At 62.8% G+C, this 56,513-nt stretch carries 52 protein-coding genes (1 of these 52 running past the window's edge); 35 read left to right on the top strand and 17 right to left on the bottom strand.

Annotated elements, in window-relative coordinates; genetic code table 11:
* The 6 genes from queA to AAHM40_RS19280 form a co-directional block, all read left to right on the top strand.
* Positions 1-974: the 3' portion of a tRNA preQ1(34) S-adenosylmethionine ribosyltransferase-isomerase QueA gene (queA, locus tag AAHM40_RS19305; protein ID WP_342246071.1), read on the top strand. 76 nt of this gene lie to the left of the window's left edge; only the last 974 of its 1,050 coding nucleotides appear in the window; the start codon falls outside the window, past its left edge; the stop codon is at positions 972-974.
* Between the two features lie 14 nt (positions 975-988).
* A complete protein-coding gene (gene tgt, locus AAHM40_RS19300) occupies positions 989-2,104 on the top strand; it encodes a tRNA guanosine(34) transglycosylase Tgt (RefSeq protein ID WP_342246089.1) in 1,116 nt (371 codons plus the stop codon).
* A gap of 57 nt (positions 2,105-2,161) precedes the next feature.
* The gene (gene yajC / locus AAHM40_RS19295) at positions 2,162-2,503 is read left to right on the top strand and encodes a preprotein translocase subunit YajC (RefSeq protein ID WP_028628667.1); all 342 of its coding nucleotides are present in this window, start codon (positions 2,162-2,164) and stop codon (positions 2,501-2,503) included.
* A 63-nt stretch (positions 2,504-2,566) separates the two neighbouring features.
* Entirely contained in the window at positions 2,567-4,429 is a 1,863-nt protein-coding gene (gene secD, locus AAHM40_RS19290) for a protein translocase subunit SecD (protein ID WP_342246070.1), read from the top strand.
* Between the two features lie 8 nt (positions 4,430-4,437).
* On the top strand, positions 4,438-5,352 hold the full coding sequence (secF, locus tag AAHM40_RS19285; RefSeq protein WP_028628665.1) for a protein translocase subunit SecF: 915 nt from the start codon (positions 4,438-4,440) through the stop codon (positions 5,350-5,352).
* Positions 5,353-5,531: 179 nt separating this feature from the next.
* On the top strand, positions 5,532-6,116 hold the full coding sequence (locus tag AAHM40_RS19280) for a glycine zipper 2TM domain-containing protein (protein ID WP_342246069.1): 585 nt from the start codon (positions 5,532-5,534) through the stop codon (positions 6,114-6,116).
* A gap of 62 nt (positions 6,117-6,178) precedes the next feature.
* Here AAHM40_RS19280 and suhB read toward each other — a convergent pair whose 3' ends face one another.
* Positions 6,179-6,994 (bottom strand): type III secretion system regulator SuhB, encoded by an 816-nt coding sequence (suhB, locus tag AAHM40_RS19275; protein WP_342246068.1) that lies wholly within the window; start codon positions 6,992-6,994, stop codon positions 6,179-6,181.
* A 151-nt stretch (positions 6,995-7,145) separates the two neighbouring features.
* Between suhB and trmJ the strand changes: the two genes are divergently transcribed.
* The 22 genes from trmJ to AAHM40_RS19165 all read left to right on the top strand — a co-directional run bounded on the left by trmJ (position 7,146) and on the right by AAHM40_RS19165 (position 26,268).
* Positions 7,146-7,919 (top strand): tRNA (cytosine(32)/uridine(32)-2'-O)-methyltransferase TrmJ, encoded by a 774-nt coding sequence (trmJ, locus tag AAHM40_RS19270; protein ID WP_342246067.1) that lies wholly within the window; start codon positions 7,146-7,148, stop codon positions 7,917-7,919.
* Positions 7,919-8,695, top strand: coding sequence for a serine O-acetyltransferase (gene cysE / locus AAHM40_RS19265; protein ID WP_342246066.1), 777 nt, complete (start codon positions 7,919-7,921; stop codon positions 8,693-8,695). Before trmJ ends, cysE begins: the two co-directional genes overlap by 1 nt.
* A 186-nt stretch (positions 8,696-8,881) precedes the next feature.
* Positions 8,882-9,379, top strand: a complete 498-nt coding sequence (gene iscR / locus AAHM40_RS19260) for a Fe-S cluster assembly transcriptional regulator IscR (RefSeq protein ID WP_342246065.1) — start codon at positions 8,882-8,884, stop codon at positions 9,377-9,379.
* A gap of 49 nt (positions 9,380-9,428) precedes the next feature.
* Positions 9,429-10,643, top strand: coding sequence for an IscS subfamily cysteine desulfurase (locus AAHM40_RS19255; RefSeq protein WP_028628660.1), 1,215 nt, complete (start codon positions 9,429-9,431; stop codon positions 10,641-10,643).
* A 30-nt stretch (positions 10,644-10,673) separates the two neighbouring features.
* A complete protein-coding gene (iscU, locus tag AAHM40_RS19250; RefSeq protein ID WP_342246064.1) occupies positions 10,674-11,060 on the top strand; it encodes a Fe-S cluster assembly scaffold IscU in 387 nt (128 codons plus the stop codon).
* A gap of 25 nt (positions 11,061-11,085) precedes the next feature.
* Positions 11,086-11,409 (top strand): iron-sulfur cluster assembly protein IscA, encoded by a 324-nt coding sequence (gene iscA / locus AAHM40_RS19245; protein WP_028628658.1) that lies wholly within the window; start codon positions 11,086-11,088, stop codon positions 11,407-11,409.
* A gap of 7 nt (positions 11,410-11,416) precedes the next feature.
* Complete coding sequence (gene hscB / locus AAHM40_RS19240; RefSeq protein WP_342246063.1) at positions 11,417-11,938, top strand: co-chaperone HscB; 522 nt, start codon at positions 11,417-11,419, stop codon at positions 11,936-11,938.
* Positions 11,939-11,985: 47 nt separating this feature from the next.
* Positions 11,986-13,845 carry a Fe-S protein assembly chaperone HscA gene (hscA, locus tag AAHM40_RS19235; RefSeq protein ID WP_342246062.1) on the top strand — a complete coding sequence of 620 codons (1,860 nt, stop codon included), beginning with the start codon at positions 11,986-11,988 and terminating at the stop codon, positions 13,843-13,845.
* Between the two features lie 7 nt (positions 13,846-13,852).
* Positions 13,853-14,191: an ISC system 2Fe-2S type ferredoxin gene (gene fdx / locus AAHM40_RS19230; RefSeq protein ID WP_028628655.1), complete on the top strand. Its 339-nt coding sequence runs from the start codon at positions 13,853-13,855 to the stop codon at positions 14,189-14,191.
* Positions 14,192-14,193: 2 nt separating this feature from the next.
* Positions 14,194-14,394: a Fe-S cluster assembly protein IscX gene (iscX, locus tag AAHM40_RS19225; protein WP_028628654.1), complete on the top strand. Its 201-nt coding sequence runs from the start codon at positions 14,194-14,196 to the stop codon at positions 14,392-14,394.
* Positions 14,395-14,497: 103 nt separating this feature from the next.
* A complete protein-coding gene (ndk, locus tag AAHM40_RS19220) occupies positions 14,498-14,929 on the top strand; it encodes a nucleoside-diphosphate kinase (RefSeq protein ID WP_151132049.1) in 432 nt (143 codons plus the stop codon).
* Between the two features lie 24 nt (positions 14,930-14,953).
* Positions 14,954-16,102 carry a 23S rRNA (adenine(2503)-C(2))-methyltransferase RlmN gene (rlmN, locus tag AAHM40_RS19215; RefSeq protein ID WP_342246061.1) on the top strand — a complete coding sequence of 383 codons (1,149 nt, stop codon included), beginning with the start codon at positions 14,954-14,956 and terminating at the stop codon, positions 16,100-16,102.
* A 13-nt stretch (positions 16,103-16,115) separates the two neighbouring features.
* Complete coding sequence (gene pilW, locus AAHM40_RS19210) at positions 16,116-16,871, top strand: type IV pilus biogenesis/stability protein PilW (protein WP_342246060.1); 756 nt, start codon at positions 16,116-16,118, stop codon at positions 16,869-16,871.
* Positions 16,868-17,953 carry a RodZ family helix-turn-helix domain-containing protein gene (locus AAHM40_RS19205; RefSeq protein ID WP_342246059.1) on the top strand — a complete coding sequence of 362 codons (1,086 nt, stop codon included), beginning with the start codon at positions 16,868-16,870 and terminating at the stop codon, positions 17,951-17,953. Before pilW ends, AAHM40_RS19205 begins: the two co-directional genes overlap by 4 nt.
* 3 nt (positions 17,954-17,956) lie before the next feature.
* Positions 17,957-19,069, top strand: a complete 1,113-nt coding sequence (gene ispG, locus AAHM40_RS19200) for a flavodoxin-dependent (E)-4-hydroxy-3-methylbut-2-enyl-diphosphate synthase (RefSeq protein ID WP_028628649.1) — start codon at positions 17,957-17,959, stop codon at positions 19,067-19,069.
* A 14-nt stretch (positions 19,070-19,083) separates the two neighbouring features.
* Entirely contained in the window at positions 19,084-20,373 is a 1,290-nt protein-coding gene (hisS, locus tag AAHM40_RS19195) for a histidine--tRNA ligase (protein WP_342246058.1), read from the top strand.
* Positions 20,374-20,404: 31 nt separating this feature from the next.
* Positions 20,405-21,043, top strand: a complete 639-nt coding sequence (locus AAHM40_RS19190) for a YfgM family protein (RefSeq protein WP_342246057.1) — start codon at positions 20,405-20,407, stop codon at positions 21,041-21,043.
* A gap of 1 nt (position 21,044) precedes the next feature.
* Entirely contained in the window at positions 21,045-22,187 is a 1,143-nt protein-coding gene (gene bamB, locus AAHM40_RS19185) for an outer membrane protein assembly factor BamB (protein ID WP_342246088.1), read from the top strand.
* A gap of 78 nt (positions 22,188-22,265) precedes the next feature.
* Positions 22,266-23,744, top strand: coding sequence for a ribosome biogenesis GTPase Der (gene der / locus AAHM40_RS19180; RefSeq protein WP_028628645.1), 1,479 nt, complete (start codon positions 22,266-22,268; stop codon positions 23,742-23,744).
* A gap of 213 nt (positions 23,745-23,957) precedes the next feature.
* The gene (locus AAHM40_RS19175) at positions 23,958-25,106 is read left to right on the top strand and encodes a pyridoxal phosphate-dependent aminotransferase (RefSeq protein WP_342246056.1); all 1,149 of its coding nucleotides are present in this window, start codon (positions 23,958-23,960) and stop codon (positions 25,104-25,106) included.
* Positions 25,094-25,888 carry an amidohydrolase gene (locus tag AAHM40_RS19170; protein WP_342246055.1) on the top strand — a complete coding sequence of 265 codons (795 nt, stop codon included), beginning with the start codon at positions 25,094-25,096 and terminating at the stop codon, positions 25,886-25,888. The genes AAHM40_RS19175 and AAHM40_RS19170 overlap by 13 nt, the downstream gene beginning before the upstream one ends.
* Before the next feature lie 14 nt (positions 25,889-25,902).
* Positions 25,903-26,268 carry a winged helix-turn-helix transcriptional regulator gene (locus tag AAHM40_RS19165; RefSeq protein ID WP_051246641.1) on the top strand — a complete coding sequence of 122 codons (366 nt, stop codon included), beginning with the start codon at positions 25,903-25,905 and terminating at the stop codon, positions 26,266-26,268.
* Between the two features lie 81 nt (positions 26,269-26,349).
* On the opposite strand, the gene leuA is transcribed toward AAHM40_RS19165, so the two are convergent.
* The 4 genes from leuA to xseA all read right to left on the bottom strand — a co-directional run bounded on the left by leuA (position 26,350) and on the right by xseA (position 31,909).
* On the bottom strand, positions 26,350-28,020 hold the full coding sequence (gene leuA, locus AAHM40_RS19160; protein ID WP_342246054.1) for a 2-isopropylmalate synthase: 1,671 nt from the start codon (positions 28,018-28,020) through the stop codon (positions 26,350-26,352).
* A 354-nt stretch (positions 28,021-28,374) separates the two neighbouring features.
* Positions 28,375-29,598 carry a mechanosensitive ion channel family protein gene (locus AAHM40_RS19155; protein WP_342246053.1) on the bottom strand — a complete coding sequence of 408 codons (1,224 nt, stop codon included), beginning with the start codon at positions 29,596-29,598 and terminating at the stop codon, positions 28,375-28,377.
* Positions 29,599-29,705: 107 nt separating this feature from the next.
* The gene (locus AAHM40_RS19150) at positions 29,706-30,527 is read right to left on the bottom strand and encodes a peptidoglycan DD-metalloendopeptidase family protein (protein ID WP_137821267.1); all 822 of its coding nucleotides are present in this window, start codon (positions 30,525-30,527) and stop codon (positions 29,706-29,708) included.
* Between the two features lie 2 nt (positions 30,528-30,529).
* Complete coding sequence (gene xseA, locus AAHM40_RS19145; protein WP_342246052.1) at positions 30,530-31,909, bottom strand: exodeoxyribonuclease VII large subunit; 1,380 nt, start codon at positions 31,907-31,909, stop codon at positions 30,530-30,532.
* Between the two features lie 99 nt (positions 31,910-32,008).
* Between xseA and AAHM40_RS19140 the strand changes: the two genes are divergently transcribed.
* The 3 genes from AAHM40_RS19140 (at position 32,009) to guaA (ending at position 35,815) form a co-directional block, all read left to right on the top strand.
* Positions 32,009-32,560 carry a sugar ABC transporter ATPase gene (locus AAHM40_RS19140; RefSeq protein ID WP_137821265.1) on the top strand — a complete coding sequence of 184 codons (552 nt, stop codon included), beginning with the start codon at positions 32,009-32,011 and terminating at the stop codon, positions 32,558-32,560.
* A 127-nt stretch (positions 32,561-32,687) separates the two neighbouring features.
* Positions 32,688-34,157, top strand: coding sequence for an IMP dehydrogenase (gene guaB, locus AAHM40_RS19135; protein WP_342246051.1), 1,470 nt, complete (start codon positions 32,688-32,690; stop codon positions 34,155-34,157).
* 80 nt (positions 34,158-34,237) lie between these two features.
* Positions 34,238-35,815: a glutamine-hydrolyzing GMP synthase gene (gene guaA / locus AAHM40_RS19130; RefSeq protein ID WP_280285850.1), complete on the top strand. Its 1,578-nt coding sequence runs from the start codon at positions 34,238-34,240 to the stop codon at positions 35,813-35,815.
* 362 nt (positions 35,816-36,177) lie between these two features.
* Here the strand turns inward: guaA and AAHM40_RS19125 are convergent, their stop codons facing one another.
* The 7 genes from AAHM40_RS19125 to AAHM40_RS19095 all read right to left on the bottom strand — a co-directional run bounded on the left by AAHM40_RS19125 (position 36,178) and on the right by AAHM40_RS19095 (position 46,406).
* A complete protein-coding gene (locus AAHM40_RS19125; RefSeq protein WP_342246050.1) occupies positions 36,178-37,098 on the bottom strand; it encodes a 5-oxoprolinase subunit C family protein in 921 nt (306 codons plus the stop codon).
* Positions 37,095-37,772, bottom strand: a complete 678-nt coding sequence (gene pxpB / locus AAHM40_RS19120) for a 5-oxoprolinase subunit PxpB (RefSeq protein WP_342246049.1) — start codon at positions 37,770-37,772, stop codon at positions 37,095-37,097. The genes AAHM40_RS19125 and pxpB overlap by 4 nt, the downstream gene beginning before the upstream one ends.
* Entirely contained in the window at positions 37,769-38,515 is a 747-nt protein-coding gene (locus tag AAHM40_RS19115) for a 5-oxoprolinase subunit PxpA (protein ID WP_342246048.1), read from the bottom strand. The genes pxpB and AAHM40_RS19115 overlap by 4 nt, the downstream gene beginning before the upstream one ends.
* Before the next feature lie 209 nt (positions 38,516-38,724).
* Entirely contained in the window at positions 38,725-41,283 is a 2,559-nt protein-coding gene (locus AAHM40_RS19110; RefSeq protein ID WP_342246087.1) for a sulfite reductase flavoprotein subunit alpha, read from the bottom strand.
* Positions 41,284-41,465: 182 nt separating this feature from the next.
* Complete coding sequence (locus AAHM40_RS19105; RefSeq protein ID WP_342246047.1) at positions 41,466-43,667, bottom strand: TonB-dependent receptor; 2,202 nt, start codon at positions 43,665-43,667, stop codon at positions 41,466-41,468.
* A 329-nt stretch (positions 43,668-43,996) separates the two neighbouring features.
* Positions 43,997-45,085: an alpha-hydroxy acid oxidase gene (locus AAHM40_RS19100; protein ID WP_342246046.1), complete on the bottom strand. Its 1,089-nt coding sequence runs from the start codon at positions 45,083-45,085 to the stop codon at positions 43,997-43,999.
* 157 nt (positions 45,086-45,242) lie between these two features.
* A complete protein-coding gene (locus AAHM40_RS19095) occupies positions 45,243-46,406 on the bottom strand; it encodes a type III PLP-dependent enzyme (protein ID WP_342246045.1) in 1,164 nt (387 codons plus the stop codon).
* Positions 46,407-46,956: 550 nt separating this feature from the next.
* Between AAHM40_RS19095 and AAHM40_RS19090 the strand changes: the two genes are divergently transcribed.
* On the top strand, positions 46,957-48,540 hold the full coding sequence (locus tag AAHM40_RS19090) for a peptide chain release factor 3 (protein ID WP_342246044.1): 1,584 nt from the start codon (positions 46,957-46,959) through the stop codon (positions 48,538-48,540).
* Between the two features lie 140 nt (positions 48,541-48,680).
* Positions 48,681-49,133, top strand: coding sequence for an REP-associated tyrosine transposase (locus tag AAHM40_RS19085; RefSeq protein WP_342246043.1), 453 nt, complete (start codon positions 48,681-48,683; stop codon positions 49,131-49,133).
* 145 nt (positions 49,134-49,278) lie between these two features.
* Here the strand turns inward: AAHM40_RS19085 and AAHM40_RS19080 are convergent, their stop codons facing one another.
* On the bottom strand, positions 49,279-50,292 hold the full coding sequence (locus AAHM40_RS19080) for a succinylglutamate desuccinylase/aspartoacylase domain-containing protein (RefSeq protein WP_342246042.1): 1,014 nt from the start codon (positions 50,290-50,292) through the stop codon (positions 49,279-49,281).
* A gap of 98 nt (positions 50,293-50,390) precedes the next feature.
* Here AAHM40_RS19080 and AAHM40_RS19075 point away from each other — a divergent pair, with 98 nt between their 5' ends.
* Positions 50,391-51,014: a TetR family transcriptional regulator C-terminal domain-containing protein gene (locus tag AAHM40_RS19075; protein WP_190827063.1), complete on the top strand. Its 624-nt coding sequence runs from the start codon at positions 50,391-50,393 to the stop codon at positions 51,012-51,014.
* Between the two features lie 63 nt (positions 51,015-51,077).
* Here AAHM40_RS19075 and AAHM40_RS19070 read toward each other — a convergent pair whose 3' ends face one another.
* The 4 genes from AAHM40_RS19070 to AAHM40_RS19055 form a co-directional block, all read right to left on the bottom strand.
* The gene (locus AAHM40_RS19070; protein ID WP_342246041.1) at positions 51,078-51,773 is read right to left on the bottom strand and encodes an ABC transporter permease; all 696 of its coding nucleotides are present in this window, start codon (positions 51,771-51,773) and stop codon (positions 51,078-51,080) included.
* 13 nt (positions 51,774-51,786) lie between these two features.
* The gene (locus tag AAHM40_RS19065; protein WP_280285668.1) at positions 51,787-52,497 is read right to left on the bottom strand and encodes an ABC transporter permease; all 711 of its coding nucleotides are present in this window, start codon (positions 52,495-52,497) and stop codon (positions 51,787-51,789) included.
* A 60-nt stretch (positions 52,498-52,557) separates the two neighbouring features.
* Complete coding sequence (locus tag AAHM40_RS19060) at positions 52,558-53,343, bottom strand: transporter substrate-binding domain-containing protein (RefSeq protein WP_342246040.1); 786 nt, start codon at positions 53,341-53,343, stop codon at positions 52,558-52,560.
* 67 nt (positions 53,344-53,410) lie between these two features.
* Positions 53,411-55,414 (bottom strand): aminotransferase class I/II-fold pyridoxal phosphate-dependent enzyme, encoded by a 2,004-nt coding sequence (locus AAHM40_RS19055; RefSeq protein WP_342246039.1) that lies wholly within the window; start codon positions 55,412-55,414, stop codon positions 53,411-53,413.
* 228 nt (positions 55,415-55,642) lie between these two features.
* On the opposite strand from AAHM40_RS19055, the gene AAHM40_RS19050 reads away from it, so the two are divergent.
* Positions 55,643-56,431: a TatD family hydrolase gene (locus AAHM40_RS19050; RefSeq protein ID WP_342246038.1), complete on the top strand. Its 789-nt coding sequence runs from the start codon at positions 55,643-55,645 to the stop codon at positions 56,429-56,431.
* Positions 56,432-56,513 lie beyond the last annotated feature (82 nt).

The raw sequence follows: 56,513 nt of genomic DNA, 5'->3' as shown, positions 1-56,513 counted from the left end.
GCCGCCTTCTCGTGCTGGACGGTGACACGGGCTCCCTTAGCCATCGCCGCTTTGCCGATCTGCTGGAATACCTGCGTCCCGGCGACCTGATGGTGTTCAACAACACCCGGGTGATTCCCGCACGACTGTTCGGCCAGAAGGCCTCCGGCGGCAAGCTGGAGATCCTCGTCGAGCGTGTGCTGGATAGCCACCGTGTGCTCGCCCATGTGCGTTCAAGCAAATCGCCCAAGCCCGGCTCGACCCTGCTGATCGACGGTGGCGGTGAAGCCGAGATGCTCGCCCGTCATGATGCGCTTTTCGAACTTCGGTTCGCCGAAGAAGTGCTGCCATTGTTGGAGCGGGTCGGCCACATGCCGCTGCCGCCTTATATAGACAGGCCTGACGACGACGCGGATCGCGAACGCTATCAGACTGTTTATGCCCGACATGCTGGTGCCGTTGCCGCACCTACTGCCGGGTTGCACTTCGATCAGGCGCTGCTGGAGGCCATTGCCGCCAAAGGCGTGGATAGCGCATTCGTCACCCTGCATGTCGGGGCGGGCACTTTCCAGCCAGTACGGGTGGAACGCATCGAAGACCATCACATGCATCACGAGTGGCTTGAGGTTGGTCAGGATGTGGTGGACGCAGTGGCGGCTTGCCGCGCCCGTGGTGGTCGGGTGATCGCCGTCGGCACTACCAGTGTGCGCTCCCTGGAGAGCGCCGCACAGGATGGTCAGCTCAAGGCCTTCAGCGGCGACACCGACATCTTTTTGTACCCAGGCCGTTCTTTTCATGTAGTCGATGCCCTGGTCACCAACTTCCATTTGCCCGAATCCACCCTGCTGATGTTGGTCTCGGCCTTCGCCGGCTACCCGGAAACCATGGCTGCCTATGGCGCCGCGGTGGAGGAGGGCTACCGATTCTTCAGTTACGGTGATGCGATGTTCATCACCCGCAATCCCGCCCCGCGCGGACCCGAGGACCAAGCATGACGCGCACCTGCCGGATGAACTTCGAGTTGCTGGCCACCGACGGCAAGGCCCGTCGCGGCCGCCTGACCTTCCCCCGGGGCGTCGTCGAGACACCTGCCTTCATGCCTGTAGGAACCTACGGCACCGTGAAGGGAATGTTGCCGCGCGATATCGAAGGAATCGGCGCGCAAATTATCCTGGGCAACACGTTCCATCTCTGGCTGCGGCCGGGCATGGAGGTCATCAAACGACACGGTGACCTGCACGATTTCATGCAATGGCAGGGGCCGATCCTCACTGACTCAGGCGGCTTCCAGGTGTTCAGTCTGGGGGCGATGCGCAAGATCAAGGAGGAGGGCGTGACCTTTGCCTCTCCGGTGGATGGTGCCAAAGTATTCATGGGGCCCGAAGAGTCCATGCAGGTGCAGCGTGACCTCGGCTCGGACATCGTGATGATCTTCGACGAGTGCACGCCGTATCCGGCAGACTTCGACACCGCAAAACGCTCCATGGAGTTGTCGTTGCGCTGGGCAAAACGCTCCAAAGCCGCCCACGGCGAGAGCACCGCAGCGCTGTTCGGCATCGTCCAGGGTGGCATGCACGAGGAGCTACGCATGCGCTCCCTTGAGGGGCTCAGCGAGATCGGTTTTGACGGCCTGGCAATCGGCGGACTGTCGGTGGGTGAGCCAAAGGAAGAAATGATTCGTGTGCTGGATTATCTGCCCGGCCAGATGCCGGCGGACAAACCGCGCTACCTGATGGGGGTCGGCAAGCCGGAAGACCTGGTGGAGGGCGTGCGTCGCGGGGTGGATATGTTCGATTGCGTGATGCCGACCCGTAACGCGCGCAATGGCCACCTGTTCATCGACACCGGCGTGCTGAAAATTCGCAATTCGGTGCACAAGCATGATGAGTCCCCGCTGGACCCGACCTGCGACTGTTACACCTGCAAACACTTCTCCCGCGCCTATCTGCACCATCTGGACAAATGCGGCGAAATGCTCGGCAGCATGTTGAATACAATCCACAACTTGCGGCATTACCAGCGCCTGATGGCTGGTTTGCGCGAGGCTATCCAACAGGGTAAATTGGCCGCCTTTGTCGATGCCTTCTATGCCAAGCGCGGACTACCGACTCCGCCCCTGGACTGATAAAGCCGCAGATTTCCAGAACGATTACTTTCCAAATTTCCGTAACAGGAGTGCTAAATGAGCTTTCTGATTCCCGCCGCCTATGCCGACGCCGCTGCACCGGCCGCCGCTGCAGGTCCCGCCGGTACTGGTTTCGAGTGGGTTTTCCTGATCGGCTTCCTGGTCATCTTCTACCTGATGATCTGGCGTCCCCAGGCCAAACGCGCCAAAGAGCACAAAAACCTCCTGGGCAGCTTGCAGAAGGGTGACGAAGTGGTCACCTCCGGCGGCATCGCCGGCAAGGTCACGAAGGTCACTGATGACTTCGTGGTCATCGAAGTCTCTGATAGCGTCGAGCTGAAGTTCCAGAAGGCGGCTATTGCGGCGACCCTGCCGAAGGGCACCCTGAAAGCCATCTAAAGGGTTAATGGATCAACACCGACGGGGCGCCAACTGGCGCCCCGCGTCATAACGGGCGGAGTCATGCTCAACAAGTACCCACTGTGGAAATATCTGCTGATCCTGGCGGTGCTGGCGATCGGCCTGGTTTATTCCGCGCCCAATCTCTATCCGGATGACCCGGCGATCCAGATCAGCGGTACCAGTACCGCGCTGAAGATCCAGCAATCGGATCTGGACAAGGCTGCTGAGGCCCTCAAACAATCCGGCATCGAACTCAAATCCGCCAGCGTCAGCGCGACTGGTGGCCTGTTGCGCCTGACCAAGCTGGGAGATCAACTGCCCGCTAAGGACGTGGTGCGCAAGGCTCTTGGTGATGATTACGTAGTCGCCCTGAACCTGGCTCCGACCACGCCGGACTGGCTGCGCAAGCTCGGCGCCGCGCCGATGAAGCTGGGGTTGGACCTCTCCGGTGGCGTGCACTTCCTGTTGGAAGTGGACATGGAGAAAGCGGTCACTGCGCGTCTGAAGATATACGAAGGCGAAGTCCGCACCCTGCTGCGCAAGGAACGTGTCCGCTACCGCAGTCTGCCGGCCCAGGAAAATGGCTTCCAGCTTGGCTTCTCCGATCAGGAGTCCTTGGACAAGGCCCGGTCGCTGATTCGCAAGAGCTTTACCGATTTCGATATGGCTACCACAGAGCGTGGTGGTCAGCAGGTCCTGCAGCTGACCCTGACCCAGGCCAAGCTGGCAGAGATTCGTGAATACTCCATCAAGCAGAACCTGACCACCGTCCGCAACCGCGTTAACGAGCTGGGTGTGGCTGAGCCGATCGTGCAGCGCCAGGGCGCCAACCGCATCGTCGTTGAGCTCCCGGGCGTACAAGACACCGCCGAAGCCAAGCGTATCCTCGGCAAGACCGCAAACCTCGAGTTCCGTTTGGCTGCTGAGCCGACCGCCAGCAAGGCCTCCACCGAATCCTTTGAGTTCCGTGAGCCGGGTCGTCCGCCCGTACCGCTGGAGCGGGGCTTGATTATCACCGGCGACCAGGTTACCGACGCCCAGGCCAGTTATGACGAGAACGGTCGCCCTCAGGTGAACATCCGTCTTGACGGTCACGGCGGCGATTTGATGAGTCGTGCTACCCGCAACAACGTGGGGCGCAGCATGGCGGTGATCTTCATCGAACAGCGTCCGGTTACCCGTTACGTGACCCAGGACGTCGATGGCGTCCAGAAGGAAGTAGCGGTACAGAGTTTCAAGGAAGAGAAGAAGATCATCAGTCTGGCGACCATTCAGTCGCCGCTGGGTAGCCAGTTCCGTATCACTGGTCTGGACGGCCAGGGCGAGTCGTCCGAGCTGGCCCTGCTGCTGCGCGCAGGTGGTCTGGCTGCGCCGATGTACTTCGCAGAAGAACGCACCATTGGCCCGAGCCTGGGTGCCGAGAACATTGTCAAAGGCATCGAGTCCACTGAGTGGGCGATGGTCTTCGTATCGTTGTTCATCATGGCTATCTACCGCTTCTTCGGGTTGTTGGCCACCATCGCCCTGGCATTCAACCTGGTGCTGCTGGTTGGGCTAATGTCGGTGATCGGTGCAACCCTGACCTTGCCGGGTATTGCCGGTATCGTGCTGACCCTGGGTATGGCGGTAGACGCCAACGTGCTGATCTATTCGCGGATTCGTGAGGAGCTCGCGAACGGACTGTCGGTGCAGCGCGCGATCCATGAAGGCTTCGATCGCGCCTACTCGGCGATCATCGACAGTAACCTCACCACCCTGCTGGTGGGCGGCATCCTGTTCGCCCTCGGCACCGGTCCGATCAAGGGCTTCGCCGTGACCATGTCGCTGGGGATCATCACTTCGATGTTCACCGCCATCATGTTCACCCGTGGCCTGGTCAACCTGATCTTCGGTGGCCGCAACTTCAAGAAACTGTGGATTTGAGGCCTGTCATGATCAAGTCAACCATTCGTTTCATGGCGATACGCAACGTTGCGTTCGCCATTACTGTGATCATCAGCCTGATCGGTATTGGCAGCCTGTTCGCCAAGGGCCTGAACTTCGGCTTGGACTTTACTGGCGGTACGCTGATCGAGTTGTCCTATGAGCAGCCGGCGAATCTCGAACTGATCAAGCGAGAGCTTGGTGAGGCGGGCTTCGAGGATGCAGTGGTGCAGAGTTTCGGTGCGTCCACGGACGTGCTGGTGCGCCTGGCTGGTGATGATCCGCAACTGGGCAACAAGATTGCCGATGCCTTGCGCAAGGTGGATGCCGAGAGCAAGTTCGAGCTAAAACGTGTGGAGTTCGTCGGGCCCCAGGTGGGTGAAGAACTGCGTGACCAGGGTGGCCTGGCTATGCTTTTGGCACTGGGCGGCATCCTGCTGTACCTGGCCTTCCGCTTCCAATGGAAGTTTGGTGTGGGCGCGGTGGCCTCGTTGATCCACGACGTGATCGTCACGTTGGGGATCCTGGCATTCTTCCAGGTACCCTTTGACCTCACCGTGCTGGCTGCGGTCCTGGCGATGATCGGCTACTCGCTGAACGACACCATCATCATCTTCGACCGTATCCGCGAAAACTTCCGCGTGCTGCGCCGGGCTGACCTGATCGAGAACATCGACGTGTCCTGCACCCAGACGCTGCTGCGGACAATCGCCACTTCGATGTCCACCGCGCTGGCGCTGTTCGCCCTGCTGATCTTCGGCGGCGATAGCCTGCATGGTTTTGCGCTGTCGCTGCTGGTTGGTGTTGTGGTGGGTACCTACTCCTCCATCTACATCAGTGCTCCAGTGTTGATCTGGCTGGGGCTGTCCTCGGAAGACTTGATCCCGCCGGCGAACACCGCCGAGGTGGACGATCGTCCCTGAGGTGAGCAAGCTCCATGTATAGGGCCCGGCACTTGCCGGGCCTTGTCATTTCTGATGTATGAGACTGTCGTCCCATTTATCGGAATAATCCTGCGTGATCGGGAACTCGACTTGGTTTCCTTTATCCAAGGCAGGGAGCAGGGCATGCAGGCCCGTTATGGAAGAGTCAGGAGGTTCATGTGAACAAGTCGATGCTAATCGGTACTGTTTTGGGTGCGGTTGGCGTGACTGCCGGCGGCGCTGTGGCCACTTACAGTCTGGTGGGCAATAGCGGCCCGGAGTATGCCGAAGTGCTCGCTGTCCAGCCGATCAATGAAACCGTGAAGACGCCGCGTGAGGTCTGCAACGATGTGGCAGTGACTCGCCAGCGCCCGGTCAAGGATCAGCACCAGATCGCCGGTACCGTCCTTGGTGCGGTGGCAGGTGGCCTGCTGGGTAACCAGGTTGGTGGTGGCTCGGGCAAGAAGATCGCGACCGTCGCTGGTGCGGTGGGTGGTGGCTATGCCGGCAACAAGGTGCAGGAGCATATGCAGGAAGGTGACACCTATACCACCACAGAAACCCGCTGCAAGACTGTAACCGACACCAGCGAAAAGCTGGTGGGCTATGACGTGAAGTATCAATTCGACGGCAAGGTCGGCCAGGTGCGCATGGATCATGATCCGGGCCGGCAGATTCCGGTCACTAAGGAAGGTCAGTTGATCCTGGGGCGGGCGGGTGGTGACATCCAGCCTCAGGGCGGTGGTGCGGGCGTGCAGCAGTAAGGTGCTTCCAGATAACAAAAAACCCGGCCGAGGCCGGGTTTTTTGTGTTGCGTGAAACGCGATCAGCGCTTCAGCGAAGGCGGTAGGTGTGGCTGGATGGCGGTCAGCACTGCCTTGAAGCATTTGGTATTGCCTGCGACCACATGGCCTTTCTCGAGGAAGTCGTGGCCGCCGGTGAAGTCACTCACTAGCCCGCCGGCTTCCTGCACCAGCAGGGCGCCCGCTGCCATATCCCACTCGGACAGGCCGAACTCCCAGAAGGCGTCGAAGCGACCAGCTGCAACATAGGCCAGGTCCAGGCTGGCGGAGCCGGCGCGGCGGATGCCGGCGGTCTGGCCTACCAGGCTGCGGAACATGCCCAGGTAGTTGTCGAGATTGTCGATCTGGCTATCGCGGAAGGGGAAGCCGGTGCCGAGCAGGGCGCCTTCCAGGCTCTTGCGCGGGCTGACGCGCAGGCGGCGGCCGTTGAGGGCGGCGCCACGACCGCGGCTCGCGGTGAACTCTTCCTGACGGACCGGGTCCAGGATGACGGCGTGTTCCAAGCGGCCCTTGTATTTGCAGGCGATGCTAACGGCAAAGTGCGGAACACCGCGGATGAAGTTGGTGGTGCCATCCAGGGGGTCGATGATCCACAAGTAGTCCGCGCCTTCGCCCTTGCCTTCCAGCAGGCCGCCTTCCTCGCCGAGGATGCTGTGGTTCGGGTAGGCCTTGCGCAGGGCGTGCACGATAGCCAGTTCTGCAGCGCGATCGACCTCGGTGACGTAGTCCTTGGCGTCCTTCTCGTTGACGGAGATAACGTCCAGGCGCTCAATCGAGCGGAAAATCAGTTCACCGGCGCTGCGAGCGGCGCGCAGGGCGATATTCAGCATAGGCTGCATGGGGAGTTCACCTGGGTCGTTAAAGAAGAAAGCCGCACATGGTAGCAGAAAAAGCTGCGGGCAGGCAGGGGAGGCAGCGTGATTCGTGGCGTTGCGTCGGGGTGTCCGGTAAGATTCTGCTCCTTTGAAGTTCGGCTGAGAGGCTAGAGCGTTGCTGCAGAACATTCGCGTGGTGCTGGTCAATACCAGCCATCCCGGCAATATCGGTGGTGCCGCCCGCGCCATGAAGAACATGGGCCTGTCGAAGCTGGTGCTGGTCGATCCTGAGGATTTTCCGAGTCCGGAAGCTCGTGCTCGCGCATCCGGTGCTGATGACATTCTGGATGGTGCCCAGGTGGTTGGTACCCTCGAAGAGGCGCTGGTGGGTTGCAGTCTGGTGGTTGGCACCAGTGCCCGAGATCGTCGCATACCCTGGCCGCTGCTAGATCCGCGCGAGTGTGGCAAGACGTCCGTTGAGCAGATGCAGGTCGGTGGTGAGGTCGCCCTTGTATTCGGTCGTGAGTATGCGGGTCTTACCAATGAGGAGCTGCAGCGCTGCCAGTACCATGTGCACATTCCCTCGAATCCGGAGTTCTCTTCGCTGAATCTGGCGGCCGCCGTGCAGGTGCTGGTCTATGAAGTGCGCATGGCCTGGCTGGAGCAGGAAGGGCTGCCGAGCAAGGTCGAGAAGGTGGAAACCACAGCCATGCTCAATGCTCAGCCGGTCACCGTTGATGAGCTTGAGCGTTACTACGAACATCTGGAAAGCACCCTGGTGGAGATCGGCTTCCTCGATCCCGAGAAGCCCCGGCACCTAATGTCCAGGCTGCGTCGGCTATATGGGCGCAGTGGTATCAGCAAGCTGGAAATGAACATCCTGCGCGGCATCCTGACGGAGACCCAGAAAGCCGCGCGGGGCGATGAAAGCAAGCGGAGTGACAAGTGATGTTCGACAGCATTCGAGAAGACATTCAAAGCGTATTCCACCGCGATCCGGCTGCACGCAATGCCTTCGAAGTGCTCACTTGTTATCCAGGGTTGCACGCCATCTGGTTGCATCGCGCAGCCCATGCTTTGTGGATCGCCGGCTGGAAGTGGCTGGCGCGCCTGGTGTCGAACTTCAGTCGCTGGCTGACCGGCATCGAGATTCATCCAGGGGCGAAGATTGGTCGTCGCTTCTTCATTGACCATGGCATGGGAATCGTCATTGGTGAGACTGCCGAGATCGGCAGCGATGTCACCCTTTACCAGGGCGTGACGCTGGGTGGTACCAGTTGGAACCAGGGTAAGCGCCACCCGACGCTGGAAGACGGCGTAGTAGTGGGGGCGGGTGCCAAGGTGCTCGGTCCCTTCACGGTGGGTGCTGGCGCGAAAATCGGCTCCAATGCCGTTGTGACGAAGTCGGTGCCAGCCGGCGCCACTGCGGTGGGTATTCCCGGTCGGATCATCGTCAAGGCTGATCCGGAGCAGGAAGCCAAGCGCCAGGCCATTGCTGAGCGCTTCGGCTTCGATGCCTATGGCCTCGGCCAGGACATGCCCGACCCCGTAGCTCGCGCCATCGGCCAGTTGCTGGATCATGTGCAGGCGGTGGATGAGCGCCTGGATGGCATGTGCAAGGCGCTGACCGCGCTGGGTAGCGACTACTGCGCCAAGGCGCTGCCGGAACTGCGTGACGAGGACTTTGCTGGCGTCAAGGATGAAGAACGCAAGTCGGTCGGCTGAGCTGCATGCATTCGACCTTGCTCCGGCAGCCGAGGTCGGATTATTAGGGTGCTAACGGGGTGTGCCTCTGATATCATCCACGCCCCTGCAAGATGTAATTCCGACTGATTTGATCAGGCTTATAGTTGACTTAAATAGTCGGGAATTGCATACTCGCTGCATTCCAGCGATCCCGTGGTACTCACCATGCGACTGACCACCAAAGGCCGTTACGCCGTCACCGCCATGCTCGACCTGGCGCTGCATGCGCAGCACGGGCCGGTGTCTCTGGCGGATATTTCCGAGCGGCAGGGTATTTCTCTGTCCTATCTCGAGCAGCTTTTCGCCAAGCTCCGTCGCGGCAATCTGGTCAGCAGTGTGCGAGGTCCGGGGGGTGGTTACCAGCTTTCCCGTGATATGCACGGCATTCATGTCGCCCAAGTAATAGACGCGGTCAACGAGTCGGTAGATGCCACCCGTTGCCAGGGGCTGGGCGATTGCCACTCCGGCGATACCTGCCTCACCCACCACCTCTGGTGTGATCTGAGTCTGCAGATCCATGAGTTCCTCAGCGGCATCAGTCTGGCCGATCTGGTCAACCGTCGCGAGGTGCAAGAGGTCGCTCTGCGGCAGGATCAACGCCGCTGTGGAAGCAATGGCAGGATGCCGCACCTCGATAAGATTGAAGCGTCCGCCATCGATTGAGCAGGGCGCCGGCCCGTAATTGGCCCCGATACCTGATAGGAGAGCCCCGATGAAATTGCCGATTTACCTCGACTACTCCGCCACTACGCCGGTGGACCCGCGCGTCGCTCAGAAGATGAGCGATTGCCTGCTGGTGGACGGCAACTTCGGCAACCCGGCGTCGCGTTCCCACGTGTTCGGCTGGAAGGCAGAAGAGGCGGTGGAGAACGCCCGTCGTCAGGTGGCAGAGCTGGTCAACGCTGATCCGCGAGAAATCGTCTGGACGTCCGGTGCTACCGAGTCCGACAACCTTGCCATCAAGGGCGTGGCGCACTTCTATAGCGGCAAGGGCAAGCACATCATCACCTCAAAGATCGAGCACAAGGCGGTGCTGGACACCACCCGCCAGCTTGAGCGCGAAGGCTTTGAGGTGACTTATCTCGAGCCGGGCGAAGATGGTCTGATTACCCCAGCCATGGTCGAGGCCGCTCTGCGTGACGACACCATCCTCGTCTCCGTCATGCATGTGAACAATGAAATCGGCACCATCAACGACATCGCTGCCATCGGCGAGCTGACCCGTGCCCGCGGCATCCTCTTCCATGTCGATGCCGCCCAGTCCACTGGCAAGGTGGAGATCGATCTGGAGAAACTGAAGGTCGACCTGATGTCTTTCTCGGCGCACAAGACCTATGGCCCGAAAGGCATCGGCGCGCTCTACGTCCGCCGTAAGCCACGTGTACGCCTGGAAGCCATGATGCACGGTGGTGGCCATGAGCGCGGCATGCGTTCCGGCACCCTGGCAACCCATCAGATCGTCGGCATGGGTGAAGCTTTCCACATCGCCAAGCAAGAGATGGCCGCCGAGCGCGTGCGTATCAAGGCGTTGGCAGATCGTTTCTGGGCTCAGATCGACGGCATGGAAGAGCTCTACCTGAACGGTAGTGCCACTGCTCGCGTGCCGCACAACATGAACGTCAGCTTCAACTACGTCGAAGGCGAGTCGTTGATCATGGCGCTCAAGGACCTTGCGGTCTCCTCCGGTTCCGCTTGCACCTCGGCTTCCCTTGAGCCGTCCTACGTGCTGCGCGCCTTGGGCCGCAATGACGAGCTGGCGCACAGCTCCATTCGCTTCACTTTCGGTCGTTTCACCACCGCAGAGGAAGTGGACTATGCCGCTGCCAAGGTGCGCGAAGCGGTCAGCAAGCTCCGTGAACTGTCCCCACTGTGGGATATGTATAAAGAGGGCGTCGACCTGTCCCAGGTCGAATGGCAGGCGCACTGACGCCACCCTGATGAGTGAGGAATAGTTACCATGGCATACAGCGACAAGGTCATCGATCACTACGAAAACCCGCGTAACGTCGGCAAGCTCGACGCCGAGGACCCCGATGTGGGTACTGGCATGGTCGGCGCGCCGGCCTGCGGCGACGTGATGCGTCTGCAGATCAAGGTCAACGAGCAGGGCGTGATCGAAGACGCCAAATTCAAGACCTACGGCTGCGGTTCCGCCATCGCTTCCAGCTCCCTCGCCACCGAGTGGATGAAGGGCAAGACCCTGGACGAGGCGGCGGCCATCAAGAACACCACCATCGCCGAAGAACTGGCTCTTCCTCCAGTGAAGATTCACTGCTCGGTGTTGGCTGAGGACGCTATCAAGGCGGCCGTCCACGACTACAAGCAGAAGAAGGGTCTGCTCTAAGCGCTCGAACGAGTAAGGAGTTGCAATGGCCATCAGCATGACTGAGTCTGCCGCCCGTCACGTACAGCGTTCCATTGAGGGGCGCGGCAAGGGTGAAGGTATCCGTCTGGGGGTGCGTACGACTGGCTGCTCCGGTCTCGCCTATGTGCTGGAGTTCGTCGACGAGCTGACCGCGGATGACATGGTCTTCGAGAGTCACGGCGTCAAGGTGATCATCGATCCCAAGAGTCTGACCTACCTTGACGGGACCGAGCTGGACTTCGTTCGCGAAGGGCTCAACGAGGGCTTCAAGTTCAATAACCCGAACGTACGTGGCGAATGCGGCTGCGGCGAGAGCTTCAACGTCTGAGGCGTGTGTGGGAACTCCCTGTCATTTCGCTCTGTTCGACCTGAAGCCGGGTCATCGACTGGATCTCGACCAGCTTGCGGCGCGTTACCGCGAGTTGGCTCGTACCGTCCATCCTGATCGTTTCGCTGATGCTTCCGAGCGCGAACAGCGCTTGGCGCTGGAGCGTGCAGCCCAGCTCAACGATGCTTACCAGACGCTCAAGAGTGCGCCGCGGCGGGCGTTGTACCTGCTGGCGCTGAAGGGGCGAGAGCTTCCGCTTGAGGTGACGGTGCAGGATCCACAGTTCCTGCTACAGCAGATGCAGTGGCGCGAAGAGCTGGAGGACTTGCACGACAGTGCTGACCTGGAGGGCGTTGGCGCCTTCAAGCGCCGGCTAAAGATTGCCCAGGCCGAGTTGGATGGTGATTTCGCTGAGTGTTGGGATGACCCTGCTCGCCGCGAAGAGGCCGAGCGCCTGGTGCGTCGCATGCAGTTCCTCGACAAGCTGACCCACGAAGTGCGCCAACTGGAAGAGCGCCTCGACGATTAACCCGCGATGCCGTCTTGGTTGCCGGTACGCCTGATAAATAGACAAGCATGGCCCTACTGCAGATCGCCGAACCCGGACTGAGCCCCCAGCCGCACCAGCGCCGCCTGGCGGTGGGAATCGACCTGGGTACTACCAACTCGCTGGTCGCTGCTGTGCGCAGCGGTGTTGCCGAGCCCCTGCCGGATTCCGACGGGCAGGTCATCCTGCCATCCGCGGTCCGCTATCACGCAGACCGCGTCGAAGTCGGTCGCAGTGCCAAGCAAGCTGCGTCCAGCGACCCGCTGAATACCATCATTTCGGTCAAGCGCTTCATGGGGCGTGGCCTGGAAGACGTGAAGCAACTCGGTGAGCAATTGCCGTACCGCTTCGTTGGTGGCGAATCGCACATGCCTTTCATCGAGACTGTCCAGGGCGCCAAGAGCCCGGTGGAAGTTTCGGCTGACATTCTCAAAACCCTGCGGCAGCGCGCCGAGCAGACCCTTGGGGGCGAGTTGGTGGGTGCCGTGATCACCGTGCCCGCCTACTTTGACGAGGCCCAGCGCCAGGCCACCAAGGACGCCGCGCGCCTTGCAGGTCTCAATGTGCTGCGCCTGCTCAATGAGCCGACCGCCGCTGCAGTAGCCTATGGCTTGGATAAGCATGCCGAAGGCGTGATCGCCATCTATGACCTGGGTGGCGGCACTTTCGATATTTCCATCTTGCGCCTGACTCGCGGCGTGTTTGAGGTCATGGCCACTGGTGGCGACAGCGCCCTGGGCGGCGACGACTTCGATCACGCCATCGCCGGCTGGATGGTCCAGCAGGCCGGCCTCTCCTCCGATCTTGATCCGGGTGCCCAACGCAGCCTGCTGCGGGCCGCCTGCGATGCCAAAGAGGCGCTGACTGATTCGGACAGTGTCGAGCTCGCCTATGGCGACTGGTGCGGTATCTTGACTCGTGAGTGCTTCGACGCCCTGATCGAGCCCATGGTGGCTCGTAGCCTCAAAGCCTGCCGTCGCGCCGTGCGTGACGCCGGTATCGAGCAAGATGAAGTCGAGGCCGTGGTCATGGTGGGTGGATCCACCCGCGTGCCGCGTGTGCGGGAGGCTGTGGCCGAGATGTTTGGTCGCCAGCCGTTGACTGACATCGATCCTGACCAGGTCGTGGCTATCGGAGCTGCTGTGCAGGCCGATACCCTGGCGGGCAACAAGCGCGGCGAAGAGCTGCTGCTGCTGGATGTGATTCCCCTGTCGCTCGGCCTGGAAACCATGGGTGGGCTGATGGAGAAGGTAATCCCGCGCAACACCACCATTCCGGTGGCGCGTGCCCAGGACTTCACTACTTATAAAGATGGCCAGACGGCCATGATGATTCACGTGCTCCAGGGTGAGCGCGAGCTGATCAAGGACTGCCGTTCTCTGGCGCGCTTCGAGCTCCGTGGCATTCCGCCCATGGTGGCGGGGGCGGCGAAGATTCGCGTGACGTTCCAGGTGGATGCCGATGGCCTGTTGGGCGTTACCGCTCGCGAGCTTGCCTCGGGCGTCGAGGCGAGCATCCAGGTCAAGCCGTCGTACGGCCTGACCGATGGCGAGATCTCCCGCATGTTGCAGGACTCCTTCCAGTACGCTGGCGAGGACAAGAATGCGCGAGCCCTGCGCGAGCAGCAGGTCGAGGCCGAGCGCCTGCTGGAGGCCGTTCAGGCCGCCCTGGATGCCGATGGCGAGCGCCTGCTGGATGATGCCGAGCGCGTCGCGATCCTGGATAGCATGCAAACCCTGCGCGAGCTGGCGATCGGCGCTGATGTCGTCGCCATCGAAGCGCAAGTCAAGCGCCTGTCCCAGGTGACTGATGCCTTCGCTGCGCGTCGTATGGATGCCGCCGTCAAGACCGCGCTGGCTGGCCGCCGACTCAATGAAATCGAGGATTGACCCAGAAATGCCGCAGATCATCTTCCTGCCTCACGCCGAGCATTGCCCCGAGGGTGCCGTGATCGAGGCGCAGCCGGGTGAAAGTATCCTGGATGCCGCACTGCGTAGTGGCATCGATATCGAGCACGCCTGCGAGAAGTCCTGCGCCTGCACCACGTGCCACGTAGTGGTGCGCGAGGGCTTCAACTCCATGGAGGCTTCCGACGAACTGGAAGACGACATGCTGGACAAGGCCTGGGGCCTGGAGCCAAATTCCCGTCTGTCCTGCCAGGCGCTCGTCGCCGAAGCGGACTTGGTGGTGGAGATCCCGAAATACACCATCAACCAGGTTTCCGAGGGGCATTGAGCATGAGCTTGAAATGGACCGACGTGCTGGAAATCGCCATCCAGCTCGCTGAAGCCAAGCCGGACGTCGACCCGCGCTATGTCAATTTCGTCGACTTGCATAACTGGGTCCTGGCCCTGCCGGAGTTTTCCGACGACCCGCACCGTGGCGGGGAGAAGGTGCTCGAGGCCATCCAGGCTGCCTGGATCGAGGAAGCCGACTGATCGGCTCTCCACCTCCGGGTTCCGGCCCTACGCATTTCCCCCTAACCCGCGTATAATTCGCGGGTTTAATTTTTCGCTTTAATCCTTGTTTCTGGAGTTTTCCATGGCTGTCGAACGTACTCTCTCCATCATCAAGCCGGACGCCGTTGCCAAGAACGTGGTCGGTGAGATCATCACCCGCTTCGAAAAAGCCGGTCTGCGCGTTGTAGCCGCCAAGATGGTGCAACTGTCCGAGCGCGAAGCCGGTGGCTTCTACGCCGAGCACAAAGAGCGCGGCTTCTTCAAGGACCTGGTTGCTTTCATGACCTCCGGTCCGGTTGTCGTTCAGGTCCTGGAAGGCGAGAACGCCATTGCCAAGAACCGTGAACTGATGGGCGCTACCGATCCGAAGAAAGCTGACGCCGGTACCATCCGCGCTGACTACGCCGTTTCCATCGACGAAAACGCCGTACATGGTTCGGATTCCGAGGCTTCTGCTGCTCGCGAAATCTCTTACTTCTTCGCCGCCACCGAGGTGTGCGCTCGCATTCGCTAATCGCGAATGGGAGAGGGTGAAGCCATGACTGAATCGACCGGTAAAGTGAACCTGCTGGGTCTGACCCAGCCGCAACTGGAAAGCTTCTTCGAGTCCATCGGGGAGAAACGCTTCCGTGCCGGCCAGGTGATGAAGTGGATTCACCACTTTGGCGTCGATGATTTCGACGCCATGAGCAATATCGGCAAGGCCTTGCGCGACAAGCTCAAGGCCTCTGCCGAGATTCGCGGTCCGGAAGTGGTCAGCCAGGACATCTCCAGCGATGGCACCCGCAAGTGGGTGGTCCGCGTGGCCTCCGGTAGCTGCGTCGAAACCGTGTATATCCCGCAAGGCGGCCGTGGCACCTTGTGTGTCTCGTCTCAGGCCGGCTGCGCGCTGGATTGCAGCTTCTGCTCCACGGGCAAGCAAGGTTTCAACAGCGACCTCACCGCCGCCGAAGTGATCGGCCAGGTGTGGATCGCCAACAAGTCCTTCGGGACCATCCCCGCGAAGATCGACCGTGCCATCACCAATGTCGTGATGATGGGCATGGGCGAACCGCTGCTGAATTTCGACAACGTGGTCGCCGCCATGAGCATCATGATGGACGACCTCGGCTATGGCATTTCCAAGCGCAAGGTGACCTTGTCCACCTCGGGCGTGGCGCCGATGATCGACAAGCTGGGCGAGGTGATCGACGTTTCCCTCGCGCTGTCGCTGCACGCGCCGAACGACCCGCTGCGCAACCAGTTGGTGCCGATCAACAAGAAGTATCCCCTGGCTGTGGTGCTCGATTCCTGCCGCCGCTACATCTCCCGCCTCGGCGAGAAGCGCGTGCTGACCATCGAGTACACCCTGCTCAAGGACGTCAATGACCAGCCCGAACATGCCGTACAGATGATCGAGTTGCTCAAGGACTTCCCTTGCAAGATCAACCTGATTCCGTTCAACCCCTTCCCGCACTCAGGCTACGAGCGGCCCAGCAATAATGCGATTCGCCGCTTTCAGGACCTGTTGCACAAGGCTGGGCACAATGTCACCGTCCGCACCACCCGCGGCGACGATATCGATGCCGCCTGCGGCCAACTGGTCGGCCAGGTCATGGACCGCACCCGTCGCAGCGAACGCTACATTGCCGTGCGCCAGCTGAATGCCGAAGCGGAGGCGTCCAGCAACGCCGTGAACCGGAACTAGAGAAGGACACCCCATGACCCTGCGCGCTGCGCTGCTCCTCGTTTCCTCCGCATTGCTCGCGGCTTGCGTGTCGACCGGACAGGTCGATCCGATGAAGACCGACAAGGGCCGTGACGCAGCACGCGATGCCTATATCGACCTGGGCATCGGCTATCTCAAGCAAGGCGCCACCGAGCGCGCCAAGGTGCCGCTGAAGAAAGCCCTGGAGATGGATCCGTCCAACGCCGATGCCAATGCGGCCCTCGCCCTGGTGTTCCAAACGGAGATGGAGCCGGAGCTTGCTGATCAGCACTACCGCAAGGCCCTGTCATCGCGAAGCGATTCGCGCATCCTCAACAACTACGGGACGTTCCTGTTCGAGCAGGGGCGTTACAAAGACGCCTACGAGCGATTCCTGCAGGCCACTGAGGACAACCTCTACCCTGAGCGTTCTCGGGTGTTCGAGAACCTTGGCCTGACCGCCATGAAGATGAACAACACGGCCCTGGCCAAGCAGCATTTCGACAAGGCGCTGCGCCTGAATCGCCAGCAGCCGATGGCGCTGCTGGAGATGGCCCAACTGTCCTTCAGCGAGAAACAGTACGTGCCGGCCCGCGACTACTACCAGCGTTACTCCCAGATCGCCCCGCAGACCGCTAGCAGCCTGCTGCTCGGGTCGCGCCTGGCGACCATATTCGAAGATCGCGACCAGGCTGCAAGCCTCGGTCTGCAACTCAAGCGCCTTTATCCCGGTACGCCGGAATATCAGCAATACCTGTCGGAGCAATGATGAAAGCGTCGCATCCCGAAGCAGCAGCGGCGGCCCGCGCCAACCCCGGTGAGACCCTGCGTCAGGCCCGTGAAGGCAAGGATTGGAGCTTGGGCGAGGTCGCCCGTAACCTCAACCTGACCGAGCAGTCCCTGCGCCAGCTCGAGGCGGGCGACTTCGAACAACTGCCGGGGCATACGTTTGCCCGTGGCTACGTGCGCGCCTACGCCAAACTGCTGGATATCGACCAGGCTGCCCTGGTTGCCGAGTTCGACCATTACACCGGCACCGATGCTAAGGGCAGTAGCGTGCACAGCCTGGGCCGCATCGAGGAGCCGGTGCGCCTGTCCCAGAGTGTGTTGCGTATCGTCAGCTTCTTTATCCTGGTTGCCCTCGGCGCGGTCGGCTTCTTCTGGTGGCAGGAGCATTCCAGCCGCAACAACGAGGAAGCGTCCAGCATGAGCATGGAGCATGTGGAAGTGGAAAGTGCCGACGGCACTACCCAGATCCACCCTCTCGACGAGCCGGAAGATCAGGCTGTAGCTGAAGCTCAGGATGGTCAGGCACCGACCCCCGCCGAAGTCTCGCCGGAAATGGCCGCCCAGCCCGAGCAATTGCCTGCCGAAGGCACCGCCCCGACTACTCCGGTAGGCGAGACCGCGCCGGCTACCACTGCTTCGCCTCAGGTTCCGGTCGTCGCCGCAGCGCCAAGCGTTCCGGTTGCACTGCCTCCCGCGCCCACCGCCACCGAACCTAGTGCTTCTGCTGCCGCGCCGTCGACTACTCCTGTCGCTCCGGTAGCACCCGATGCAACTCCGGCTCCCGCTGCCCTGCCCTCGGCACCGGTGGTAGCCCAACAGGGTCAGGGAGTGGTGCGCATCCAGTTCACCGCCAACTGCTGGACCCAGGTCACTGACGCCGACGGCAAGGTGCTGGTCAGCGCCCTCAAGCGTACTGGCGACAGCCTGGAACTGGCCGGGAAGGCGCCGCTGGAAGTTCGCCTGGGCTTTGCCCGTGGCGCCCAGCTCAGCTACAACGGCCAGTCGGTCGATGTATCGCCTCATGTCCGCGGCGAGACCGCACGCCTGAAGTTGGGGCAATAAGCCATGCATTGCGAATCCCCGATCAAACGCCGCGTATCGCGGAAAATCTGGGTCGGCTCGGTGCCGGTGGGTGGTGATGCACCTATCGCCGTGCAGAGCATGACCAACACCGATACGTGCGACGTTGCCGCCACCGTAGGCCAGATCCAGCGCCTGGTGGATGCCGGTGTCGACATCGTTCGCGTCTCCGTGCCGGACATGGACGCCGCCGAAGCCTTCGGCCGCATCAAGCAGCAGGTTCAGGTGCCGCTCGTGGCGGACATCCACTTCGACTACAAGATCGCCCTTCGCGTGGCCGAACTGGGCGTTGATTGCCTGCGCATCAACCCCGGCAACATCGGCCGTGAAGACCGAGTCAGGGCCGTGGTCGACGCTGCCCGCGACAAAGGCATTCCGATCCGCATCGGCGTGAACGCCGGTTCGCTGGAGAAGGACCTGCAGAAAAAGTACGGCGAGCCCACCCCACAGGCCCTTGTGGAGTCCGCTCTGCGTCACGTCGAGCATCTCGACAAGCTGGACTTCCAGGACTTCAAGGTCAGCGTGAAAGCCTCCGACGTTTTCATGGCCGTCGAAGCCTATCGCTTGCTGGCCAAACAGATCGTGCAGCCCTTGCACTTGGGCATTACCGAAGCCGGTGGCCTGCGCTCCGGCACCGTCAAATCCGCGGTTGGCCTGGGCATGCTGTTGGCTGACGGTATCGGCGACACCATCCGCATCTCCCTGGCGGCGGACCCGGTGGAAGAGGTGAAGGTCGGCTTCGACATCCTCAAGTCCCTACACCTGCGCTCCCGCGGCATCAACTTCATCGCGTGTCCGAGTTGCTCGCGTCAGAACTTCGATGTGGTCAAGACCATGAACGAGCTGGAAGGCCGCCTTGAGGACCTGCTGGTTCCGCTGGATGTGGCCGTGATCGGTTGTGTGGTCAACGGCCCGGGTGAAGCCAAGGAGGCGCATATCGGCCTCACCGGCGGCACGCCGAACAACCTGATCTACATCGATGGCAAGCCCGCGCAGAAGCTGAATAACGACAACTTGGTGGATGAGCTGGAACGGCTCATTCGCGAAAAGGCGGCCGAAAAGGCCGAAGCTGACGCGGCGCTTATCGCCCGCAGCTGAGATAAGGAACCTTCGTGAGCAAGACCCTGCAAGCCATTCGTGGCATGAACGACATCCTGCCGGAGCAGACGCCTACCTGGCGCTATCTGGAAAACACCCTGGCAGAGCTGTTGGATGGTTACGGATACAAGGAAATCCGCCTGCCGATCCTCGAGTTCACCGAGCTGTTCGCCCGCGGTATCGGCGAAGGCACGGACGTGGTCGACAAGGAGATGTACACCTTCCTCGATCGCAACGAAGAGTCCCTGACCCTTCGCCCCGAAGGTACTGCGGGTTGCGTGCGCGCGATGCTCGAGCATGGCCTTACCGGCGGTGGCCAGGTGCAGAAACTCTGGTACGCCGGTCCGATGTTCCGCTACGAGAAGCCGCAGAAGGGTCGCTACCGCCAGTTCCACCAGATGGGTGTGGAAGTTTTCAACCTGCCGGGCCCAGACATCGATGCCGAGTTGATCGTGCTCACTTGGCGCCTGTGGAAGCAGCTCGGCCTCGCCGACGCCGTCACCCTGCAGCTGAACAGCCTGGGCTCCAGCGAGGCCCGCGCCCGCTACCGTGACGCCTTGGTGGCCTACCTTCAGGAGCGCTATGACCTGCTGGACGAAGACAGTCAGCGCCGCCTGACCACCAACCCGCTGCGCATACTCGACAGCAAGAATGGTGGTACCCAGGCCCTGCTGGTGGATGCGCCGACCCTGCACGATTACCTGGACGAAGAGTCCGTCGCCCACTTCGAGGGGCTCAAGGCGCGCCTCGATGCGGTAGGTATCCGCTACGAGATCAACCAGAAGCTGGTGCGTGGCCTGGACTACTACAGTCGCACCGTCTTCGAGTGGGTGACCGACAAGCTCGGCTCCCAGGGCACCGTTTGTGCTGGCGGCCGTTACGACGGTCTGGTGACCCAGTTCGGCGGCAAACCGACTCCGGGCGTGGGATACGCCATGGGTGTCGAGCGTCTGGTGCTGCTCCTGGAGACACTTGGCCTGGTGCCGGAGGCGCTGAACAGCCCCGCCGACGTCTATATCTGTGCCTTTGGCGAAGCGGCCGAATTGGCAGCTCTAGGCCTTTCCGAACAGTTGCGTGACGCGCTGCCGAACCTTCGCCTGGTGGTCAACGCCGGGGCCGGCAGCTTCAAGAGCCAGTTCAAGAAGGCCGACAAGAGTGGGGCCCGCTACGCGCTGATCCTGGGGGACGACGAATTGGCCAAGCGCGTGGTAGGTTGCAAGCCGCTGCGCGACGACAGCGAACAACAAAGCATTGCCTGGGATGCTCTGGCCGAGCATCTCGCCGCCTGCCTGAAGCAGGCTTGAGCATCCAAAGATCAGGAGTACGGGGTTAAGCATGCAGACTGAAGAAGAACAGATTGCGCAGTTCAGGGACTGGTGGCAGCGCAACGGCAAACCCATGCTCACTGGCGGCGCACTTGCGCTGGCAGTGGTCTTCGGTTGGCAGGCCTGGCAGAAGTACGACGCCAATCAGGCACAGGGCGCTTCGATCGTTTACCAGCAATTGCTGGAAACCGCTCTGACTCCCAGCGGCGCTCCGGACTCGGCCAAGGTCGCCGAGCTGGCTGGCAAGTTGAAGAGCGATTTCGGTAGGACCCATTACGCACAGTACGGCAGCTTGTTCGTGGCCAAGGTCGCGGTCGAGTCCGGCAAGTTGGATGATGCGGCCGCAGAGCTCAAGGCCGTGCTGGACAAGCCTGCCGATGCGACCCTGGGCGAGCTGGCCCGCCAGCGCCTGGCCCGTGTCCTAGCTGCGCAGGGCAAGGCCGATGATGCCCTCAAACTGCTGGATGGCGACGCCGATAAGGCCTTCCTCGCCAGCCGAGAAGAACTCAAGGGCGATCTGCTGGTTCAGCTGGGTCGTACCGACGACGCACATGCTGCCTATCAGAAAGCCAAGGCTGCGCTGCCCGAAGATGCCGCCGTAGGTGGCCTGCAGATGAAGCTTGACGACCTGGCAAAAGGGGACGCGTGACGTGATGCGCTGGAAGAATGCCGCAGTGCTGGCCCTGGCCCTACTGGCCGTGGGCTGCAGCAGCAATAGCAAGAAGGAACTGCCGCCGGCCGAACTGCCCGATATCACTGAGGAAGTGAAACTGGACAAGGGCTGGAGCCGCTCCATTGGTGACGGCCAGGGTGAGACCTACAACCTGCTGGTACCCGCCATCGATGGAGACTCCATCTATGCCTCGGACGTCAACGGCGAGGTCATGGCGCTCAATCGCTTCAATGGCGACGTGATCTGGAAGCAAGACCTCGAACTGCCGGTTTCCGGCGCGGTTGGCGTCGGCTACGGCCTGGTGATGCTGGGTACCCTGAAAGGGGAAATCGTCGCCCTCGATGCCACCAACGGCGAAGAGAAGTGGCGCGCCCGCGTGAACGGCGAAGTACTGGCCCCGCCTGCCAACAACGGTGACGTGGTCGTTGTGCAGACTCAGAACGACAGCCTGTTCGGCTTCGACGCCGCCACCGGCAATCAGCTCTGGATCTACGAGAACACTCCGGCCGTGCTGACCCTGCGGGGTACTGGCGCGCCCATCGTGACTAACAATCTGGCCGTCGCTGGTCTTTCCACCGGCAAGGTGCTCGCCTTGGATATCAAGCGCGGCATTCCGGTCTGGGAACAGCGCGTCGCTGTGCCTCAGGGCCGTTCCGAGCTGGATCGCGTAGTGGACATCGACGGCGGTCTGCTCCTGTCCGGTGGCACCGTTTATGTCGCCACCTACCAGGGTCGCGTTGCCGCCCTGGACCTGGAGAGCGGCCGCGTACTCTGGCAGCGCGAGGCGTCCAGCTACGCCGGCGTCGCCCAAGGCTTCGGTAACGTTTACGTAAGCCTGGCCAGCGGAACCGTGGAAGGTGTGGACGAGCGCTCCGCCTCCGCCCTGTGGAGCAACGACGCCCTGGCTCGCCGCCAGCTGTCCGCTCCTGAGGTCTTCTCCAGCTATGTGGCTGTCGGTGACTTCGAAGGTTACTTGCACCTGCTGAGCCAGGTGGACGGCCACTTCGTCGGCCGCGAGAAGATCGACGGCGATGGTCTGCGTGCCCGTCCCCTGGTGGTGGGTGAGTGGATGTATGCCTATGGCAACGGCGGCAAGCTGGTTGGCCTGACCATCCGCTAAGCTGAAGTCTGATATCCGGCCGCTGCCGTCAAACGGTAGCGGCCTTTGTGTTTTCTGAAATAACGAGTGGAGAGCCTCATGGTTCCCGTAATTGCCCTGGTGGGTAGGCCCAACGTCGGCAAGTCCACCCTGTTCAACCGCCTTACCAAAACCCGAGACGCTATCGTCGCGGAGTACGCGGGTCTGACCCGTGACCGCCAGTACGGCGAGGCGAAGTGGCAGGGTCGCACCTATATCGTCATCGACACCGGGGGTATCTCCGGCGATGAGGAAGGCATCGACGCAAAAATGGCCGAGCAGTCCCTGCAGGCGATCGAAGAGGCTGATGCAGTGCTCTTCATGGTCGACTCCCGCGCTGGCATGACGGCCTCCGACCAGATGATCGCTGAGCACCTGCGCAAGCGGAACAAGCGCAGCTTCCTGGTGGCCAACAAGGTCGACACCGTTGATCCGGACATCGCTCGAGCCGAGTTCAGCCCCTTGGGCCTGGGAGACGCCCTGCCGATCGCCGCTGCTCATGGCCGTGGCATCAGCCAGATGCTCCAGGCTGCCCTGGGTGAGTTCCCCCGTGATGATGGTGCCGACGAAACTGAGGCCGCCGAGGCCGAAGTGGTTGCCGAAGGCACTGAGCCGACGCGCGTGCCCGGGCCGAGTGAAAAGGATGGCATCAAGATCGCCATCATCGGTCGCCCCAATGTTGGCAAGTCCACCCTGGTCAACCGCATGCTCGGTGAAGAGCGGGTGATCGTGTACGACCAGGCCGGCACTACCCGTGACAGCATCTACATCCCGTTCGAGCGCAACGAAGAGAAGTACACGCTGATCGATACCGCTGGTGTGCGTCGTCGCGGCAAGATCTTCGAGGCTGTTGAAAAGTTCTCGGTGGTGAAAACCTTGCAGGCCATCCAGGACGCCAACGTGGTGATCTTCGTGATGGACGCCCGTGAGGGTGTGGTCGAGCACGACCTCAATCTGCTGGGTTTCGTGCTCGAGACTGGCCGTGCGCTTGTCATTGCCCTGAACAAGTGGGATGGCATGGAGCCGGGTGAGCGCGACTATGTGAAGACTGAGTTGGAACGCCGGCTGTTCTTCGTCGACTTCGCCGACATTCACTTCATCTCTGCCCTGCATGGCACCGGTGTCGGCCATCTGTACAAGTCAGTGCAGGATTCCTTCCGTTCCGCCATCACTCGCTGGCCCACCAGCCGTCTGACCCAGATCCTCGAAGACGCGGTGCAGGAGCACCAGCCGCCGCTGGTCAACGGCCGCCGCATCAAGCTGCGTTACGCCCACCTCGGTGGAGCCAACCCGCCGCTGATCGTGATTCACGGCAACCAGACCGAGTCGGTGCCCAAGTCCTACTCGCGTTACCTGGAAAACACCTACCGGCGCGTGCTCAAGCTGGTCGGCACGCCGATCCGCATCGAGTACAAGGGCGGCGAGAACCCCTTCGAGGGCAAGAAGAACACCTTGACCGAGCGTCAGGTGAACAAGAAACGCCGTCTCATGTCGCACCACAAGAAGGCCGACAAGAAGCGTCGCGACAAGAAGCGCTGATACCGGCTGGACTGGAAGAGGGCGCCTGCGGGCGCCCTTTTGCATTCTCGGCGCGGCGTACCGGTCGGGTGAGCATCCTTGAATGAGACTTCGACCGTCAGCTGTAGAGAAAGCTGCTCCCCGTAGCAGCGGAGTCGATGCCATCGTTGTAGTCGCAGAACCCCTCAAGCCTTAAGCTATGGGCCACTTCCCAGTCGCCAGCAGCCTGATGAAATGATCGCCAGCAAGTTGCCCAACGTCGGCACCACCATCTTCACCCGCATGTCCCAACTCGCCGCTGAAGTCGGCGCCATCAATCTGTCCCAGGGTTTCCCGGATTTCTCCGCGCCGACTGCCCTGTGCGATGCGGTCGGCCGCCATATTGCGGCCGGGCACAACCAGTACGCGCCCATGACCGGTCTGCCAGCCCTGCGCGAGCAGGTGGCGGCCAAGGTTGCGGCCTTTTACGGGCGCCCGGTCAGCGCCGATACCGAGGTGACCATTACCCCGGGGGCCACTGAAGCCATCTTCTGTGCCATCCAGGCCGTGGTCCGTGCAGGCGATGAGGTGATCGTCCTGGACCCTTGCTACGACAGCTACGAGCCCTCGGTTGAACTGGCGGGTGGCCGCTGCGTGCACGTGCCTCTGGCGCTGCCGGGGTTTGCCATCGATTGGCAACGCATGCGCGACGCACTGAGCCCGCGCACCCGCATGATCATCCTCAACAGCCCGCACAACCCCAGCGGTGCGCTGATTTCCCGCGCCGAACTGGACCAGTTGGCCGAGTTGATTCGTGATCGCGACATCTACCTGGTGTCGGACGAAGTCTACGAGCACCTGGTGTTCGATGGCGTTAGCCATGTCAGTGTGCTGGCCCATGACGAATTGTACGCGCGTGCCTTCGTGGTCAGTTCTTTCGGCAAGACCTACCACGTCACCGGCTGGAAGACCGGCTATGTGGTGGCGCCGCCCGTGCTGTCCGCCGAGCTGCGCAAGGTCCACCAGTATGTCAACTTCTGCGGCGTGACCCCGCTGCAATGGGCGCTTGCCGACTTCATGGCGGCGCACCCGGAGCACCTGGCCGAGCTGCCGGCCTTCTACCAGGCCAAGCGTGACCTGTTCTGCGATCTGCTGGCCGGCTCGCGCTTCCGTTTCAGGCGTGCCGCCGGTACCTACTTCCAGTTGGTTGACTACAGTGCCATCCGCGACGACCTGGACGATGTGGCCATGTCCGAATGGCTGACCCGCGAACACGGCGTGGCCACCATTCCGGTTTCGGTGTTTTACCAGCAAGCGCCCAAGGATTTGCGACTGGTGCGGTTCTGCTTCGCCAAACGTGAGGAGACGCTGCGTCAGGCGGCGGAAAAACTATGCGCGATTTGACCGCCTTGCCTGATCTCAAGCTGGCCCTGTTGCAGACCACCCTGGCCTGGCACGACTGCGCAGCCAACCACGCGCATTTCGAAGCCTTGCTGGAGCAGGCGAAGGGCGCTGACCTGATCGTCCTGCCAGAGATGTTCACCACCGGTTTCTCCATGGACTCCTCGGCGCTTGCCGAGCCCGAGCAAGGGCCGACCCACGCCTGGCTGCGGGAGCAGGCCAAGCGCCTGGATGCGGTGATCACCGGTAGCGTCATCATCCAGGTCGCGGACGGCAGCCACCGCAATCGCCTGCTCTGGGCGCGCCCGGATGGTGAGGTCCTGCATTACGACAAGCGTCATTTGTTCCGCATGGCCGGTGAGCACAAGCACTACACGCCGGGAGACACCCAGGCGTTGTTCGAGCTCAAGGGCTGGCGCGTGCGTCCGCTGATCTGCTACGACCTGCGTTTCCCAGTGTGGAGCCGTGATCCGCACGACACTGACCTGCTGCTCTACACGGCCAACTGGCCCGCTGCGCGTCGCCATCATTGGAACCGACTGCTTCCGGCACGTGCCATTGAAAATCTCTGTTACGTCGCCGCGGTGAATCGCGTCGGTAGCGATGGCAAAGGCCACGGCTACAGTGGCGACAGCCAGGTGCTGGATTTCCAGGGCGAGAGCCTGCTGGATGCTGGCGATGCCGATGGCGTGTTCTTCGCCAGCCTGTCCGCCGCGCAACTGGCAGCTTACCGTGAACGCTTCCCGGCCATGCGCGACGCAGACGCATTCGACCTGCACCTCTGAGTTCCGAGGCAATCATGAGCGAACACAAGCCACTACCTGCCGGGGGAAACCTGCTTGTGGCGGGAGAAAAGGTCTACAACACGCCGGTGGAAGTCACCCTGGCGGTGATCGGTGGCAAGTGGAAGTCGTTGCTGGTCTATCACCTGATGCCGGAGGCGCGGCGCTTTTCCGAGCTCAAGAGGCTGGTACCGGGTATCACTGAGAAGATGCTGGCCCAGCAGCTGCGTGAGCTGGAACGCGACGGTATCGTCTCGCGCACTGTCTACGCCGAAGTACCGCCTCGGGTTGAGTACCGCTTGACCGAGCATGGCAGCAGCCTGAAGCCGGTGCTGGATTCCATGTGCGCATGGGGCAAGTGCCACTGGCAGCAGCAGGGCTGAATGCCTGGCGCAGACTGCCCGTAGGTTGCCTACAAAACAAAACCCCGCCTGCTGGCGGGGTTTTGTTTTGCGGTATCAGCCTCAGGCCGCTTCGGCCTCGGCCTGGCTCAGGGCGCGGTTGAGGGCGCTGAACAGGGCACGGAAGCTGGCTGTGGTGAGGTTTTCGTCAATGCCGATACCGTGCAGGGCTCGACCGCCGTTGACGCGAAGTTCGATGTACGCCGCAGCCTTGGCGTTTGTGCCGGCACCGATGGCGTGCTCCGAGTAGTCCATGATCTCGACCTTCACCGGCAGGCTGGCCACCAGGGCTTCCAGCGGGCCCTTTCCCATGCCGCGCAGGTGCTGGGTTTCGCCCTTGACCTGGACTTCGATATCCACGGCACTGGTACCGTTCTCTTCCTGCAGGCGATGGCCTTTCAGGGTGAAGGGTGTGCTGGCCTGCAGGTACTCGCTGTCCAGCAGTTGGTAGATCTGCTGGGCAGTCATTTCCAGTCCCAGGCGATCGGTTTCCTTCTGCACCACCTGGCTGAACTCGATCTGCATGCGGCGCGGCAGGCTGATGCCGTATTCCTGTTCCAGCAGGAAGGTGATGCCACCCTTGCCGGACTGGCTGTTCACGCGAATCACCGCTTCGTAACTGCGGCCAATGTCGGCCGGGTCGATTGGCAGGTAGGGCACTTCCCAGAGGGCGCCTTCCTCTTGCTGGGTGAAGCCCTTGCGGATGGCGTCCTGGTGGGAGCCGGAGAAGGCGGTATGCACCAGGTCGCCCACGTAGGGGTGTCGCGGATGAACCGGCAACTGGTTGCACTCTTCGACCACTTTGCGCACGGCATCGATGTCGGAGAAGTCCAGCTGCGGGTGCAGGCCCTGGGTGTACATGTTCAGTGCAAGGGTCACCAGGTCGACGTTGCCCGTGCGCTCGCCGTTGCCGAACAGGCAGCCTTCGACGCGGTCGGCGCCCGCCATCAGGCCCAGTTCGGTGGCGGCCACGCCGGTGCCACGGTCATTGTGGGTGTGTAGGCTGATGATCACCGAGTCGCGGCGGCTGACGTGGCGGCCGAACCATTCGATCTGGTCCGCGTACACGTTCGGCGTTGCGCACTCCACGGTGGCCGGCAGGTTGAGGATGACTTTTTTCTCCGGCGTCGGCTGCCAGACATCGATCACCGCATCGCAGACCTCGACGGCGAATTCCAACTCGGTGGAGCTGAAGATTTCCGGCGAGTACTGGAAGGTCCAGTCGGTTCCCGGCTGCTCGGCAGCCAGCTTCTTGATCAGCCTGGCTGCGCTGGTGGCGATTTCAATCACGCCGGCCTTGTCCTGGTTGAAGACGATGCGGCGGAACGAGGGTGCGGTGGCGTTATAGACGTGGACGATGGCTTTCTTCGCCCCACGCAGGGACTCGAAGGTGCGGGTGATCAGGTCCTCGCGCGCCTGGGTCAGTACCTGGATGGTGACGTCGTCGGGGATGTGGCCGCCTTCGATCAGCTCGCGAACGAAGTTGAAGTCGGTATCCGAGGCGGAGGGGAAGGCCACCTCGATTTCCTTCAGGCCCACCTGCACCAGCGTCTTGAAGAAGCGCATCTTCTTCTGCGCATCCATCGGCTCGATCAGCGACTGGTTACCGTCGCGCAGATCGGAGCTGCACCAGATCGGTACTTCAGTGATGGTCCTGGACGGCCAGGTACGGTCCGGCAGGTCGATTGCGGGGAAGGCGCGGTACTTGCGGGATGGGTCTTTCAGCATGCTCATGGGGCAAATCCTTTTTACTGCGGGCCGTGTGGTGGTCGGCCAGGCATTGAATTCAGCGGGTGCGGCGAAGGTGAGATTCAGCCACGCAGTCGGGGGCTGACCAGTCGCAGGCAGGCGTGTTGACGCAGAAGGATGAGGGTGTGTGCGGTTTTCATAAGGGCTAACCCTATTCATCGTGAGTGAATATGGCAAGCATCCAAGAAAAAATGGTGAAAAAGAGCGCAGGAATATGCAAGTGAGTGATTTATTGCGCTGAGGTGGTGGTTTCCTTGAGCTGATTGCGCGGCGTTATTCTAGGAGGGCAGCTGGCTCGCGAAATGCCCCTTGCCGGGCAATTCGCGGTCAGCCTTGAGGTCATTCCGACGGCGACAGGCGTAGCGCTCGCATGTCCGCGCCGCTGGGGTGCTGGAACACTCGCAGGCCGAACTCCGGAAGTATCGCCAGCAGGTGGTCGAAGATGTCGGACTGGATGGCCTCGTAGCGGGCCCAGGCCGTGGTGTTGGTGAAACAATAGAGCTCCAGCGGCAGGCCATCGGCGGTGGGTGCCATCTGGCGCACCAGCAGGGTCATGTCCTTGCGGATGTCCAGGTTCTCCCGCAAGTAGTGCTCCACGTAGGCGCGGAAGGTGCCGAGGTTGGTCAGCTGACGGCTGTTGATCGGCAGGCGGGTAGCCTCATCCAGTTGGCTGTTCCAGCTGAGCAGCTCGCTTTCCTTGGCTTTCAGGTAGCCGTCCAGCAATCGGAAGCGGTGCAATCGGGCGATGTCGTCTTCGCGGAGGAAGTGCACGCTGTTCTGATCCAGATAGAGGCATCGCTTGATCCGTCGGCCACCGGATTCCTGCATGCCGCGCCAGTTCTTGAACGAGTCAGTGATGAAGCGCTTGGTGGGAATGGTGGTGATGGTCTTGTCCCAGTTCTGCACCTTCACCGTGTGCAGGGCGATGTCGATCACGTCGCCGTCGGCGTTGAGCTGGGGCATCTCCACCCAGTCGCCGACGCGGATGATGTCGCTGGAGGTGATCTGTACGCTGGCCACCAGCGACAGCAGGGTGTCCTGGAAAATCAGCAGCAGGACTGCGGCCATGGCGCCGAGACCCGACAGCAGGATCAGCGGCGAGCGGTCGATCAGGCTGGCGATCATCAGGATGGTGGCGATGGCGAAGATCGCGATCTTCAGCACTTGCACATAGCCTTTGATGGGCCGCATGTGGGCATCCTTGCGACGCTGATAGAGGCTGCTGACGATGTTCAGCGCGGCGCTCAGGGCCAGGGCCACAGAGAGAATGATGAAGGCGGCGCACACGTTGGTGATCACCTCCACCAGCGCGCTTGGCAGGTTCGGCACCACCCGTACGCCGCCGGCCAGCACCAGAGCGGGCACCACATTGGCCAAGCGCTTGATCAGGCCGTGGTCCTGAATCTGCGCGCCGGTGACGCGGAACAGGCCGCGCAGCAGGATGCGGCGGACTATCCAGTTCGACAGCCAAGCCAGGAGGATGAGGACGGAAGTGGCGACGACGGTGTGCAACTCCTGATGCTGCCGCAACCATTCCAGCCAGTGGGTGACTTCGCTGCTCATGGGCTGCTCCCTTCAGATATCCGTTTGGCGGGGTGGGCCCCGAGGCCGCCGGACCTTAGCAAATCAGCGCCGCACAGCCCAATCCCCGGGTGTAAGCGCAAATGTCCTCAGGGCTTGTAGGCGCCGATGAAGATGGCCGGGTCGACTCGCACATCGTTGAGGCTGACGTTCCAGTGCATGTGCGGCCCGGTGGCGCGGCCGGTGGCGCCGACGCGGCCGATCACGCCGCCGCGTGGCAGTTGCTGGCCGAGTTTCACTTCTACCTTCGACATGTGACAGAACATGCTGATCAGGCCTTGGCCATGGTCGACGAATACTGTCTTGCCGTTGAAGAAGTAGTTGCCGATAAGAACCACCTTGCCGGCCGCGGGCGCCTTGATTGGCGTGCCCGCACCGACCGCGAAGTCCAGGCCGGAGTGCGGGTTGCGTTCTTCGCCATTGAAGAAGCGGCGTAGGCCGAAGGGGCTGGAGAGCGGGCCGTTGACCGGCTTGTCGAACAGCAGGTTGCTCGGTGTCCCGGGGCTGAAGCGGCGATAGGCAGTGGTCTGCTCGGCCAGTTCGCGGTCGATGCGTTTCAGGTCTTCCGGCAGCGGGTTCACCTGGCGGGTATTGGCCAGCTTGATGTGCTGCTCGCGATAGGTGCGGCTGCCGACGCTGAAGCCCAGCCGGCGCCCATCGCTGACCTCGATCAGTTGCTGCCCGACCTTGGTGCCCAGCGGGATGCCGACGATGGCGATCCAGTTGCGGCCGTCTTCCTTGACCACCAGCACCGGTTTGCCCTGGTAGCGCGCGGTGGGCGCCTGGGGGCCGTTGCCGAGCTGGACGACGGCTACGCCGCCTGGAACCGGTTTGTTCAGCAGCCGGCTGATAAAGCCTTCGGCATGGACGGGAAGGGCGAGGCAGAGGAGCAGGGCGGCAAGCAGGCGCATGGTCAGTCCAGCAGGGAGAGGTTCACGGGCGTGAGATGGTTGTCTTCGACGCGTACGTCCAGTTCGCCTTCTCCGAGACGGGCCTTCAGGCGCTGGCCGGGGTGGGTCTGGCTGGCGGTGCGGACGGCTTGTCCACGCTCGTCGAGCAGGATGCTGTAGCCGCGTCCGAGGGTGGCCAGGGGGCTGACGATGTGAAGCGTCTGGGCCAGGGCGTCAAGGCGCTGGCGACGATCCTTGAGGGCGTCGCGGGCTGCGCGGGGTAGGCGTTCGGCCAGGCTGTCGAGCTTCTGCCGCAGCAGCGCCAGGGTGCGTCCGGGATGCTGTGCGGCGAGGCGGGTGTCCAGGCGCACCAGGCGTTCGTGACGTACCTGCTGCTGGCGCTCGAACGCGCGCCGCAGGCGCATGTCCAGGTCATCCAGCCGCTGCGCTTGTTGGCGCAGGCGCTCGCCGGGGTGGCGTAGGCGTCGGAACAGCCCATCCAGGCGCAGGCGCTCGCGGGTCAGTTGGTCCCGCAGGCGCAGGATCAGGCGGCGATGCAGACTGTCGAGGCGCTGCTGCAGGTCTCTGGCATCGGGGGCCAGGAGTTCGGCGGCGGCAGAGGGCGTTGGGGCGCGCACATCGGCGACGAAATCGCTGATGGAAACATCCGTCTCATGGCCGACCGCACTGACGATGGGGGTCTGGCACGCGGCCACGGCGCGGGCCACTGCCTCTTCGTTGAAGCACCATAGGTCCTCCAGGGAGCCGCCACCTCGGGCGAGGATCAACGCATCGAAGCCTTGCGCATCCGCCAATCCCAGGGCGTGGACGATCTGCGCGGTGGCTTCGCGGCCCTGTACGGCGGTGGGAATGAGGGTCAGCTGTACCTGGGGTGCACGACGGCGAAAGACGCTGATGATGTCGCGGATCACCGCGCCGGTGGGTGAGCTGACGATGCCGATACGCTGCGGGTGGGCCGGAAGCGGGCGTTTGCGTTCCGCGGCGAACAGCCCTTCGGCGGCGAGTTTTTCCTTGAGCGCCTCGAATGCCAGGCGCAGGGCACCATCGCCAGCCGGCTCGACGGCATCGGCGATCAGTTGGTAATCGCCACGACCCTCGAACAGCGAGACCTTGCCACGCACCCGCACCGCCAGGCCATCGCGCAGCGCCTGGCGTACGCGCAGGGCGTTCTGCCGGAACAGGGCGCAGCGAACCTGCGCCTGGCTGTCCTTGAGGGTGAAGTACAGGTGGCCGGAGGCAGGCTTGGCCAGGTTGGAGATTTCACCCTCCACCCAGACCTGCGGAAACACGTCCTCCAATAGATGGCGGGCACGTTGGTTGAGCTGGCTGACGGTCAGTACCTCGCGATCGAGGCCAAGCCGTTGGAAGGGATCGTTGATCATGGGCCGGAATAATAATGGCTTTGGCATCATGCGCCATAGTTGACGGTTGAAGGGCGCTGATTAAGCTGCGTGCCCTTTCCGCTGCCATAGGAGCCTGAAATGGAAACGAGCCAACTGATCATCGTGCCGCAGATTTCCAGTGTGCCCGGGCACCAGGCCCTGGCTGGACGCATGCAGCGCTGGTTGGCCCAGCGTGGGGTGGTCGAGGCGTTGCCAAGCACCTGTGGCGTGCGCGGCAATCGCATGGCCTATGCCATCGCCCCCAGCGCGCGGCAGGTCGTCGAGCATCCTGATCGCTTGCCGTTCGGCCAACCCGTGAATGGCCTGGAGGTGGTGGATAAACGCTGCATCTATACGCCCACCCGCAACTTCCTCAAAGAAGCAGGCTGCCCTGAATGCCGCCGGGAAGTCGGCGAGCCGCTGTTCGAGAGCCTGGAGGATTGGTGGCCGGGGATCACGGACAACTTCAGTTGCCCGGAGTGCGGTCACGAGGACGACATCAACGGCTTTCTCTTCCTGCAGCCCTGCGGCTTCTCCAATCTGGGGTTCATCTTCAATGGTTGGGGAGAAACCGCCTTTACCCAGGCATTTCTCGATGCGTTCGGCGAGCGCCTGGGGTTCAAAGTGCGCCAGGTGCGGACGGACGGCTGATGACCGCTGATCGGCTTGGCATGTTTTTTCGCGGGATTGGCACTGCAGGCCATCGGCCGCGTTGAGCAGAGGCCGTGGCCTCGTTATAATGGCGCGCTTCCAATTTTCCCGCCTGGGAGCCCCCGCCATGCTGCGCATCAGCCAAGAAGCCCTGACCTTCGACGACGTTCTCCTGATCCCGGGTTATTCCGAGATTCTGCCCAAGGATGTCAGCCTCAAGACCCGCCTGACCCGCGGCATAGAACTGAACATCCCGCTGGTTTCCGCAGCGATGGATACCGTGACCGAAGCCCGCCTGGCCATTGCCATGGCCCAGGAAGGTGGCATCGGCATCATTCACAAGAACATGACCATCGAGCAGCAGGCTGCCGAGGTGCGCAAGGTCAAGCGCCACGAGACGGCCATCGTCCGTGACCCGGTTACCGTCACGCCCTCCACCAAGATCATCGAGCTGCTGCAGATCGCCCGTGAATATGGCTTCTCCGGCTTCCCGGTGGTGGAAGAGGGCGAGCTGGTCGGCATCGTGACCGGCCGCGACCTGCGTTTCAAACCGAACGTCGGCGATACCGTGGCGGCGATCATGACGCCGAAGGACAAGCTGGTCACCGCCCGCGAAGGCACCCCGCTTGAAGAGATGAAGGTCAAGCTCTACGAGAACCGCATCGAGAAGATGCTGGTGGTCGACGAGAACTTCTACCTGCGCGGTCTGGTGACCTTCCGTGATATCGAGAAGGCCAAGACCTACCCGCTGGCGTCCAAGGATGCGCAAGGCAGCCTGCGTGTAGGTGCTGCGGTAGGGACTGGCGCCGACACCGGCGAACGCGTTGCCGCACTGGTCGCAGCTGGCGTCGACGTGGTGGTGGTGGACACCGCCCACGGCCACTCCAAAGGCGTGATCGAGCGCGTACGTTGGGTCAAGGACACCTACCCGCACGTACAGGTGATCGGTGGCAACATCGCCACTGGCGAAGCTGCCAAGGCCCTGGCCGAGGCTGGCGCGGACGCGGTCAAGGTCGGTATCGGCCCGGGCTCCATCTGCACCACCCGTATCGTCGCCGGTGTCGGCGTACCTCAGATCTCTGCCATTGCCAACGTGGCTGCCGCCCTGGCTGGCTCCGGCATCCCACTGATCGCCGACGGTGGCATCCGCTTCTCCGGTGACCTGTCCAAGGCCATCGTGGCTGGCGCGTCCTGCGTGATGATGGGCTCCATGTTCGCCGGTACCGAAGAGGCTCCGGGAGAGGTCGAGCTGTTCCAGGGTCGTTCCTACAAGGCGTACCGCGGCATGGGCTCGCTGGGTGCCATGGCGCAGTCCCAAGGCTCTTCCGACCGTTACTTCCAAGACTCTTCGGCCGGTGCCGAGAAGCTGGTTCCGGAAGGTATCGAAGGGCGCGTCCCCTACAAGGGCAGCCTGACCGCCATCGTTCACCAACTGATGGGCGGCCTGCGTGCCTCCATGGGCTATACCGGTTGCTCCACGGTCGAGGAAATGCGCACCAGGCCGCAGTTCGTGCGCATCACCGGCGCCGGCATGGCCGAGTCCCACGTCCATGACGTGCAGATCACCAAGGAAGCCCCGAACTACCGCGTCGGTTGAGGCTGACTGAAATCTAACGCGTCACGGGGCTGTCTGATTCAGCCCCGTGTCGTTTGTGAATTTCGTAACGAGAGATGGCCATGTCCCAAGACATTCACGCCCACCGGATCCTGATCCTCGACTTCGGCTCCCAGTACACCCAACTGATCGCCCGCCGCGTGCGCGAGATCGGCGTGTACTGCGAGATCCACCCCTTCGACATGAGCAATGAGGCGATCCGCGCCTTCGCCCCGCGCGGCATCATCCTCGCCGGTGGCCCCGAGTCGGTGCATGAAGCCGATAGCCCGCGTGCGCCGCAGGCCGTGTTCGACCTCAATGTGCCGTTGTTCGGTATCTGCTACGGCATGCAGACCATGGCCGAGCAACTGGGCGGAAAGGTGCAGGGTTCCGACCTGCGCGAGTTCGGTTATGCCCGCGTCGACGTGGTGGGCAAGGCCCGCCTGCTGGATGGCATCGAAGACCATATCGACGACGACGGCGTCCTCGGCCTCGACGTGTGGATGAGCCACGGCGACAAGGTCACCGACATGCCGGCCGGCTTCCACATCCTGGCCAGCACCCCGAGCTGCCCGATCGCCGCCATGGCTGACGATCATCGTGCCTACTACGGCGTGCAGTTCCACCCGGAAGTGACTCACACCAAGCAGGGCGGTCGCATCCTCTCCCGCTTCGTGCTGGATATCTGTGGCTGCGCCGCTCTCTGGACTCCGTCCAACATCGTCGAAGACGCCATCGCCACCGTGCGTGCCCAGGTGGGTTCGTCCAAGGTGCTGCTGGGCCTGTCCGGCGGTGTGGACTCCTCGGTCGTGGCGGCCCTGCTGCACCGCGCCATCGGCGACCAGTTGACCTGCGTCTTCGTCGACAACGGCCTGCTGCGCCTGCACGAGGGCGACCACGTGATGGCCATGTTCGCTGAAAACATGGGTGTACGCGTGATCCGCGCCAATGCCGAAGAGAAGTTCCTCTCCCGCCTGGCCGGCGTTGCCGACCCGGAAGAGAAGCGCAAGATCATTGGTCGTACCTTCATTGAAGTGTTCGACGAGGAAGCTACCCGGCTACAGGGCATCAAGTTCCTTGCCCAGGGCACCATCTACCCCGACGTGATCGAGTCGGCCGGCGCCAAGACCGGCAAGGCCCACGTGATCAAGTCCCACCACAACGTCGGTGGCCTGCCGGAAGACATGCAGTTCGAACTGGTCGAGCCGCTGCGCGAACTGTTCAAGGACGAAGTGCGCAAGATCGGCCTGGAGCTGGGCCTGCCCTACAGCATGGTCTACCGTCACCCGTTCCCCGGCCCGGGCCTGGGCGTACGTATCCTCGGCGAAGTGAAGAAGGAGTACGCCGACCTGCTGCGTCGCGCGGACCATATCTTCATCGAAGAGCTGCACAAGGCGGACTGGTACCACAAGACCAGCCAGGCCTTCGTGGTGTTCCAGCCGGTGAAATCCGTGGGCGTGGTCGGTGACGGCCGCCGTTACGCCTGGGTCGTGGCCCTGCGCGCGGTGGAAACCATCGACTTCATGACCGCTCGCTGGGCGCACCTGCCTTACGAGCTGCTGGAGACCGTTTCCAATCGCATCATCAACGAGATCGAAGGCATCTCCCGCGTCACCTACGACGTGTCGAGCAAGCCGCCAGCGACCATCGAGTGGGAATGATGGGCGCTTCGGCGTCCTCGCGGTAACGCAACCGGCCAGGCCCTGATAAGCCTGGCCGGTTTTGTTTCGAGAGGCCGCATCCTTCCTTGCAGGGGCGAATTCGTTGGCTATGTCTGCATGACGTGTTGTAGGCAGCTGCATTGCCCGTAGGAGCTGGCTTGCCAGCGAATGGCGGCGTTTCGCTGGCAAGCCAGCTCCTACTAGGCTCTTGGCCGGATGGGAAATCGCTCGCAACACCGCCAGCCGTACCGCGAACCCCACCAGCACTCCGCCCAGCGTCGCGAATCGCAGCGCCAGCAGGATTGAAGGTCCATGGCGCGTTCTTGAACAACACGGCGACGCAGCGTCCCTGCTAGAGCGGCTTACCGCCCGAAGAAGCGATAGAACGCCCTCAGCTCGTCCTGGGAGTCGTCCAGGCTCATCACAGTGAACCGCAGCATCTGGTTCGCAGGGCATTGCGCCAGGCGCCCGAGGTCCAGGGAATGGACCCAGCCAAGGATGGGATAACCGCCCATGGTCTGGCGGTCGGCCATCAGGATGATCGGCTGGCCATCGGGCGGCACCTGGATCGCGCCACTGACCACACCCTGGGACCACTGCCGCTGCGGCGCGACCAGCGGTTCACCTTCCAGCCTCGCCCCCATGCGATCGGACTGCGCGCTGAGTTGCCAGGGGCGCTCGAAGAAGGCGCGTGCCTGTTCCTCGTCGAAACTGGCCGCGTCGCCCCCGATCACCACACGCAGCACCTGCGCCACGCTGTAGTCCGGTTGCCAGGGCCAGGGCACGCTGGCGCCACGTGGGAAGTTGCCAGAACCGCCTGCCAGCAGGTCGCCCTCGACCAGGCGATGGCCTTGGCCATTCAGGCCGCCCAAACCTTCACGCATCTGGCAAGCCACGCTGCCCAGAACCGGTTCGGCACCGATGCCACCTGCCAGTGCCAGATACGCGCGTTGGCCATTGCGGGCATAACCGACCTGCAAGCGCTGCCCGGCCTCCAGGCGAAAGCGCGACCAGTTGAGGCGCAATTCACCGTCAACACTCAGCGGCATGTCGGCGCCGGTGATGGCCACCCATAGCGCCGCCTCAGCCTCCAGCTCCACACCCCCGAGGGCGATTTCCAGCACCGCGCATCGCCGCGAATTACCCAGCAGCCGATTAGCCCAGGCCGCTGCTAGCGGGTCCATGGGGCCGGCCGGGGAAACGCCCAGATGCTGCCAGCCGAGCCGACCGGCGTCCTGCAGCAGGCTCAGGGGGCCGGGCTTGATCACCCGCAATCGGCTCATGCCTCGCCACCTTCGGCGCGATAGCGGGCTTCGTCGATGGCAAAGAAGCGCACACGATCACCCAGGGCCAGCGGACACGGCGGCTCGCGCCGGGCATCGAACAACCGCCAAGGACAGAGCCCGAGCAGATGCCAACCGCCCGGAGAGGCCTGTGGATAAATGGCCGTCTGCTGCTCGGCGATGGCCAGGCTGCCAGCCGGCACGCGAATGCGCGGGCTGCTGCGACGTGGCAGGGCAAGTCGCGAATCGAGCCCCCCCAGATAAGCGAAGCCCGGCGAAAAACCGATGGCACCGACCCGGTATTCGGCGCTGCTGTGAATATCCACCAACCCGGCCACGGACAGACCACAAGACTCAGCCACCCAAGCCAAGTCCTCGCCGCAGTACCAGATGGGGATTTCATGCAGCCGGCCGGCGTCGGTCGCATCCGGTGCCAGCAACCAGGCTTCCAGCAACGGCTCGATGCGCTTTGCCAGGTCCTGCTGGTCCGTGCGAGTCAGGTCGTAGTGCAGCAGCAGGGTGGTCCAACCGGGCACCAGGTCCAGCAACAGCGGTCCCAGCTCACGGCGCAGGGTCTCGGCCAGCGCCGCGATGCGCTGTGGAGACCGGGTATCCGGTTCATCGGCCAGCACCAGCAGCAGGGCTTCGGCGCCAGCAGGCTCGAGACGGATCATAGGGCGTCCAGCTTGCCTCGCAGCCGGCGCAGCACCGCCAAGGACTCGGGATTGTCGCCATGCACGCAGAGGCTGTCGGCAGTTAGCCGCAGGGGCTTGCCGTCGATATCCGGGAAGGGCTCACCGGCGGCAATGGCCAGGGCCTGGTCGAGGATGCGCTCAGGGTCGTGATGCACCGCGCCGGCCATGCGCCGGGGCGCCAGTTGGCCGTCAGAGAGATAGGCGCGGTCGGCGAAGGCCTCGAACATCAACGGCACATCGGCGGCATCCGCCAAGTGCAGTTCACGGCTGTTGTCCGCCAGGGCCAGAACCATCAGTGGCAGCCCCTTACGATAACTGGCACAGGCATCGAGCACGGCTTCGAGCAGCGCGTCGTCACGCACCAGATCGTTGTACAGCGCGCCGTGGGGCTTCACATAAGCCACCTGGGTGCCGACTGCGCGGCAGAAGGCTTCCAGCGCGCCGAGCTGATAGAGCACCAGGGCGCGCACCTCTTCCGGCGAGCAAGCCATATGGCGACGGCCGAAGCCGGCGAGGTCCGGGTAGGCCGGATGGGCACCGATGCGCACATGGTGACGCAGCGCCAGCTCGACGGTGCGCTGCATGGTCAGGGGGTCAGCGGCGTGGAAACCACAGGCGAGGTTGGCCTGGTCCACCAGCGGCATGGCGTGCTCGTCGTCACCCATGCGCCAGGCGCCGAAGCTTTCCCCCATGTCGCAGTTCAGCAGGATTCGTCTGTTCATGAGGCGAATTATGGCTAAAAGCCAGGGACCTTGTAGGAGCAATTCCTCCCCCTGTAGGAGCTGGCTTGCCAGCGAACAGGTCTATTCGCCAGCAAGCTGGCTCCTACAGGGGCAATCAAGCTGCCTGCTCCCGAGCAAAAAACGCCCCGCACAAGGCGGGGCGAACGTTCCCCAGGAGCAGGGATCACTCGGTTCGGCGCACAGCGACTTCAGTACACGTCGCGGCGATAACGACCCTCGTCATTCAGTTGCTGCAGCGCCAGGTCGCCAAGGATGTCGCGCAGGGTGCGATCGACGCCCTCGGCCATGCCCTGCAGGCTGCCACAGACATAGATCACCGCGCCGTCCGCCAGCCAGGTGCGCAGTTCGTCAGCCGCTTCGCGCAAACGGTCCTGCACATAGATCTTTTCGGCCTGGTCGCGGGAGAAGGCGAGATCCAGGCGCTGCAGTTCGCCCCGGGCCAACCAGCCCTGCAACTCGTCACGGCAATAGAAGTCGTGGGCCTGGTTGCGCTCACCGAACAACAGCCAGTTGCGATTGCGCCCGGCAGCGATGGCCCCCTTGAGCAGGCTACGCAGGCCGGCGAGGCCAGTACCGTTGCCGATGAAGATTAGCGGCCGATCTTCGTCGATCAGGTGGAAGCGACTGTTGCGACGCAGGCGCAGGGGCACGACAGCGCCCTGCGGCAGGTAGTGGGTCAGCCAGCCGGAGGCGATGCCCAAGCTGCCATCGGCGTGCTGTTCCTGGCGCACGATCAGCTCCAGCACACCGTCACTGGCCAGTGACGCGATCGAATACTGACGCACCGAGAGGCCGATCAGCGCCTGCACCAGGGCTTGCGGCTGCAGCCCGACAAGATGTTCGAAGGAGTTCGGCAGCAGACGCCCGGCCAGGGCCTGGCGCAGCGACTGGCGCTGACCGTCCAGCTCCACCTGCGCGTTACCGTCGAGGCCATGCTGGTCGAGCCAGGCCTGAATGCGTGGCTCGGCCTGGCGCGGGAGGATTTCCACCAGGTCGCCGGCCTGCCAATCCACCTGGCTACCCGCCGGGGCGCGCAGGCGCAGCAGCCAGGCGGATTCGCCCTGGCTACCTGGATTGAGGTGTTCGCGACCTTCCAGGGTCCAGCTTTCGAAAGCCGGGCCGCTCCAGGGCGTCAGCATGGCGCTGCCGGAAACCTGGGCGATCCGCTGCTGCCATTGCTGCAGGGCACTGCTGTCGCCGTTATCCACCTCCACCGGCTCGAACAGCTGGCTCGCGCCCTGCCCTTTCAGCCAGGCCTGCAGGCGGCGGCCGAAGCCACAGAACTGTTCGTACTGGCGATCCCCCAAGGCCAGCACGGCAAAACGCAGGCCGCCGAGTTGGGAAGCCTGGCCAAGCACCTTGCGCTCGAAGCCACGGGCATTGTCCGGCGCTTCGCCATCGCCAAAGGTGCTGACCACAAAAAGCGCGTTGCGGGCCTGGGCCAGCGTGCCGCCGTCCAGCGCGGCGAGGGGTTCGACCCGTACCGGCAGGCCGGCAGCCTGGAGCTGGCTGGCGCTCTGCCAGGCCAGTTGCTCGGAGAAACCGCTCTGGCTGGCGAAACCGATCAACCAGGAATCCTGCCCACCGCTCTCGGCCAGGCCACCACGGACGGCCTTGATCGCACGCTTCTTGCGTCGGCGGTCGAGGTAGAGCAGCCAGCCGGTAACGAAGAACAGCGGCATGGTCAGGCTCGCCACCATCACCAGGATGCGGCCCGGCAGGCCGAAGTACTCGCCCACATGCAGCGCATAGACGCTGGTCAGCAGTTGGGCCTTGAAGCGCTTGTCGGTGTAGCGGTCGCTGCGCGTCACCTTGCCGGTGGCGGGGTCAAGGACGATCTGATTGAGCGCGCGGGAATGGTCGGCATCTTCCAGCAGGTAGAACACCTGCGCAGGCTTGCCGCCCACCGGCGGCAGGCGCAGGTTGTAGGTGCTCAGGGTCGGGCCGGCGGTATCGCGAATGCTTTTCCACACGGCGTCGTAGTCCACCACCAGCGGCGGGCCGGACGGCGCCTCCGCGCCGGGACGGCCACGGCCTTCGCCACGACGCTCGCCGGGCTTGCCCTGCTGGCCGGCCGGTGCATCGGAAAGCAGGCGGGTGAGGCCTTCGCGGTACCACTCGTAGGACCAGTACAGGCCGGTCAGCGCGGCCAGGAGGTAGAACACCAGGCACCAGGTGCCCGCTACGGCGTGCAGGTCCCAATTGAAGCTGCGTCCCTTGCGCGACCAGTCGAGGGTCAGCCAGGCGCGCCAGCTGGTGGCTTTGCGCGGCCAGCGCAGGTAGAGGCCGGACAGACAGAAGAAAATGAGGATCAGGGTGCAGGCGGCGGTGATCTGCTTGCCGAACTCGCCCATGGCGAGGAAACGGTGCAGCTGCAGCATCAGGCCGAAGAACTGCTGGCCGGTCGGCTGGCCCAGCAACTCGCCGGTGTAGGGGTCGAAGTAGCGCATGGGGCCACGGCGCTCGCCCGGCGGCGGTGTGAAGAAGACGCGGGCGGCATGGTCGGTGCTCGTTTCTACCCACAGGCCGGAAACTTTCTTGCCTTCGGCTGCCTCGATCCTGCTCACCAGCTCGGCCGGCGGCAGCACGCCGCTGTCACGCACCTCGACCGTCAGGGTCTCCGGGTTGAGCAGGCGGAGGATTTCTTCCTGAAAGCTGTACGCGGCCCCGGTGATGCCCATCAGTGCCAGCACCAGCCCCGCACTGATACCGAACAGCCAGTGCAGCTGGAACAGGGTCTTCTTCAACACGTGATATCCCTCGGATACGCACCTGGTGGTGCGTCAAATCGCTTGTTCGCGGCAGGCCCCATGCCTGACCGGGGGCGATTTTATTTGAGAACGGGATGCATTAAATCAGGAAACGAAAGTTTTACCTTTTATTTACAGCGACACGGGCCCTGCACCAGGCAGGGCCCGTGACTCGTCCGTCAGAACGAGTAGCTGGCGGTCAGGATCGCCGAACGCGCATCGCCGTATTCGATGGCCGAGGAACGCGCGTCGGTACCGTTCTGCTGACGCACACGCTCCACGTAGTCCTTGTCGAACAGGTTGTTCACGTTCAGCTGCAGGTCCAGGTTTTCGTTGACCCGGTAGCCGACCATGGCGTTGTGCAGCCAGTAGGCGTCCAGCTTGGCGGTGGTGCTGGAACTGACGTTGCGTTCGCTGATGTAGCGCGCGCCGTAGCCCAGGGTCCAGCCTTCCGGCAGCTCGTAGGTGGTCCACAGGTTGAAGGAGCGCGGCGGGGTATTGCCCAGCGCCTGGCCTTCACGCGCGATACCCGCAGCAGTGTCGGCAGCGTCCAGGGTCTCGCTGGACTGGAAGGTGTAGTTGGCGAACACATCCCATTGCTCGGTAATGTGACCGGTCAGCCCCAGTTCGACACCTTCCACGCGCTGCTTGCCGGCCAGTTGGGTCGAGCCGTCGGCCATGGTTTCACGCGCATTGGTCTTTTCCACGCGGAACAACGCGCCATCCAGCTCCAGGCGGCCGTCCAGCAGTTCCCACTTGGTGCCCAGTTCCCAGGTCTCGTTCTTTTCCGGGTCCAGGTTCTCGGTCGCCGCGGTCAGGCCACCACCGTTGGATGCGATGCCTTCGGCGGTAGGGTTGAAGGAGTTGCCCCAGGCCACGTAGAAGCGACCGTTTTCAACCGGCTTGTAGACCAGGCCGGCGCGGCTGCTGAGTTTCTCGTCCTTGGAGGTGAAGCTGCCAGTCGGCGCGTTAGCCGCACTGAAGGTGTCGCTGTGGCCCTTGAACCAGTCGTAGCGCAGGCCGGCGTTGAAGTCCCACTGCTCGTTCAGGGCGATGGTGTCGAAGACATACAGCGCCTTGTCGTCCAGTTGGTTCTCTGTGTAGCTGGAGGTGGTCTTGTTGACCGGACCGCCCCAGTGGCCGGGTGGGTTGCTCAGGTCATAGCCGTCGGCCGGGTACAGGGCGTTGCCCAGACCATGGTTGTAGCTCTTGAGGTCGAAGTCCTCGCGGGAGATTTCCGCACCGGTCACCAGTTCGTGATCTAGACCGTATGTCGCGAAGCTGGCACGCAGGTTGGTCTGGTTGATCCACATCTCGGTGGTGGTGTCCCGGCCGGAAGCCTGCGGGCCTGCCGGACGATAACGGCCCGCCGGGACCCCAGTGAGGTTCACATGGGACGCCGAGACGATGGTGTTGCGGTCGATACGGCTGTAACGAGTCAGGTTCTGCAGGCGCAGTTGGTCATTGAATTCGTGCTCGAGGTTCGCAGTGAAAGCGCTCTGCTCGATCTCGTCCTTGTCCAGGTTGTCCCAGCCAAAGTAGTCCTCGCGGCTGACGCCAGCGATCTTCTTGCCATTAAGGGCCGGCACGCCGTAGTCCGGCAGATTGTCGTCGGTCTGGTGGAAGGCGCTCAGGGTCAGGCGAGTGGACTCGTTGAAGCCCAGGCGCAGCGAGGGGGCAACGCCCCAACGTTCGCGGTCGATCTCGTCGCGGCCCGGCACGTCGTTCTCGTGGGCCATCAGGTTCACGCGGAAGGCACTGTCGGTGCCTACGCCTTCCAGCGGCTGGTTGGCGTCCAGGGTCAGGCGGTGGTAGTTGTCGGTTCCCAAGCCGCCGCCCAGGGTGGTGAAGGCGCGATCCATCGGCTGCTTGCTGATGATGTTGATGCTGCCACCGGTGGTGCCGGCGCCGCCGAACACCGAGTTCGGGCCCTTGATGACCTCGACCTGCTCGATGTTGAAGGTATCGGTACGGCTGGTCTGGGCGCTGTCACGCAGGCCGTCGATCTGGATGTTGTTGTTCGCAGAGAAGCCACGGATGTTGATGCTATCGCCAGAACCACCACCGCCCTCACCGGCGTTGAAGGTGATACCGGAGACGTTGGACAGCACCTGGCGCAGGCTCAGTGCCTGCTGCTCCTTGATGACTTCCTTGGGAACCACGGTGATGGTCTGCGGAGTGTCCAGCAACGGCGCGGTGTACTTGGAGGAAGCGGACTCCTCGACTTTGTACGACTTCTCGGCCTTGCTATCGATTTTGACAGTGCCGAGTTCAAGCTTGCCCTGTTCGGCGGCCATGGCCAGGCCAGCAGAAGATGCCGTGACGAGACCGACGGCAGTGGCCAGGACGGCGCGTTGCGGCAGATTGTTCTTTTTGCTCATAAGAATCACTCCCCAGTGAAGATGGGGCGCGATTCTATTTGCGAACGTTTATCAGTAAATATTCCAAACACAATATTTACATAATCTTTACACTTCTCTTTGGATCACCGATAACATCAAGTACCTGATATCTCATGAGATTCGATAGAAAAACCAATAAAAATCTTCAAAAATCACCGAACTACAGAATCAGACTCGAACATGTTCCTGCCGAGCAAGAAAGGTGACTGAATGGTCACTTTTCAACCTTGATGCAAAGGCAACCCGTGAAAACCGCCACGGATGATCGGATAATCCATTCGGTTTTCTGGCAGGTGACGCCAGAAGGTCTAACGCCAGATCAGGGAAGACTCGATGTCGGCCAGGCTCGCGCACCCCGTCAGGGCCATCGCCACTTCCAGTTCAGTACGCAGCAGATGCAGTACGTGGGCCACGCCAGAGGCTCCCGCGGTAGCCAGCCCATGAACGTAGGGACGGCCGATCATCACCGCACTCGCGCCCAACGCGAGCGCCTTGAACACGTCGGTTCCACGACGAACGCCACCATCGAGCAACACCGGCACCCTGCCGGCCACTGCCTGAGCAACCGCCGGCAGCACGTCCAGCGTCGCCGGCATGCCGTCCAGGGTCCGGCCGCCGTGGTTGGAGACCACGACTCCAGCGACGCCCCGCTCCACCGCGCGCTCGGCATCCCGTGGATTCATCACCCCCTTGACCAGCACCGGCAAGTGAGTGAGGGATTGCAGCCACTCCAGGTCCTTCCAGGTCGGCGCATGGGTCAGCAACGGGCTGCCGAACAGCGGGCTCGTACCCGGCTGGGCGACGCTGGGCGGCAGGCTGCGCATGCCTTTCAAGTTCACCGCTTCGAGGCCCTCCGGCAGGACGAATCCCGCTCGCTGCTCACGGTTACGCATGCCGTTGACCGGCGCATCCACCGTCACCACCAACGCGCGATAACCAGCCACCTCGACACGCCGCACCAGGTCGCGAGTGAACTCACGATCCGGCTGGATGTAGAGCTGGAACCAGAGGGGAGTCTGTGCAGCCTGGGCAATGGCTTCCAGGCTGACACTGGCCTGAGTGCTGACCACCATCGCCGCGCCCATGGCAGAAGCGCCGAGCACGCTGGCCAGTTCGCCGTCAGGATGGGCCAGCTTCTGGAACGCTACGGGCGCCAGAAGAATCGGATAGTCCAGCCCGAGGCCGCAGAGCTGCAAACGAGTGTGACCTCCCTGAAGATCCTCCAGCACCCGATTGAGCAGGCGCACACGCTGGAAGGCCGCGAGATTGTCAGCCAGGGTCTGCTCATCCGCCGCGCCGCCGGCCAGATAGGCCCAGGCTTGCGGCGTCATGCGCTCACGGGCGAAGGCTTCGTAATCGGCAACAGCGGCAATCTCGGCAGGAATGAGCGCAGTCAAGGCGGCGAACCTCTTCGGACCGGCAACGGGCCAGTCGATAATCGTTTACAAATGGAACTTGCGCTCATCTTACTGCCCTGACAACGCACAAGAAACCACGCCCCGAATATGACAAGGCCCGCCATGAAGGCGGGCCTTGTTCGAAGCGCGTACTGGCTTACAGGTAGTAGGCCTTCAGCGGCGGGAAGCCGTTGAACTCCACCGCGCTGTAGCTGGTGGTGTAGGCGCCGGTGGACAGCCAGTAGAGGCGATCTTCAGCGGCCAGGTTCAGCGGCAGGCCGTACTTGTAGTTCTCGTACATGATGTCGGCGCTGTCGCAGGTCGGGCCGGCGATCACCACTTCTTCCACCTCACCCTTCTTCTCGACCCAGATCGGGAACTTGATGGCCTCGTCCATGGTTTCGATCAGGCCGGAGAACTTGCCCACGTCGGTGTAGATCCAGCGCTCTACGGCGGTACGCGACTTGCGCGCCACCAGCACCACTTCGCTGACCAGGATGCCGGCGTTGGCGATCAGGGAACGGCCCGGCTCCAGGATGATTTCCGGCAGCTCGTCGCCGAAATCTTCCTTGAGGAAGCGGATGATTTCCTCGGCGTAGGTTTCCAGGCTGTTGGTGCGCTGGATGTAGTTGGCCGGGAAACCACCGCCCATGTTGATCATCTGCAGGGTGATGCCGTCTTCTTCCTTCAGGCGCTCGAAGATCACCTTGACCTTGGCGATGGCGGCGTCCCAGACGTCGATGTCGCGCTGCTGGCTGCCCACATGGAAGGACACGCCGTAAGGCACCAGGCCCAGTTGCTTGGCGAGGATCAGCAGGTCCAGGGCCATGTCCGGGTTGCAACCGAATTTGCGCGACAGCGGCCAGTCCGCCGAAGTGGAACCCTCGGTGAGGATTCGCACATAGACCTTGGCGCCCGGGGCAGCCTTGGCGATGTTGCGCAGGTCGGCTTCGGAGTCGGTGGCGAACAGGCGCACGCCCTTCTCGAAGAAGTAGCGGATGTCGCGGGCTTTCTTGATGGTGTTGCCGTAGCTGATGCGCTCCGGGCCAACGCCGGTCTTCATCACCTTGTCCAGCTCATAGATGGAGGCGATGTCGAAGTTGGAACCCTTGTCGCGCAGCAGTTCGGTGATCTCGGTAGCCGGGTTGGCCTTCACCGCGTAGTAGACCTTGGCGAAGGGGAAGCAGCTCACCAACTGGTCGTAGGAATCAGCGATGGTCTGCTTGTCGATCACCACGAACGGGGTTTCTTGCTTGTCGGCGAACGCCTTCATGCGCTGGAAAGTTTCGGGCGAGAAATAGTCTTCGACCTTGATCGACATGCGAGGGACTCCATATGGCAAAACAAACGAAAGTTGTTAGGGGTGGCCAGTGTTGCGTTGGACAACAGGCCTGAACGTCTGATCAGTTTCCCCACTTTGGTTCGCCTACTTCCCAAGGCATGTCGCCGAGGATTTTCAGTCATCAATGACTTCAAACCTCTCGTCGTCAGTACTTGAGCCGGATGGATCGTTGCCAGCATGGACGTTCGGGCGCGAACTTTAGGACCACAGGAACCACAGATCAATCAAAAATTGCCGCTTTCTCGCATCCCTTTGTCGCATGGCCAGTTGACTGTTTCGAATCTTCAACAAAACGCTATGAAATGCTGCACAGACGCGGATTTCAGGGTGATGACAGGGTGACGGCGGGTCTTTCCCCTGTGGGGGCGAATTCATTCGCAAATGGCTGCGCAGCAGCGCAGTAGGTTGGCGCAGAGCGAAGCGAAGCCCAACATGCCCGGCGGCGCTGATCGAGCATCCATTTCCCGCTATAATCCCGCGCTTTTCCGGGCCGTCCGCGCCCCGCCATCGATTCCAGCAGGCACCCTCCATGACCATCCAGGCCGCCGAAGTCGCGAAACGCCGCACGTTCGCGATCATTTCCCACCCCGACGCCGGTAAGACCACCATCACCGAAAAGCTGCTGCTGATGGGCAAGGCCATCGCCGTGGCCGGTACCGTGAAGTCGCGTAAATCCGACCGGCACGCCACCTCCGACTGGATGGAGATGGAAAAGCAGCGCGGCATCTCCATCACCACCTCGGTGATGCAGTTCCCCTACCGCGAGCACATGATCAACCTGCTCGACACCCCCGGCCACGAAGACTTCTCCGAAGACACCTACCGCACCCTGACCGCGGTGGACTCGGCGCTGATGGTCCTCGACGGTGGTAAGGGTGTAGAGCCACGCACCATTGCCCTGATGGAAGTCTGCCGTCTGCGCGACACCCCCATCGTCAGCTTCATCAACAAGCTGGACCGCGACATCCGCGACCCCATCGAACTGCTGGATGAGATCGAGGCGGTATTGAAGATCAAGGCCGCGCCCATCACCTGGCCGATCGGTTGCTACAAGGACTTCAAGGGCGTGTACCACCTGTCCCAGGACAAGATCATCGTCTACACCCCGGGCCACGGCCACGAGCGCACCGAGATCAAGGTGATCGACAAGCTCGACTCAGACGAAGCCCGCGCCCACCTGGGCGACCTCTACGACAACTTCGTCGAGGAGCTGGAACTGGTGCAGGGCGCCTGCCACGAGTTCGACAAGGAAGAGTTCCTCAAGGGCCACATGACCCCGGTGTTCTTCGGAACCGCGCTGGGCAACTTCGGTGTCGACCAGGTGCTCGACTGCATCGTCGACTGGGCACCGCAGCCGCTGTCGCGCGCCACCCATGAGCGCAACGTCGAACCCATCGAAGAGAAGTTCTCCGGCTTCGTGTTCAAGATCCAGGCGAACATGGACCCGAAACACCGCGACCGCATCGCGTTCATGCGCATCTGCTCGGGCAAGTACGAGAAGGGCATGAAGATGCGCCACGTGCGCCTGGGCAAGGACGTGAAGATCGCCGACGCCCTGACCTTCTTCTCCAGCGAGCGTGAGCAGCTGGAAGAGGCCTTCGCCGGCGACATCATCGGCCTGCACAACCACGGCACCATCCAGATCGGCGACACCTTCACCGAAGGCGAGGCCCTGGGCTTCACCGGTATCCCGCACTTCGCCCCGGAACTGTTCCGCCGCGTGCGCCTGAAGGACCCGCTGAAGTCCAAGCAGCTGCGCCAGGGCCTGCAAGAACTGGCCGAGGAAGGCGCCACCCAGGTGTTCTTCCCCGAGCGCAACAACGACATCATCCTCGGCGCCGTGGGCGTGCTGCAGTTCGACGTGGTCGCCAGCCGCCTGAAGGAGGAATACAAGGTCGAGTGCGCCTACGAGGCGATCAACGTCTGGTCGGCACGCTGGATCGAGTGCAAGGATGAGAAGAAGCTCAAGGAGTTCAAGGACAAGGCCTTCGAGAACCTAGCCGTGGACGGCGGCGGTCACCTCACTTACCTGGCTCCGACCCGCGTGAACCTCAGTCTGATGGAAGAGCGCTGGCCAGACGTGAAATTCCGCGCCACCCGCGAGCACCATTGAGGACGTAAACCTGTAGGAGCCAGCTTGCTGGCGAATCGGAACATCCCTTTCGCCAGCAAGCTGGCTCCTACATCGGGCGCCCTTGCCCCTCTTGAAGCCCTGAGCAAACCTCCCTGTTTTCTCCACAGGGAGCGCAATGGATGCGCTATCAAGGAAGGAACCTGCGTAAAGGCCGCTTCTCCGAGCCCGGCCGAATTTATCTACTGACCACCGTTACCCATGAGCGGGCACCCGTGTTCGCCCAATGGAGCCCCGGCTGCCTCGTCGCTCGGGAGATCCATGCTATGGGGGAGAGGGTGTCGCTGGAAACCCTTGCCTGGGTGCTGATGCCTGACCATCTGCATTGGCTCGTCCAACTGCAGTCCGGAACCCTGGAACAGCAGGTGAGGCGACTGAAGTCCCGCTCCGCCATTGCCCTGAATTCAATGAAGAGAAGTAGCGGGCGTGTGTGGCAGAAAGGTTTTCATGACCATGCCCTTCGCAGAGAGGAAGACGTGCAGGCGGTGGCCCGCTATGTCGTTGCCAATCCCTTGCGCGCTGGTCTGGTGGTGAAATTGGCAGACTATCCGTTCTGGGACGCGGTCTGGTTGTAGGAGCCAGCTTGCTCGCGAACCTCACCACGCCTTTCGCCAGCAAGCTGGCTCCTACATCCGAACCCCGCACGTCCCTGTAGGAGCGAGCTCGCTCGCGAATCGGAGCCTCCCGTTCGCCAGCAAGCTGGCTCCTACGACAGGGCTGTTATGGGTCGAGCGCACCGGAGGTCCAGGTGCTCGACGGTAACGAGCCGGTGAACTTGGCCACTATCGCGCCTGCCGGCACCAGCCGGTCGCGATAGCGGGTGACCATCAGACCCGCCTGGGGCGCCAACAGCCGGTGTTCGCTGGACGGGTCGCCGGGGGTGGCTATGACACGGGCGAAGCATTCACCGGCCTCGACGGAGTCGCCCAGCTCGCGCTCGAACACCAGCACTCCGGCAGTCGGCGCGAATACGGTTTCCATATGCCCGATGGGCACCGCCCTGCCCTGCCACGCCGGTAACTGCGCCGGCTCTTCAACAAGACCACGGGCGCATAGAAAGGTATAGAGCCCATCGGCATCCTGCTGTGCCAGGGCGTCACTCACATCCCCCTGCCCACGCAGCTCGACGGTGGACACCAGGCGCCCCTCGATGCGACCGTCCGCCAGCCAGGGCGCGATCACCACCTCCTCGAAGGCACCATCGCCGTCTCCTTCCCAGATAATCGCCACTTCGGCCCCAAGGGCTGAAGCGAGGTCCTCGCCGGCGGGCCAGAAACACTGATGCAGGTAGACGTATTGCAGCGCTTCGTCGTCGGTATGCAGATCAAGGACGATATCGGCCTCGGCGGCGAGTCCGGCAAGCGCCTTCTGCCAGGCGGCGAGACTGCCAACCGGCCGGGCCTGCGCCGCAGACTCAGGGAAGCCACGGTTGAAGTTGCGGCTGCTGGGCTCGTGTACACGGCCCAGGATGCGCCCGTGACGGAACTGGCTAATGCCCAACGGGTTGGCCTGGGGCACCACGGTCACGTTGCCGCGCAGCAGGCCGTGCTCAGCCGCCTGGATCAGGCGTGGCAGGAGCTTGTGCAGCACCAGCATGCCGGCGATCTCGTCGGCGTGGACCCCGGCTTGCAAGTGGACCTTGGGGCCCGGTTTGCCGCTGTCCAGGCGCCAGGCTGGTACCCGCAGGCGGGCACCGGAATCCCCCGCCACGCACAGGGAGACATCTTCGATCATGTCCTACCTCCTCTTGGCCGCCGGATACGTCCGGACGGTTGGTTTGTCGTCGGGCCAGGCGGTACTATCCCGGCCCATCGAGCGAAGGAAATCGCCTCTTGGATACGCCCCGCGAAAGACAGCCCCGCACCAACCCCGACGAACGCCGTGAACATCTGGTGCGCGCCGCGCTGCGCTGCCTGGTCGCCGAAGGCCACGCCGGCATTTCGGTGCGCCGCATCGCCAAGGAGGCCAACGTCGCCGTCGGCCTGATCAATCACTATTTCGGCAGCATCGACGCCCTGGTCGCGCAGGCCTACGAGACCCTCGCCAGCGAGGTCAACCAGGCCCTGGTGGCCCGCATCGATGCCGCCGGCCCGGCACCTGCCGCGCGTCTCGAAGCCTTCCTGACCGGCTACTTCTCGCCAGTCACCCTGGACCCCGACCTGCTTAGCCCCTGGGTGGTGTTCTGGAGCCTTATCCGCCATTCCCCCCAAGTGAACGAAGCCCACGAACGCACCTACGGCGGTTCCCTGGTCCTGCTGGAACAACTGCTCTCTGAGCTCGCCCGGGAAGAAGGCTTCTCCATCGCCAAACCGCGTCTTGCGGCCATCGGCCTGTCGGCCATGCTCGACGGCCTGTGGCTGGAATGGTGTCTCAATCCCGCCAACTTCAGCGCCGAGGAAGGCCTGGAGATCAGCCGCCGCTGGGTCGACAGCCTGCGGCGCGGGGCCTATGCCTGACCCTCTCAGGCAAATCCGAAACCTGTAGGGGCGAATTCATTCGCCCCTACAAATAGCTATCCACTAGTTGGCCCGGCGAAACATCGATCGTCGCTCCGCCAGGCCGAAGCCCATCTCGATCATGAAGGTCAGGCAGACGTAGATGCCTGCCACCAGCAGCAGCGGCTGGTAGATCTGGAAGGTCTGGGCACGCACCACGTTGGCCGCCCCCAGGAGGTCGACCACCGCCACGGTCGACGCCAGCGCGGTGGACTTCAGCAGCATCACCGTCTCACCGGCCAAGGTCGGGAGCAGCAGACGGATCGCCCTCGGCAACCAGACCCGCATCAGCACCAGGCGCTGGCGCATGCCGAAAGCCGCCGCGGCCTCCAGCTCTCCCTTGGGCACGGACTTCATGCCGCCACGAATGACTTCGCCGACATAGGCCCCCACCGAGAGCACCAGGGCGATGACGATGTACCAGAAGCCGTCGCGCAGGTACGGCCAGAGGAAGCTGCCGCGAATCAACGGGAACTGGGCAAACAGGCTGCCCAGGCCGTAGTAGAAGATGTAGATCTGCACCAGCAGCGGCGTCCCGCGAATCACACTGGTGTAGGCGAGGCTCGTGCCCGCCAGCACCGGGTTGCGCGACATCCGCGCCAGCGCCACCAGCAGCGCCAGAACAAAGCCCAGCACCGCGGAAATGGCGAGGATGAGCACGGTGGTGCCCAATCCGCTGAGCAGCAGTTTTCCGTAGTCGAATATCCAGGTAGCGGTCATCACACGCCCTCACTCACACCGATGGGGTCCAGCGGCGGAAGCGCCGTTCGAGCCAGCCGGAAAACAGGTTGGAGAGCACCGTCAGCAGGTAATAGAAGGCCGCGGCGGTGAGGTAGAAGGTCAGGTAGTGGCGCGTCGAGCCAGCCGCCTGCTTGGCGGTGAAGAGCAGCTCGTTCGTGCCGACCACACTGATCAGGGCGCTGTCCTTGATCAGGTTGACCCAGAGGTTGGCCATTCCGGCCAGGGCGTTGGGCGCCATGATCGGCAAGGTCACCCGGCGGAACAGGCTGAAGCCGCTCAGACCAAAAGCCCGCGCGGCCTCGATCTGACCGTGTGGAATGGCCTGGATGGCCCCCCGGAAGATCTCCGAGGCATAAGCGCCCTGAACCAGACCCAGCACGGCGATGGCGACCACCGTGCCGTTGAGCTTGAGGTCGCCATAGCCAAGCCACGCAAACAGCTGATTGAGCCCCATGGAGCCGACATAGTAGAGCAGCAGGATCAGCAGCAACTCGGGTATCGCGCGGCACAGGGTGGTGTATCCACGCATCAACTGCGCCACTGGGCGCGGGCCGTTGAGCTTGCCCATCGCGACGGCCAGGCCAATCAGCATGCCGACCAGGAAAGCACCGACGGAAATCTGCAGGGTTACCCACAACCCCTTGAGCAGCGCCGGCCCCCAACCCTGGGCGCCGAAGCCGACCAGTTCAAAATAAGACTGCATTGCAGGCCCTCATCGAGGCGGAAATGCGCCATCCCGGCAGAGCCGGGATGGCTCCGGAGGTCACTGCTTCGGCGCGACGCTGACGTCGAAGTACTTGGCGGAGATGGTCTTGTAGTCCTCGCTGGCCAGCAGCTTGGCGATGGCCTCGTCGAGCTTCGCCTTGAGGGCGACGTCGTCCTTGCGCAGGCCGGCCCCCACACCGCGGCCGAACAGCGGATCGTAGGGCACCTCGCCCTTGTTCTCGATGCCGGCGGCCTGGGCATCAGGGGATTTGACGAAGGCGCTGACCGCGATGCCGTCGGCCATCATCAGGTCGATGCGTCCCGCCACCAGGTCGGCGTTCACCGAGTCCTGGGTGTCGTAGTAGCGCACGTCGGCGATGCCGTCGTAATGCTGCTTCAGGTAGTTGGAGCTGACGGTGGAAAGCTGCACGCCGACCACCTTTCCTTTCAGTCCTTCGGGGCTGACGGTGACGTCCAGCGCCGCAGGTGCGGCCACTGCGACCGGGGTGTCGTAATAGGCGCGGCTGAAGGCAATCTGCTTCTCGCGCTCTTCAGTGACGGACATGGAGTTGAAGATCACATCCACCTTCTTCGACATCAGCGCTGGAATCAGGCCATCCCAGGCCACCTCGTCGATCTCGCACTGGGCCTGCATCTGCGCACAAAGGGCGCGGATCAGGTCCGGCTCGAAGCCTGCCCACTGGCCGTCTGGCTGCTTGCTGGAGAATGGCGGATAGGGTTCCGCCGCCATCGCGAATCTCAGGGTTTCGGCCTGCGCGCCCACCGCGCCAGCCATGAGCATTACCGCACCCGCCATCCAACGTGCCAGTTGAGACTTCTTCATGGTTTCTGCCCTGCTTGATGTTGTTGTGGTTAGAGCCTGTTGAACTGGCCGCGCCCGGCGGCCGGAGTCAGCGATTCTGGTGGGCGTTAACGAACTGCCGGCAGCGCTCGCTGCGCGGCCTCAGAAAGACCTCTTGCGCAGGCCCTTCCTCTTCGATACGCCCCTGATGGAGGAAGGCGACATGGCTGGAAACATCACGGGCGAACGCCATTTCGTGGGTTACCAGGATCATGGTGCGGCCCTCTTCGGCCAGGGAGCGGATCACCCGCAGGACTTCGCCGACCAGCTCCGGGTCCAGCGCCGAGGTGGGCTCGTCGAACAGCATGACCTTGGGCTCCACCGCCAACGCACGGGCAATGGCCACCCGCTGCTGCTGGCCGCCGGACAGGAAGGAGGGATATTCGTGGCGCTTGGCGGCGAGCCCTACCCGCTCCAGCAGGGCCTCGGCACGCTCGATGGCTTCCGCGCGGCTTTCGCGCAGCACCTGGATCGGCGCTTCGATGAGGTTTTCCAGCACGGTGCGGTGGGGCCAGAGGTTGAAGCTCTGGAACACCATGCCGAGCCGCGAACGAACTCGGGTCAGTTGCTTCTGGTCCGCCACCATCGGTTCGCCGATGCGACTGGTGGTGAGACGAATGCGCTCGCCATCGACCGTAACCGTGCCCTGGTTGGGGATTTCCAGCATGTTTATACAACGCAGCAATGTGCTCTTGCCCGAACCACTGGCCCCGATCAGGGACACCACACCGCCCTCCCGGGCGGTCAGCGAAACGCCCTTGAGCACCTCGAACTGGCCGAAGCGTTTGTGAATGGAATCCACCTCCACCATCTTCGGCGGCTCCGCCTTTGCGGCTCGGGTATCGACCGAAACGGTCGGGCGCACGTCGATGCGTGGCCCAGCTCCCAGGGTGGCGGCAAAACGGCGAATGCGCGCGCAGGCCTCGGCCAATTGCGCTTCGCCCAAGCTGAATGACAGCCGCACGAAGCCAGCGGCGGAGGGGCCGAAGGCCGCAGCGTCCAGCACCGAGACGCCGGTTTCGCGGAACAGTTTCCAGGCGAAGTCCAGGGAACTGAGGCCACTGCCCCGTACGTCGAGCAGGACGAACATCCCTGCTTCAGGTGTCAGCACCTCGAGCGGTGCGCAGCCCTGCAGCGCATCGACCACCAGGTCGCGGCGACGCCGATAGCACGCGCGCATTTCCCCGGTCACCTGGTCATAGGTGCGCACAGCGGTCAACGCGGCTTCCTGCACAAAACCGGGAAGGCCATACAACACGTTCAGCGCCAGGTTTTCGATGTGGGCCACCAACTCGGGGCTGGCGATCACCCAGCCGGTGCGCCAGCCGGTCATGGCGTGGGACTTGGACAGGCTGCCGATGCTCACGGTGCGCTCGCGCATGCCCGGCAAGGTGGCGAAGTAGCGGTGCGGTTGTTCGAAAGTCAGGCTCTCGTAAACCTCATCCACCACCACCCACAGGTTGTGCTGCTGTGCCAGCCCGGCGATGGCCTGCATTTCTTCGGCGCTGAGTACCACGCCGGTCGGGTTGTTGGGGTTGGCGAAGAAGATGGCGCGGGTACGCTCGCTGATCGCTCCACGCAAAGCAGCGAGGTCGGGGCGGAAGCCGCCCTCCGCCGGACAGGGCACCCTTACCAGGGTGGCGCCGGTAGCCTTCAAAGTGGCTTCGTAGGTGACGTACACCGGATCGAAGACGATGACCTCATCGCCGGCCTCCAGCAGGCACATGGCGGCAGCGTAAAGACCGTTCTGTGCGCCGGCCACCAGAATGGTGCTGTCCGCCGACACCGGCTGGCCGGTCAGGCGGCCATGCAGATCGGCGATGGCCTGGCGCAGCTCGGGCCGACCGGCGACGTCACAGTAATGAGTGTCACCGGCCTGCAAGGCCTGGATGGCTGCTGCGGTGATGGGGGCGGGGGTTGCGAAATCCGGATCGCCAATGCTGAGGACTATGACGTCCTCGCCCGCACGTTGGGCGGCGATGGCCGCGTAGTGAATATCCCAGGCTGCTGTGCCTGGCCCTGCCATTCTCTCAACAAGCGAAGCGAAACGCATGTTCGGGCCCCATCGCAAAGGGTGAAATCCGGGTCACGTGACTGCATCAGCGAACCGGCGAGTGGCCCAACCATAGCCGAGCATGAACGAGTGTTCAATAGCGTTTTCGGCCTTGTTTTCCCTGCCCCGCGCGATGCCCCGAGACAGAGCGGATGCACCGGAAAAAACAGCCACAACGCCCCAGGAATGGGCATGTCAGACCGGGGATAGGCGGTATATGCTGGCGCCATGCTGATCGATACCCACAATCATCTGGACTTCCCCGACTTCGACGCCGATCGCAGCGGCGTGCTGGTGCGTTGCCGCGCGCTGGGCGTGCGGCGCCAGGTCCTGCTCGGGGTGTTCCGTGACAACTGGCAGCGGGTCTGGGACCTGGCCAATTCCGGCGACGATTTCTGCACCGCCTTCGGCCTGCACCCGATCTACCTGGCGCAGCACCGGGACGAGCATGTGGCGGAACTGCGCCAGTGGCTGGAGCGGCACGCGAGCCACCCGAAACTCTGCGCCGTAGGGGAGATCGGCCTGGATTATTTCGTCCCCGATCTGGACCGCGACGAACAACAGCGACTGTTCGAGGCGCAGTTGGCCCTGGCACAGGAGTTCGAGCTGCCGCCGCTGCTGCATGTACGGCGCAGCCACGCAGCCGTGATCGCCACGCTGAAGCGTTTTCGCCTCAAGCGCGCCGGCATCATCCACGCCTTCGCCGGCAGCACCGAAGAGGCAAACGAATACCGCAAACTGGGCTTCCGCCTAGGCCTCGGCGGCGCTCCCACCTGGCCCCAGGCCAACCGCTTGCGCAAGGTGGTGGCGCAACTGCCGCTGGAAGACATCGTGCTGGAAACCGACTCGCCGGACATGGCGCCGGCCATGCACCCCTATGGGCGCAACAGCCCGGAGTTTCTGCCGGATATCTGCGCGGCCCTGGCCGAAATCCGCGGCGTTACACCCGAGGCATTGGCCGCGGCCAGCACGCGCAATGCCTGCGAGGTGTTTGGCTGGAAGGATTTGCTGGGGTAAACATTGCTTTGTGGTGGCGAATGAGTTCGCGATGTCTGCATGACATGTTGCAAGCAGCCGCATCGCCCTTAGGAGCTGGCTT

This window comes from Pseudomonas sp. OTU5201 (genome assembly GCF_038440135.1).
GTDB classification, from domain to species: domain Bacteria; phylum Pseudomonadota; class Gammaproteobacteria; order Pseudomonadales; family Pseudomonadaceae; genus Metapseudomonas; species Metapseudomonas resinovorans.
This window is presented reverse-complemented; position numbering and strand designations above follow the sequence as displayed.

What these genes read in the sequence shown, in the direction of transcription:
- tgt (WP_342246089.1), top strand. Translation starts at nt 989, where the DNA reads ATGAACTTCGAGTTGCTGGCCACCGACGGCAAGGCCCGTCGCGGCCGC.
- yajC (WP_028628667.1), top strand. Translation starts at nt 2,162, where the DNA reads ATGAGCTTTCTGATTCCCGCCGCCTATGCCGACGCCGCTGCACCGGCC.
- secD (WP_342246070.1), top strand. Translation starts at nt 2,567, where the DNA reads ATGCTCAACAAGTACCCACTGTGGAAATATCTGCTGATCCTGGCGGTG.
- secF (WP_028628665.1), top strand. Translation starts at nt 4,438, where the DNA reads ATGATCAAGTCAACCATTCGTTTCATGGCGATACGCAACGTTGCGTTC.
- suhB (WP_342246068.1), bottom strand. Translation starts at nt 6,994, where the DNA reads ATGCAGCCTATGCTGAATATCGCCCTGCGCGCCGCTCGCAGCGCCGGT.
- cysE (WP_342246066.1), top strand. Translation starts at nt 7,919, where the DNA reads ATGTTCGACAGCATTCGAGAAGACATTCAAAGCGTATTCCACCGCGAT.
- iscR (WP_342246065.1), top strand. Translation starts at nt 8,882, where the DNA reads ATGCGACTGACCACCAAAGGCCGTTACGCCGTCACCGCCATGCTCGAC.
- AAHM40_RS19255 (WP_028628660.1), top strand. Translation starts at nt 9,429, where the DNA reads ATGAAATTGCCGATTTACCTCGACTACTCCGCCACTACGCCGGTGGAC.
- iscU (WP_342246064.1), top strand. Translation starts at nt 10,674, where the DNA reads ATGGCATACAGCGACAAGGTCATCGATCACTACGAAAACCCGCGTAAC.
- iscA (WP_028628658.1), top strand. Translation starts at nt 11,086, where the DNA reads ATGGCCATCAGCATGACTGAGTCTGCCGCCCGTCACGTACAGCGTTCC.
- hscA (WP_342246062.1), top strand. Translation starts at nt 11,986, where the DNA reads ATGGCCCTACTGCAGATCGCCGAACCCGGACTGAGCCCCCAGCCGCAC.
- fdx (WP_028628655.1), top strand. Translation starts at nt 13,853, where the DNA reads ATGCCGCAGATCATCTTCCTGCCTCACGCCGAGCATTGCCCCGAGGGT.
- iscX (WP_028628654.1), top strand. Translation starts at nt 14,194, where the DNA reads ATGAGCTTGAAATGGACCGACGTGCTGGAAATCGCCATCCAGCTCGCT.
- ndk (WP_151132049.1), top strand. Translation starts at nt 14,498, where the DNA reads ATGGCTGTCGAACGTACTCTCTCCATCATCAAGCCGGACGCCGTTGCC.
- rlmN (WP_342246061.1), top strand. Translation starts at nt 14,954, where the DNA reads ATGACTGAATCGACCGGTAAAGTGAACCTGCTGGGTCTGACCCAGCCG.
- pilW (WP_342246060.1), top strand. Translation starts at nt 16,116, where the DNA reads ATGACCCTGCGCGCTGCGCTGCTCCTCGTTTCCTCCGCATTGCTCGCG.
- AAHM40_RS19205 (WP_342246059.1), top strand. Translation starts at nt 16,868, where the DNA reads ATGATGAAAGCGTCGCATCCCGAAGCAGCAGCGGCGGCCCGCGCCAAC.
- ispG (WP_028628649.1), top strand. Translation starts at nt 17,957, where the DNA reads ATGCATTGCGAATCCCCGATCAAACGCCGCGTATCGCGGAAAATCTGG.
- AAHM40_RS19190 (WP_342246057.1), top strand. Translation starts at nt 20,405, where the DNA reads ATGCAGACTGAAGAAGAACAGATTGCGCAGTTCAGGGACTGGTGGCAG.
- der (WP_028628645.1), top strand. Translation starts at nt 22,266, where the DNA reads ATGGTTCCCGTAATTGCCCTGGTGGGTAGGCCCAACGTCGGCAAGTCC.
- AAHM40_RS19175 (WP_342246056.1), top strand. Translation starts at nt 23,958, where the DNA reads ATGATCGCCAGCAAGTTGCCCAACGTCGGCACCACCATCTTCACCCGC.
- AAHM40_RS19170 (WP_342246055.1), top strand. Translation starts at nt 25,094, where the DNA reads ATGCGCGATTTGACCGCCTTGCCTGATCTCAAGCTGGCCCTGTTGCAG.
- AAHM40_RS19165 (WP_051246641.1), top strand. Translation starts at nt 25,903, where the DNA reads ATGAGCGAACACAAGCCACTACCTGCCGGGGGAAACCTGCTTGTGGCG.
- leuA (WP_342246054.1), bottom strand. Translation starts at nt 28,020, where the DNA reads ATGAGCATGCTGAAAGACCCATCCCGCAAGTACCGCGCCTTCCCCGCA.
- AAHM40_RS19155 (WP_342246053.1), bottom strand. Translation starts at nt 29,598, where the DNA reads ATGAGCAGCGAAGTCACCCACTGGCTGGAATGGTTGCGGCAGCATCAG.
- AAHM40_RS19150 (WP_137821267.1), bottom strand. Translation starts at nt 30,527, where the DNA reads ATGCGCCTGCTTGCCGCCCTGCTCCTCTGCCTCGCCCTTCCCGTCCAT.
- xseA (WP_342246052.1), bottom strand. Translation starts at nt 31,909, where the DNA reads ATGATCAACGATCCCTTCCAACGGCTTGGCCTCGATCGCGAGGTACTG.
- AAHM40_RS19140 (WP_137821265.1), top strand. Translation starts at nt 32,009, where the DNA reads ATGGAAACGAGCCAACTGATCATCGTGCCGCAGATTTCCAGTGTGCCC.
- guaB (WP_342246051.1), top strand. Translation starts at nt 32,688, where the DNA reads ATGCTGCGCATCAGCCAAGAAGCCCTGACCTTCGACGACGTTCTCCTG.
- guaA (WP_280285850.1), top strand. Translation starts at nt 34,238, where the DNA reads ATGTCCCAAGACATTCACGCCCACCGGATCCTGATCCTCGACTTCGGC.
- AAHM40_RS19125 (WP_342246050.1), bottom strand. Translation starts at nt 37,098, where the DNA reads ATGAGCCGATTGCGGGTGATCAAGCCCGGCCCCCTGAGCCTGCTGCAG.
- pxpB (WP_342246049.1), bottom strand. Translation starts at nt 37,772, where the DNA reads ATGATCCGTCTCGAGCCTGCTGGCGCCGAAGCCCTGCTGCTGGTGCTG.
- AAHM40_RS19115 (WP_342246048.1), bottom strand. Translation starts at nt 38,515, where the DNA reads ATGAACAGACGAATCCTGCTGAACTGCGACATGGGGGAAAGCTTCGGC.
- AAHM40_RS19105 (WP_342246047.1), bottom strand. Translation starts at nt 43,667, where the DNA reads ATGAGCAAAAAGAACAATCTGCCGCAACGCGCCGTCCTGGCCACTGCC.
- AAHM40_RS19095 (WP_342246045.1), bottom strand. Translation starts at nt 46,406, where the DNA reads ATGTCGATCAAGGTCGAAGACTATTTCTCGCCCGAAACTTTCCAGCGC.
- AAHM40_RS19090 (WP_342246044.1), top strand. Translation starts at nt 46,957, where the DNA reads ATGACCATCCAGGCCGCCGAAGTCGCGAAACGCCGCACGTTCGCGATC.
- AAHM40_RS19085 (WP_342246043.1), top strand. Translation starts at nt 48,681, where the DNA reads ATGCGCTATCAAGGAAGGAACCTGCGTAAAGGCCGCTTCTCCGAGCCC.
- AAHM40_RS19080 (WP_342246042.1), bottom strand. Translation starts at nt 50,292, where the DNA reads ATGATCGAAGATGTCTCCCTGTGCGTGGCGGGGGATTCCGGTGCCCGC.
- AAHM40_RS19070 (WP_342246041.1), bottom strand. Translation starts at nt 51,773, where the DNA reads ATGACCGCTACCTGGATATTCGACTACGGAAAACTGCTGCTCAGCGGA.
- AAHM40_RS19065 (WP_280285668.1), bottom strand. Translation starts at nt 52,497, where the DNA reads ATGCAGTCTTATTTTGAACTGGTCGGCTTCGGCGCCCAGGGTTGGGGG.
- AAHM40_RS19060 (WP_342246040.1), bottom strand. Translation starts at nt 53,343, where the DNA reads ATGAAGAAGTCTCAACTGGCACGTTGGATGGCGGGTGCGGTAATGCTC.
- AAHM40_RS19055 (WP_342246039.1), bottom strand. Translation starts at nt 55,414, where the DNA reads ATGCGTTTCGCTTCGCTTGTTGAGAGAATGGCAGGGCCAGGCACAGCA.
- AAHM40_RS19050 (WP_342246038.1), top strand. Translation starts at nt 55,643, where the DNA reads ATGCTGATCGATACCCACAATCATCTGGACTTCCCCGACTTCGACGCC.